This is a genomic window from Nitrobacter sp. MLSD-S21 (assembly GCF_058809865.1).
In genome coordinates this window covers 1-57,671 of record NZ_JBXASZ010000005.1, presented here as the reverse complement: position 1 = coordinate 57,671, position 57,671 = coordinate 1, and the positions used below count along the sequence as shown (strand labels likewise).

The 57,671-nt window shown below is 60.7% G+C and carries 36 protein-coding genes, 1 tRNA gene and 2 pseudogenes (1 of these 39 running past the window's edge); 19 read left to right on the top strand and 20 right to left on the bottom strand.

The features are described 5' to 3' along the window. The 4 genes from otsB to AC1RT6_RS14850 all read left to right on the top strand — a co-directional run. A protein-coding gene (otsB, locus tag AC1RT6_RS14865) for a trehalose-phosphatase (RefSeq protein ID WP_079448185.1) crosses the window boundary here: on the top strand, positions 1 to 751 show its 3' portion. It extends 59 nt beyond the left edge of the window; the window shows 751 of its 810 coding nt (coding positions 60-810); its start codon lies beyond the left edge, outside the window; the stop codon is at positions 749 to 751. After that, entirely contained in the window at positions 748 to 2,541 is a 1,794-nt protein-coding gene (locus AC1RT6_RS14860; protein ID WP_309775747.1) for a glycoside hydrolase family 15 protein, read from the top strand. The genes otsB and AC1RT6_RS14860 overlap by 4 nt, the downstream gene beginning before the upstream one ends. 180 nt (positions 2,542 to 2,721) lie before the next feature. After that, the gene (locus AC1RT6_RS14855; protein ID WP_493029517.1) at positions 2,722 to 4,197 is read left to right on the top strand and encodes a trehalose-6-phosphate synthase; all 1,476 of its coding nucleotides are present in this window, start codon (positions 2,722 to 2,724) and stop codon (positions 4,195 to 4,197) included. Positions 4,198 to 4,558: 361 nt separating this feature from the next. Beyond that, positions 4,559 to 4,648 (top strand) — tRNA-Ser (locus AC1RT6_RS14850). Positions 4,649 to 4,921: 273 nt separating this feature from the next. Here the strand turns inward: AC1RT6_RS14850 and AC1RT6_RS14845 are convergent. Together AC1RT6_RS14845 and AC1RT6_RS14840 are read right to left on the bottom strand one after the other, a co-directional pair. Continuing rightward, positions 4,922 to 5,387 (bottom strand): annotated as a pseudogene (locus AC1RT6_RS14845) (ATP-binding protein); the annotation flags it as partial. A 47-nt stretch (positions 5,388 to 5,434) separates the two neighbouring features. Beyond that, positions 5,435 to 5,815, bottom strand: coding sequence for a hypothetical protein (locus AC1RT6_RS14840; protein WP_079448187.1), 381 nt, complete (start codon positions 5,813 to 5,815; stop codon positions 5,435 to 5,437). A 1,419-nt stretch (positions 5,816 to 7,234) separates the two neighbouring features. Between AC1RT6_RS14840 and AC1RT6_RS14835 the strand changes: the two genes are divergently transcribed. After that, entirely contained in the window at positions 7,235 to 7,675 is a 441-nt protein-coding gene (locus AC1RT6_RS14835; protein ID WP_079448188.1) for a globin family protein, read from the top strand. Between the two features lie 82 nt (positions 7,676 to 7,757). On the opposite strand, the gene AC1RT6_RS14830 is transcribed toward AC1RT6_RS14835, so the two are convergent. After that, positions 7,758 to 9,707, bottom strand: a complete 1,950-nt coding sequence (locus AC1RT6_RS14830; protein ID WP_079448189.1) for a 3-hydroxyacyl-CoA dehydrogenase NAD-binding domain-containing protein — start codon at positions 9,705 to 9,707, stop codon at positions 7,758 to 7,760. 131 nt (positions 9,708 to 9,838) lie between these two features. Between AC1RT6_RS14830 and paaG the strand changes: the two genes are divergently transcribed. The 4 genes and pseudogenes from paaG to AC1RT6_RS14810 all read left to right on the top strand — a co-directional run bounded on the left by paaG (position 9,839) and on the right by AC1RT6_RS14810 (position 13,233). Beyond that, a complete protein-coding gene (gene paaG / locus AC1RT6_RS14825) occupies positions 9,839 to 10,633 on the top strand; it encodes a 2-(1,2-epoxy-1,2-dihydrophenyl)acetyl-CoA isomerase PaaG (protein WP_079448190.1) in 795 nt (264 codons plus the stop codon). After that, a complete protein-coding gene (paaI, locus tag AC1RT6_RS14820) occupies positions 10,630 to 11,079 on the top strand; it encodes a hydroxyphenylacetyl-CoA thioesterase PaaI (RefSeq protein ID WP_079448191.1) in 450 nt (149 codons plus the stop codon). The genes paaG and paaI overlap by 4 nt, the downstream gene beginning before the upstream one ends. A gap of 28 nt (positions 11,080 to 11,107) precedes the next feature. Next, positions 11,108 to 12,419, top strand: a pseudogene (gene paaK / locus AC1RT6_RS14815) (phenylacetate--CoA ligase PaaK). Between the two features lie 214 nt (positions 12,420 to 12,633). Beyond that, positions 12,634 to 13,233, top strand: a complete 600-nt coding sequence (locus AC1RT6_RS14810) for a TetR/AcrR family transcriptional regulator (protein WP_079448193.1) — start codon at positions 12,634 to 12,636, stop codon at positions 13,231 to 13,233. Between the two features lie 65 nt (positions 13,234 to 13,298). Here AC1RT6_RS14810 and paaZ read toward each other — a convergent pair whose 3' ends face one another. From paaZ to AC1RT6_RS14770, 8 genes are all read right to left on the bottom strand, one after another. Then, positions 13,299 to 15,368: a phenylacetic acid degradation bifunctional protein PaaZ gene (gene paaZ, locus AC1RT6_RS14805; RefSeq protein WP_472791017.1), complete on the bottom strand. Its 2,070-nt coding sequence runs from the start codon at positions 15,366 to 15,368 to the stop codon at positions 13,299 to 13,301. 82 nt (positions 15,369 to 15,450) lie between these two features. After that, entirely contained in the window at positions 15,451 to 16,203 is a 753-nt protein-coding gene (locus AC1RT6_RS14800; protein ID WP_079448194.1) for a Phenylacetic acid catabolic protein, read from the bottom strand. An 18-nt stretch (positions 16,204 to 16,221) separates the two neighbouring features. Next, positions 16,222 to 17,298 carry a 2Fe-2S iron-sulfur cluster-binding protein gene (locus AC1RT6_RS14795; RefSeq protein ID WP_079448195.1) on the bottom strand — a complete coding sequence of 359 codons (1,077 nt, stop codon included), beginning with the start codon at positions 17,296 to 17,298 and terminating at the stop codon, positions 16,222 to 16,224. A gap of 17 nt (positions 17,299 to 17,315) precedes the next feature. Then, complete coding sequence (gene paaD, locus AC1RT6_RS14790) at positions 17,316 to 17,840, bottom strand: 1,2-phenylacetyl-CoA epoxidase subunit PaaD (RefSeq protein ID WP_079448196.1); 525 nt, start codon at positions 17,838 to 17,840, stop codon at positions 17,316 to 17,318. Positions 17,841 to 17,849: 9 nt separating this feature from the next. Then, positions 17,850 to 18,701: a 1,2-phenylacetyl-CoA epoxidase subunit PaaC gene (paaC, locus tag AC1RT6_RS14785; RefSeq protein ID WP_173816053.1), complete on the bottom strand. Its 852-nt coding sequence runs from the start codon at positions 18,699 to 18,701 to the stop codon at positions 17,850 to 17,852. Next, positions 18,701 to 18,985 carry a 1,2-phenylacetyl-CoA epoxidase subunit PaaB gene (paaB, locus tag AC1RT6_RS14780; RefSeq protein ID WP_079448197.1) on the bottom strand — a complete coding sequence of 95 codons (285 nt, stop codon included), beginning with the start codon at positions 18,983 to 18,985 and terminating at the stop codon, positions 18,701 to 18,703. Before paaB ends, paaC begins: the two co-directional genes overlap by 1 nt. A 54-nt stretch (positions 18,986 to 19,039) precedes the next feature. Then, positions 19,040 to 20,029, bottom strand: a complete 990-nt coding sequence (paaA, locus tag AC1RT6_RS14775) for a 1,2-phenylacetyl-CoA epoxidase subunit PaaA (protein WP_079448198.1) — start codon at positions 20,027 to 20,029, stop codon at positions 19,040 to 19,042. Between the two features lie 13 nt (positions 20,030 to 20,042). Next, positions 20,043 to 20,249 (bottom strand): thiolase family protein, encoded by a 207-nt coding sequence (locus AC1RT6_RS14770; RefSeq protein ID WP_139372936.1) that lies wholly within the window; start codon positions 20,247 to 20,249, stop codon positions 20,043 to 20,045. A gap of 1,011 nt (positions 20,250 to 21,260) precedes the next feature. On the opposite strand from AC1RT6_RS14770, the gene AC1RT6_RS14765 reads away from it, so the two are divergent. After that, complete coding sequence (locus AC1RT6_RS14765) at positions 21,261 to 21,446, top strand: hypothetical protein (protein ID WP_139372937.1); 186 nt, start codon at positions 21,261 to 21,263, stop codon at positions 21,444 to 21,446. A 274-nt stretch (positions 21,447 to 21,720) separates the two neighbouring features. Here AC1RT6_RS14765 and AC1RT6_RS14760 read toward each other — a convergent pair whose 3' ends face one another. The 4 genes from AC1RT6_RS14760 to AC1RT6_RS14745 all read right to left on the bottom strand — a co-directional run bounded on the left by AC1RT6_RS14760 (position 21,721) and on the right by AC1RT6_RS14745 (position 27,304). Then, positions 21,721 to 24,915 (bottom strand): efflux RND transporter permease subunit, encoded by a 3,195-nt coding sequence (locus AC1RT6_RS14760; RefSeq protein ID WP_079448201.1) that lies wholly within the window; start codon positions 24,913 to 24,915, stop codon positions 21,721 to 21,723. 9 nt (positions 24,916 to 24,924) lie between these two features. Then, positions 24,925 to 26,085, bottom strand: coding sequence for an efflux RND transporter periplasmic adaptor subunit (locus AC1RT6_RS14755; RefSeq protein ID WP_079448202.1), 1,161 nt, complete (start codon positions 26,083 to 26,085; stop codon positions 24,925 to 24,927). 128 nt (positions 26,086 to 26,213) lie between these two features. Next, positions 26,214 to 26,579, bottom strand: coding sequence for a hypothetical protein (locus AC1RT6_RS14750; protein WP_079448203.1), 366 nt, complete (start codon positions 26,577 to 26,579; stop codon positions 26,214 to 26,216). A 170-nt stretch (positions 26,580 to 26,749) separates the two neighbouring features. Continuing rightward, positions 26,750 to 27,304 (bottom strand): flavin reductase family protein, encoded by a 555-nt coding sequence (locus AC1RT6_RS14745; RefSeq protein WP_079448205.1) that lies wholly within the window; start codon positions 27,302 to 27,304, stop codon positions 26,750 to 26,752. A 607-nt stretch (positions 27,305 to 27,911) separates the two neighbouring features. Here AC1RT6_RS14745 and AC1RT6_RS14740 point away from each other — a divergent pair. The 5 genes from AC1RT6_RS14740 to AC1RT6_RS14720 are packed head-to-tail and all read left to right on the top strand — an operon-like array spanning position 27,912 to position 32,508. Further along, on the top strand, positions 27,912 to 28,484 hold the full coding sequence (locus tag AC1RT6_RS14740; protein ID WP_079448206.1) for a carboxymuconolactone decarboxylase family protein: 573 nt from the start codon (positions 27,912 to 27,914) through the stop codon (positions 28,482 to 28,484). A gap of 17 nt (positions 28,485 to 28,501) precedes the next feature. After that, positions 28,502 to 29,590 (top strand): acyl-CoA dehydrogenase family protein, encoded by a 1,089-nt coding sequence (locus AC1RT6_RS14735; RefSeq protein WP_244553574.1) that lies wholly within the window; start codon positions 28,502 to 28,504, stop codon positions 29,588 to 29,590. Beyond that, positions 29,587 to 30,399 carry an ABC transporter ATP-binding protein gene (locus AC1RT6_RS14730; protein ID WP_472791022.1) on the top strand — a complete coding sequence of 271 codons (813 nt, stop codon included), beginning with the start codon at positions 29,587 to 29,589 and terminating at the stop codon, positions 30,397 to 30,399. Before AC1RT6_RS14735 ends, AC1RT6_RS14730 begins: the two co-directional genes overlap by 4 nt. A 52-nt stretch (positions 30,400 to 30,451) precedes the next feature. After that, the gene (locus AC1RT6_RS14725) at positions 30,452 to 31,654 is read left to right on the top strand and encodes an ABC transporter substrate-binding protein (RefSeq protein WP_079448209.1); all 1,203 of its coding nucleotides are present in this window, start codon (positions 30,452 to 30,454) and stop codon (positions 31,652 to 31,654) included. After that, entirely contained in the window at positions 31,651 to 32,508 is an 858-nt protein-coding gene (locus AC1RT6_RS14720; protein WP_079448210.1) for an ABC transporter permease, read from the top strand. Before AC1RT6_RS14725 ends, AC1RT6_RS14720 begins: the two co-directional genes overlap by 4 nt. Positions 32,509 to 32,647: 139 nt before the next feature. Here AC1RT6_RS14720 and AC1RT6_RS14715 read toward each other — a convergent pair whose 3' ends face one another. The 4 genes from AC1RT6_RS14715 to AC1RT6_RS14700 form a co-directional block, all read right to left on the bottom strand. After that, the gene (locus AC1RT6_RS14715; protein WP_079448211.1) at positions 32,648 to 32,947 is read right to left on the bottom strand and encodes a hypothetical protein; all 300 of its coding nucleotides are present in this window, start codon (positions 32,945 to 32,947) and stop codon (positions 32,648 to 32,650) included. A 132-nt stretch (positions 32,948 to 33,079) separates the two neighbouring features. Then, positions 33,080 to 34,606 (bottom strand): Tc toxin subunit A-related protein, encoded by a 1,527-nt coding sequence (locus AC1RT6_RS14710; RefSeq protein WP_493029516.1) that lies wholly within the window; start codon positions 34,604 to 34,606, stop codon positions 33,080 to 33,082. Between the two features lie 67 nt (positions 34,607 to 34,673). Further along, positions 34,674 to 43,292, bottom strand: a complete 8,619-nt coding sequence (locus AC1RT6_RS14705) for a neuraminidase-like domain-containing protein (protein WP_493029515.1) — start codon at positions 43,290 to 43,292, stop codon at positions 34,674 to 34,676. A 223-nt stretch (positions 43,293 to 43,515) separates the two neighbouring features. Then, the gene (locus AC1RT6_RS14700) at positions 43,516 to 51,591 is read right to left on the bottom strand and encodes a SpvB/TcaC N-terminal domain-containing protein (RefSeq protein WP_493029514.1); all 8,076 of its coding nucleotides are present in this window, start codon (positions 51,589 to 51,591) and stop codon (positions 43,516 to 43,518) included. A gap of 282 nt (positions 51,592 to 51,873) precedes the next feature. Between AC1RT6_RS14700 and AC1RT6_RS14695 the strand changes: the two genes are divergently transcribed. The 4 genes from AC1RT6_RS14695 (at position 51,874) to AC1RT6_RS14680 (ending at position 55,230) form a co-directional block, all read left to right on the top strand. Continuing rightward, on the top strand, positions 51,874 to 52,158 hold the full coding sequence (locus tag AC1RT6_RS14695; protein ID WP_079448213.1) for a hypothetical protein: 285 nt from the start codon (positions 51,874 to 51,876) through the stop codon (positions 52,156 to 52,158). A gap of 368 nt (positions 52,159 to 52,526) precedes the next feature. Continuing rightward, positions 52,527 to 53,546 carry a FecCD family ABC transporter permease gene (locus tag AC1RT6_RS14690; protein WP_079448214.1) on the top strand — a complete coding sequence of 340 codons (1,020 nt, stop codon included), beginning with the start codon at positions 52,527 to 52,529 and terminating at the stop codon, positions 53,544 to 53,546. After that, positions 53,543 to 54,325: an ABC transporter ATP-binding protein gene (locus AC1RT6_RS14685; protein ID WP_079448215.1), complete on the top strand. Its 783-nt coding sequence runs from the start codon at positions 53,543 to 53,545 to the stop codon at positions 54,323 to 54,325. The genes AC1RT6_RS14690 and AC1RT6_RS14685 overlap by 4 nt, the downstream gene beginning before the upstream one ends. Before the next feature lie 5 nt (positions 54,326 to 54,330). Next, a complete protein-coding gene (locus tag AC1RT6_RS14680) occupies positions 54,331 to 55,230 on the top strand; it encodes an ABC transporter substrate-binding protein (protein WP_079448216.1) in 900 nt (299 codons plus the stop codon). Between the two features lie 120 nt (positions 55,231 to 55,350). On the opposite strand, the gene AC1RT6_RS14675 is transcribed toward AC1RT6_RS14680, so the two are convergent. Continuing rightward, positions 55,351 to 56,598, bottom strand: a complete 1,248-nt coding sequence (locus AC1RT6_RS14675) for an outer membrane beta-barrel protein (protein WP_079448217.1) — start codon at positions 56,596 to 56,598, stop codon at positions 55,351 to 55,353. Between the last annotated feature and the right edge of the window lie 1,073 nt (positions 56,599 to 57,671).

Sequence of the window (57,671 nt, the reverse complement as noted above, 5' to 3'; positions counted from 1 at the left end):
CGAGCCTCGCGCGCTGCCGCTCGGTACATCTGCGCTGTTGCTCGATATCGATGGCACACTGCTCGATCTCGCGCCGACGCCCCACGAGGTTTACGTGCCTCCCAAGCTCGCTTCGGCGCTGTCGCGGCTGTTGTCGCGGACGGCTGGCGCGCTGGCGCTGGTCAGTGGTCGATCGCTCAGCGATATCGACCGGATCTTCGCACCGATGCTGTTTCCCGCTGTCGGTGGCCACGGTGCGGAGATGCGGATTTCGATCGAAAGCGAAGCCGTGGCCGCGCATGCGCCGCCGATGAATCCGGATTTAATCCAACGTTTTGCAGCGATCGCCGAACTGCATCCCGGCATCCTGGTAGAGAACAAGGGTTACTCGCTGGCGCTCCATTTCAGAAAAGCGCCGGATGTCGAGCGCGCGATCTATGATCGGGTATCGGCAATACGCGCCGACCTGCCGAACGCGCCCATAGAGGTGCTGCCAGGCAAGTTCGTCTGCGAGATCAAGCATTCGGGATTTACCAAGGCGACCGGCGTGACCGAACTGATGTCGCATAAGCCGTTCAAGGGACGGCGGCCGGTCTTCATCGGCGATGACGTAACCGATGAAACGGTCTTTGCCATCATGCCAGATCTGAACGGCTTGTCGTTCTCCGTCGGACGGCGGGCTCAAGGCGTGAACGGCCATTTTCAAGCGCCCAGCAACGTCAGGGCTTGGCTGGCCCGTCTGCTCGACGACGAACGAGCGGTCGCTGAATGACCGATCATGGGCTCGATCTCGCTGTCATCGGCAACTGCCGGACGGCGGCACTCGTCGATCCGACCGCGCGGCTGGTATGGTGGTGTTTCCCGCGCTTTGACTCGAACCCGGTATTTTCGCGCCTGCTCGCGGGGAACGAAGAAAAGGGTTTCAGCGATGTCGTGCTGGATGGCATGGCCGATTTCCAGTCGGACTATGTTCGCAACACCGCGATCGTCTCCACCGTCCTGACCGATACGCACGGCAATGCCGTACGTATCACCGACTTCGCACCGCGTTTCCGGCAATATGGCCGCATGTTCCGGCCGCCGCAGTTGTTTCGCATCATCGAGCCTATCGCGGGTCTGCCCCGGATCACGATCCGCATCCGGCCGACGCACGCCTACGGCAAGCCGCTGGTTCGGCACTCGATGGGCAGCAACCACATCCGCTATTTCGAAGAAGACGGCACCGCGATCCGCGTGACCACCGACGCGCCGCTGGCTCTGATCGAAAACGAAACGCCGTTCGTTCTGACGCGGCCGATGTATCTCGTCTTCGGCAACGACGAAGCATTTCCCGGCGATCTGGCGTCAACCGCCCAGCGTTTTGCGGACGAAACCAAAACCTACTGGCTGAGCTGGGTGCGTCGTCTTTACATCTCCTATGAATGGCAGGAAGCCATCATCCGCGCTGCCATCACGCTAAAGCTGTCCAACTTCGAGGAAACCGGCGGCATCATCGCCGCGCACACCACCTCGATTCCCGAGGCGCCCGGCTCGGGCCGCACCTGGGATTATCGTTATTGCTGGCTACGCGACGCCTATTTCGTTGTGAAGGCGCTCAATCGCGTCGGTGCGACACGGACGATGGAGGACTTCATCGGTTTTACGCTGTCGCTCGCATCGAATGCCGAGGAGGATCTCAAGCCGGTCTACAGCGTGGTTCCGAATCTGCCGCTAGATGAGTGGACTGCCGCCGATCTTCAAGGCTATCGCGGCGACGGGCCGGTGCGTGTCGGCAATGCCGCTGTCGACCAGAAGCAGCACGACACCTATGGCAGCGCCATCCTGGCGGCGCTGCCGCTGTTCTTCGACCGCCGGTTACCGCGTCCCGGTGACGAAAGCCTGTTCACGCTGCTTGAATCGCTAGGCAACAAGGCGGCCCGCGTTGCGATGACAAGTGATGCCGGCATCTGGGAATATCGCGGTCGTCAGCGTGTCCATACCCACTCCGCAGCGATGTGCTGGGCCGGCGTCAACCGGCTCGCGGCTATCGCGGAACGGCTCGGCCTGCCAGAACGCGCGGCGCACTGGAATGCAATCGCTGATCCGTTGCATGCCGAACTGCTCGATCGCGCGTGGAACCCGAAGCGCGAGGCCTTCACCGCGGCATTCGGGTCCGACGATCTCGATGCGAGCGTGCTGTTGCTACCCGAACTCGGGGTTTGCGAGGTTGACGATCCGCGATTCATCAAGACTGTCGCCGCCATGGAGCGCGAGTTGCTGCGCGAAAAGCATGTGATGCGTTACGCGGCGGAAGATGACTTTGGTCTTCCCGTGACTGCGTTCCTGATCTGCCGGTTCTGGCTGATTGATGCGTGGTGGTCGCTCGGGCGGCGCGAGGAAGCGCGTGAGGCCTTTGTGGATGCCCTGGCGCATCGCAATCGCTTCGGGCTGTTATCGGAGGATATCGATCCGAAAACCGGCGCATTATTTGGGAACTTCCCGCAAACCTACTCCATGGCGGGATTGATCCTCACCGGCATGAAATTATCGCGCAATTGGGAGGATCGATACTGGCGTAGCTGATCCGATGAAAGACACTTCTCGTAAAAAGTGATGAGACAACCGTTTCATTCTCAAATGACCGGGAACTTTGAGTTTCATTCTAGACTGCCTGAATTTGGCGTCAATTTGGTAGGAAAGAGGCAGGAACCATATTGATGAACGCGCGTTTATCTGCGGGTGCAAAACCAGGAGGGGATCCTTGTGAACCTCGTTGTCGTTTCGAATCGCGTGGCGCGTGCGCGGGCTAATGAGCCCCTGACAGGCGGCCTAGCGGCGGCGCTGTTACCAGTTGTTGAAAAATCAGGAGCAATTTGGGTAGGTTCCAGCGGACGGGTACGGGACGGGTTGCACAAGGAACCCTTTGCTGAAGTTGAAGCCCTCGGATCCGGAGCACTTGCATTGCTGGATCTGCCGGCCGCGCACTACGGCGGATACTACGAAGGCTTCGCGAATTCGGCGTTGTGGCCTGCGCTTCATTCCCGGTCCGATCTCATTCGCGTGTCGCACGAGGACTATCAATCGTATCGCGAGGTCAATGCCTTCATGGCGAGGGCTCTGATGCGCTTTCGCAAGCCAGACACTGCGTTCTGGATTCAGGATTATCATTTCCTCTCGCTCGGTGCCGAACTGCGCGATCTGGGTGTCAGCAATCCGGTCGGTTTCTTCCTGCATACACCCTGGCCGGCTCGCGCCGTCATGGGGGCGGTGCCGCATCATCGCGAATTGATCGAAGCGATGCTGGCCTATGATTTGATCGGATTCCAGACCGACGACGACTGCGAAAATTTTCTCAGCTATCTTCAATCGGAACTCGGCCTCAAGATACAAGACGGCGTCGTGACGTCGCGTTACGGCAAGTCGCGATGCGCCGTATTCCCGATCGGAATCGATGTTGAGAAATTCGCGTTGCAGGCCGCCAAGGCATCCTCGCATCCCGACGTCTCGCGATTGCGCCGCAGCCTGAACGGAGAACAACTGGCGATCGGCGTCGACCGCCTCGACTATTCGAAGGGCCTTGTGAATCGGATCAATGCATTCGATCGCTTGCTGGTCTCGAACCCCGCGCTGAAGCGCACTGTCTCGCTGCTGCAAATTGCGACGCCCTCCCGCGGTATGATCGAGGCCTACGGCAATCTGCAGAGCGAGCTTGCGAAACTGGTCACCGACGTCAATGGCCGCCACGGTGAAACCGACTGGATGCCGATCCGCTACCTCAACCGGGGATACAGTCAGACCGTGCTGGCCGGCCTCTATCGCACGGCGCGCGTAGGCGTGGTGACGCCGCTGCATGACGGGATGAATCTCGTCGCAAAGGAATATGTGGCCGCGCAGAATCCCGCCGATCCGGGGGTGCTGGTATTGTCCAAATTTGCGGGCGCGGCGAACGAGTTGCAGACAGCGCTCCTCGTCAACCCTCACGAAATCGACGGGATGGCCCGCGCCATTGCCGCCGCATTCGCGATGCCGCTGACAGAACGCAGAACGCGTTGGGAGGCTATGATGCGGAAGCTGCGTGCCGGGACCGTCCAGCAATGGTTTACGGACTTTTCCGAAGCACTGGAGGAGGCGCGCGTGGCTAACAAAAAGATCGCAAGCGACCGTCCCGCTGCTGCGGTAACACCGAAATCATGGCCGCTGCATGTGGTGGGTTCGCGTAGCGGCGCCGGCGTTCACTAGGGCGCTTCAGCTGGAGTCGGAAGAGATTACTAAGGTGATTGACCTGACTTTTCGGTAAAACGTTTTCAGTGAACTATCCTTTTCCGCTCGAAACGCACATAGAAGCGATTTTTCGCTCGGCAAAGCCGGTAATCCCAACCCGGGGCTTGCAATCCCGGGATTATCCGCGTTTCGGTCGAGATTCGTCATTTGCAAAATGGTCGCGGGAATCCACAATCGTTTCCGGGACAGCCCCTGAATGGTGAAAACGTCCTGCTAGGGCCAAGAATAACTGCATCGGTCATACTGTTAGGGAAAATCCCGACGCCACGGCCACCGCTCTCTTGCAAAAACCGGAACACCCCTTCATGAGAAGGTGCCCGGAGAGATGGCCGAGTGGCTTAAGGCGCACGCTTGGAAAGCGTGTGTGCGGGAAACCGTACCGTGGGTTCGAATCCCACTCTCTCCGCCACCCAGCGTCAGAAATCGTTATAAATCAGCACGTTACGAGTCAGGCAGCTTGCCGTCCCATACTTCAGCCCATATTCGGTTCGTGACGTGAAAAGAGTCGTCGGTAGGTATTGCCTTCAGCGGCGCGTCGAGCATGATATGCGGCTCAACGGCAATAGGAAACCGAGGAGCCGCCGAGCGCCTGGGTAAGGGCATGCGATCGGCGGTGACCTGAGTGGTTGATCCCCTCATCCGCGACATCGTCGTGACCAAGATGGATCAGCCGGCCGGTAAGCTAGCAGCTTTTAAAACGCCAATTGTCGTTACCGGCCTCTACGAGGTCGCAGCGGTGGGTAAGCCGATCGAGCAGCGCAGTGGTCATCTTGGCGCCGCCGAACACGCTGGGCCACTCTCCGAAGGAAAAAAGGTTGGTGGTGAGGATGACGGATGTGCGCTCGTCAAGCCGGCTGATGAGGTGGAACAGAAGCTGGTCGGCCGGATTGAGCGAACGGTAGGTAACCCAATTCGTCGAGAACGATGAAGTCCATTCGAGTTAGATGTTCGGCGAGCCTGCACTGATGTCCGTTGCGGGTCTTGCTTTCGAGACGGTTGACGAGGTCGACCACGTTGTAGACGCAACCGCGCGCGCCGGAGCGGATGCAGCTTCTGACGATTGCGATGGCCAGATTGGTCTTTCCGGTACCGGTACCGCCGACCAGGACAGCGATGCGTTGCTGGGCGATGAAGCCGCCGCCGGATACAATGCAACGTGATCGGAAAATGCTCTAGACGACAGCGTGCTCGGCCTTCATTGAGCTTTGCTCCTGTGTTTGCGCTCGGAAACCTCGATGCAGCGCTTGCGGTCCACTATGATGCCAGGAAGCCCATCGAGATAATCCGGCAACCAGCAGCTCCCGGTGCCTCGCCCATGATGGTTCCGAAACAACACGGCGGCGGCATCCGCCTTGCTGTGGCAGTTGGCGATGTCGCGCACCAGAACCTGCACGATCACGCTCGTTGCTTCGTCCACGGCATGCCAGCGCTTTTTCCAGCCGATAAGGAACGGGTGCCTGCGTCGCTCGGTCTCGTCATCCGTCAGCTTCCGTAGAACATCAAGGCGGAGATCAGCGGGAACGCAAGCAAGTGCGGTTTCCATGGCTGCGGTCCAAGTGTCGACAGTCTCTGTCATCGAGTCATTCCTCTACATTGCCGGCTGGCTGAGCGGTCGTGAGGGTGGTTCCTCGATCGTCTATAGACGATTGAGGATAGGCGCACGCACCTACGTATGATTACGACGAACCCGTCATACCCGTCAGGTTTAGTTTGGACCATTGTGGTAAGCTGATTGACAATTAGACTCGACCGAGGAGCATTCGTATTCCGTCCTGTCGACAAAATAGGCGCTGATCTCCGAAACTATTGCCTAATGTCCACCTTCGCAACGCTCCTCCTAGTCTCAGTTTTCGCGAGCAACTTTGCGCCGGCACGTGCCGAGGCGCCTCGTCACTTCAGTATGATTGCAAGAAAAAACCTCTCCCCGCTTGGAGCAATACACTTCTCGCCGAAAGAGCGATGCGTGCTCGCATGGCGTCATGTCTGCGCCTGCAATATCAAAGCTTGAAAAAACTTCTGAGCCTTATCCGCATTCTTGCATTTGTCTGTGCCATCGTCGGAAAGTAGCATCATATTTGGGCTGTCTGGCATTGCAACACCGCTTCGGGTACAAAATCTTCCGGGATTTTAATGTCTAGTATGACTGGCGTGTTGTCGCCCTCCTTGCCTCTCCAGGTGCAAAGGACGAATGGCGGATGGATATCCAACTTCTCCGCTTTGCCGTGCGACTTGGTCCGGCTTTATCGCTGGTTCCCGTCTATCCTTAATCATCCGCCCTACGCTTGGCACGGCCCTCAATGGTGCGCATGGCAGCCTCGTGCTCAATGCCTCCGGTGCCTTTACCTACACCGTCCATGGGCCACTTTTACTGCTCCCGCTGAGAATCCTAAAAACCCGCGGCTAGCTGGCGCGCTTGATGGCATCTGCATCTAGCGCGACCGTCACGGTTCGTGGTAAATTTGATAAGGAGAGCGCGAGAGCCATCGGCAAGTGCGCGCACCGTCACTCGTCGAACCTCCGCGCTACCCTCGGGCCTTCATTGAGGGAGGCGCCGCGCAATGGCCATCGATTTCAGGCTGACGACAGAACAGCAGAATCTGCGGGAGACCGCGCGTGACTTCGCGCAGAGCTTGTTTGCACCGCTAGTTCCCGATGCAGACGCAACGCGAAGCCCGCATGAGGCCTTCGCCAAGATCAAGCCGGCAATACCGAGTCTTATAAGCTTGAGTTCGCTATGGGCTTCCTCCCCAAGGGTAGCGGCAGCAAGTTCGACCTCCAGTTGGCCGCCAAGGAGATTTGCACCGTCGACCCGGACTTCGCGACGAACGGCACAACGTGATGGCCTAGCGCGCGGTCCGGAGCGGGCAGACGATTCGCGGGCGGAGCGAAGGTCGAGGCCCAGCGATGGGCCGTCGCGGCCTCTGACGGCTGCGGGCCGGTGGGTAAGGGGGGACTGGCTGCCAAGCCAAAATCCTGAACTGTCTTGGAGCATACAATGTCCCCTGAACAGAAGGCACTCGTGAAAGAAACGTGGCAGAAGCTTGAGCCAATGGCAGACGCGGCGACGCGCCTGTTCTACGATCGGCTTTTTGAGATCGACGCAACAACGCGGCAGCTCTTCAAGACAACCGACCTAACGGAGCAGCGCCGGAAGCTCTTTCAAACCCTCACGATGATCGTAGGGGGGCTCGATCATCTCGAGACGCTTGTTCCGACCATTGAAGATCTGGGCCGCCGCCATGCCCAATTCGGAGTCACCGACGCTCATTACGAAACGGTCGGTGCGGCTCTGTTGTGGACGCTGGAGCAAGGGCTCGGATCGGGGTGGACGCCGGAGGTGAAAGGTGCCTGGTCTAGCGCTTATGCCCTACTGGCCGATATCATGCGCGCAGCTGCTGCTCGGTCCACTGCCTCAACGGCGACAGCAAACCCTTAATCGACGTCAGGCTCGACAACAGGTCAGGTCAACATCATCGTCTTCTGAAACCCCGCACGTTTCCTGTGCCGTCCTGCCCAGTTCAAACGTCCTGCTGCCTATGGCTGTGAGCACGCGCAAACATCGGTCCGCCCCTCCAGCGCGGAAAGCCGTAACCGTGGATCTCCACGAGATCGATGTCGGACGGTTGCCCGGCAACGCCCTCGGCTAGAATCGCGTCGCCCTCCGCGGCCATTTCGCCAACCAGATGGCCAGCTATGGCGGAATGCGCCGTCATGCGGGCGATCTTCCCGGCCAACAGCTCGGCTACCACCGCAGACGGCTGCGGCTTGCGGTCCCCGGCATAGTCGTACCAGCCGCCGCCTGTCTTCTGGCCCTTGCGACCGGCGCGCACGAGAATGTCGCCAAGCGTCTCGGGCACATCCCGTCCGTTGGCGCGAGCGCCTTCACGCTGCAGGTAGGCGATATCGAGGCCACCGAGATCCTGTGCCTCGAAGGGTCCCATGGCGAAGCCGTAATCGCGCATGGCCGCATCGATCTCGGCGATGGGCACGCCGTCGTACACCAGCGCCTCGGCTGCAGCACGGTAGCGCTTGAGGATACGGTTGCCGATAAAACCTTCGCAGATGCCTGCCTGCACCGGGATCTTGTCCAGCGCCCGCGCCAGCGCAAAGCCGGTTGCCAGTGTCCGCGGCGCGGTTTCCGGGATCGGCACGATCTCCAGCAGCCTCATGATGTTTGCCGGACTAAAGAAATGCAGGCCGATGAAGCGCGACGGATCGGGAACACCTTCCGCAATGAGACGCAGATCGAGATAGGACGTGTTGGTGGCAATGATGGAGTCGGGCCGACAGAGCCTGCCAAGCTGATTGAATACGGTACGCTTAACGCCGAGTTCCTCGAACACGGCCTCAATCACCATATCGGCGTCGGCGAGAAGACCGCAGTCCGTGGAAGCCGTCACGCCGGCCAGCTTCGCTTCGGCCTGTGACTTGGTCAGCTTGGCGCGCTTCACGCCGCCCTCGAAGATGGTACGGACGTTGGCGAGGCCGCGCGCCACGGCTTCCGCGTCGCGTTCGATCAGCACGACGGGAATGCCGGCGTCCCGCAACGCCACCGTGATGCCGGCGCCCATCGTGCCGCCGCCCACGACACCCGCCTTACGCAGCGGCAAGGGCTCCACGCCCTTCAGGCCCGCCGGGCGCCGCGCCGCGCGTTCTGCGAAGAACACCGCGCGCAGCGCAGCGGCCTGTTCCGAAGCGCGTAGGTCCAGGAAGGTCTTGCGCTCGAAGGCGAGCGCCTCATCGAATGACAACTCCACCGCCATGCGCACGCATTCCAGTGCGGCGAGCGGTGCGGTTTCGCCCTTCGCCCGTTTGGCAATCGCCCCCTTCTTGTCCTCCCAAAATGTGGACGCAGGTGCCGCGACCGTGCGCTGCGACAACGGAACGGGCAGCGGCCGGGCCACAGCGTCGCTCGCGAACGCAAGAACGCTTTGTAAAAGGTCGCCTTGCACGACGGCATCGACCAGACCCATGGAGAGTGCTTTGGCTGCCTTCACCGGCTTGCCGCCCGTCACCAGCTCCACCGCCGCCTCGGCACCGACTAGCCGCGGCGTGCGTACGGTTCCCGATGCGCCCGGCACGATGCCGAGCGTCACCTCGGGCAGGCCGATCGCGGCGTCTGGCACAGTAACCCGGAACCGACAGCCCAGCGCGATCTCGAAGCCACCACCCAGCGCTGTTCCATGGATCGCGGCGATCCAGGGTTTTACCGAAGCCTCGATGCGGTTCACGAGATCGGGCAGATGCGGCTCCATCGGCGTCTTGCCGAATTCGGATAGGTCAGTACCGGCGCTGAAGGTCCGGCCGGCACAGGCCAACACCACGGCCTTCACGCCGTCGTCGGCGTCCAGTTCGGTGGTCGCATCGAACAAGGCCCGGCGAACAGCCTGGCTGAGTGCATTGACCGGCGGGTTGTCGACGGTGACGACGGCGATCTCGCCCTCGCGGGAGACGGAGACGACGGGCATATCAGACTCCCTTGCTCCGGCATCCAAATCCTCTCTTCGACTCCTCGCCCTCGTTTATCATTGACCGACCGGACGGTCTATGCATTTTATATGCTGGACGGAGAAAGCGATCGTCGAGCAAGGAAGAAGAAATGCCGGCTTCCGAAACTGTGCTCTCGGCGCTGTCCGACGGCGTGCTGTCGCTGTCATTAAACCGCCCGGACAAGCTGAACTCGTTTAACGAAGAGATGCACCTGGCGCTGCGGGCCGGCATTCAGCGAGCGCATGATGATCCGACTGTCCGCGCCGTCCTGCTGACCGGCTCAGGTCGCGGGTTCTGCGCGGGGCAGGATCTGGGCGATCGGGATCCGCGCAAGGGCGGCCCCGCGCCGGACCTCGGCCATACGCTCGAGACCCACTACAATCCGACGCTGCGTCTGATGCGTTCGCTGGAGAAGCCGATCGTTTGCGCGGTCAACGGCGTGGCGGCCGGTGCTGGCGCCAACATCGCCTTTGCCTGTGACATCGTGCTCGCGGCGAAATCCGCCAAATTCATCCAGGCCTTCGCCAGGATCGGCCTCATACCCGATGCCGGCGGCACATGGAGTCTCGCCCGCATTATCGGAGAGCCCCGCGCCAAGGCGCTGACCATGACCGCCGAGCCCTTGCCGGCCGAGAGGGCCGCCGAATGGGGGCTGATCTGGAAGGCGGTCGAGGACGCGGATCTCATGAATGAGGCACGGTCGCTCGCCGTATCGCTGGCTGCGGGCCCCACACTTGGTCTTGGCCTCACAAAGCGCCTTATTCAGGCGGCTGCGACCAACAGTCTCGACGAACAACTCGACATGGAGCGCGATTGCCAGCGAACCGCCGGCCGCAGTGCCGATTATGCCGAGGGCGTCATCGCCTTCCTGGAAAAGCGCAAGGCGGAGTTCAAGGGCGAATGAAACCCGCTTCCCAGATGACACCTCAGGAACTGGCGGAGGCATCCGCCAGAGCGATGTGGAACGACGATTCCGCAAGCCAGCGGCTCGGCATGACGCTCGACAACATCGCGCCCGGTGAAGCCACACTTTCGATGACGATCCTCGAGGCCATGTCGAACGGACATGGCAATTGCCACGGCGGCTACATATTCACCCTGGCTGACTCCGCCTTTGCCTTCGCATGCAATAGCTACAACCAGTTGGCCGTCGCGCAACATTGCTCGATCACATACCTGATCCCCGGCCGCATCGGCGATCGTCTGACAGCTACCGCCAAAGAGATTTCGCGGCACGGCAGGTCTGGCATCTACGACATCCGCGTCACCAATCAGTCGGGCGAGCATGTGGCCGAATTCCGCGGCCATTCGCGCCTAGTGAAAGGCACGCATCTGCCAGTCGAGGAATAGACCGACGGATTTCCGCAGAGAGAACACCGTGGAGAATCTGACGCCCCGCAGAGAAGACCTTGAGCCGATCGAGTATGCCTCGCGCGACGAAATCTCGGCGCTGCAACTCAAGCGCATAAAGCAGTCGATCAGGCACGCCTGCGAAAACGTGCTATTCTTCCGCAAGCGCTTCGACGAAAAGGGTGTCCATCCAGACGACCTGAACTCGCTTTCCGACCTGTCAAAATTTCCATTCACCTACAAGCAGGACCTGCGCGACACCTATCCGTTCGGCATGTTCGCCGTCCCGCAGAACAAGCTCGCGCGCATCCACGGCTCCTCGGGAACGACCGGCAAGCCGACCGTCGTCGGCTACACCAAAGGCGATATCGACATCTGGGCGGACCTGATGGCCCGTTCGATACGTGCGGCCGGCGGCCGTCCCGGCGATATCCTGCACAATGCCTATGGCTATGGCCTGTTCACCGGCGGCTTGGGCGCGCACTACGGCGCGGAGCGCTTCGGCTGCACCGTCGTTCCGATCTCCAGCGGCATGATCGAACGCCAGGTCACCCTCATCAACGATTTCAAGCCGTCGATCATCATGGTGACGCCGTCCTACATGCTGTCCATCCTGGACGAATTCAGGCGGCAAGGCCTCGACTCGCGCAAGAGTTCGCTCAAAGTCGGCATCCTCGGGGCCGAGCCATGGACCAACGCCATGCGCCTCGAAATCGAGGAGGCCTTCGACATGCACGCGGTCGATATCTATGGCCTGTCGGAGATCATGGGGCCGGGTGTCGCGCAGGAGTGCGTCGAGACCAAAGATGGCCTGCACGTCTGGGAAGATCATTTCTATCCGGAAATCATCGATCCGGTCACCGGCGAGGTCCTGCCAGATGGCAAAATGGGCGAGCTTGTTTTCACGACGCTCACCAAGGAAGCGCTGCCGATGGTCCGCTATCGCACACGCGACCTGACGCGCCTGCTGCCGGGAACGGCGCGCTCGATGCGCCGTATCGAGAAGATCACTGGCCGTTCAGACGACATGATGATTCTGCGCGGCGTCAATGTTTTCCCGACGCAAATTGAGGAGCAGATCCTGAAATGCAAGGGCCTCGCACCCCACTTCTACATCGAACTGACGCGCGCGGGCCGTATGGACAACATGGTCGTGCATGTCGAATGCACCGAGGACATGACTGACGTCGATGCCCGTGCCGAATCCGCCAGGAAGCTCGCGCACCACATCAAGAGCGTTGTCGGTGTCTCGACGAAAATCGAGGTGCGCGATCCGAACTCGGTGGCTCGCTCGGAGGGCAAGGCCAAAGCGTGTGGTGGACAACAGGCCGAAGGAATAACGGTCAAGAATCGGGGATGTTTCTTCGCCCACGTCCGGTTGCTAGAGCATTTCGCTTCTGATTGAAGCAGAAGCGAAGCTCTAGATTGTTGTTTTGACGCGTTTTCTTCACGCGAACCGGTATCCACTTCGCTCGAAAACGCTATAGAACGTGTCATGTTCAGCTTCTGACGGTCACGGATTGATCGCCCGGAGCATCAGAAGGTTGGATTGATATGGCTCGGACGCGAGCGCAGGATTTCGAAGAAAAACAACTCGCCATATTGGACTCTGCGGCGAATGTGCTGGCCACGCTGGGAGTCGACAAGGCGTCCATGTCTCAGATCGCCGGTCAGGCGCGGATATCGAAAGCCTTGCTCTATCACTATTACCCAAGCAAGGACGCACTCGTCTTCGCGATCATCTTCACTCACCTGGAGGAACTCGACTCGGATCTGGAAGCGTCCGACGATCCGGCCATGGGGCCTTCAGTGCGACTGAAGTTTCTCGTCGGCGTCGTGCTCGAGCACTATCGCGGAGCCGGCGACCGGCACAAGGTCCAGTTGAACGCGATGAGCCTGCTGACCGACGAGCAGAAACAGGCGATCACCGAAGTTGAAAGGCGGATCGTGCGCCGGTTCGCGGGCGTTGTGCGCCAGATCAGTCCACGCCTGGACAACCGCGAGCGCCCCCTGGTCATGCCGGTGACCATGTCGCTCTTTGGCATGATGAACTGGATGGATATGTGGTTCAAGGACGGCGGCCGCATCAGCCGCGAGGATTATGCCGAGGTTCTCACCACGCTCATCCTCGGAGGCATTAAGGCAGTGCGTTGAGAGAGGGCTGCCACAGCGGTCGAACCGAACAGGCCCCACTTCTTCCGACGCAACCGTTTGACCTGTTATTCGGCCGCCGCTTGTGCCGGCGGCCAGATCTTCGCCACCATCGTCAGCACATCATATTGCGCAACGATCTCACCCTTCTGGTTGGTGACTTGGCAATCCCAGTGCACCTCGCCATGGTTGGCGTTTTCGCGCGGGTTGATTTCCTTGCAGGTCAATCGCACCTGCACCGTGTCACCGAAATAAACCGGGGTGAGGAAGCGCATATTGTCCACGCCGTAGTTGGCTAGTACCGGGCCGGGATTTGGCTCAACGAAAAGGCCGGCGGCGAAGGAGGCGATGAGGTAGCCATGGGCCACGCGGTCGTCGAAGAACGGGTTGGCCTTGGCCGCCGCCTCGTCCATGTGGGCGTAGAAAGTATCGCCGGTGAAATGTGCGAAGTGCTCGACATCGTCCAAGGTGACCTGCCGCTTCGCGGTCATTAACTGATCGCCGATCTTCAGTTCCGCCAGCGACTTGCGGAAGGGATGCTCACCGTGCTGTACGTCAGCGCCTTCGATCCAGCGCCCGGTGACGGCCGACAGCAGACGCGGCGTGCCCTGCACGGCGGTGCGCTGCATGTAATGCTTCACACCGCGCATACCGCCCATTTCCTCGCCGCCGCCGGCGCGGCCCGGACCGCCATGGACAAGCCCCGCGAGCGGTGAGCCGTGGCCCGTCGATGTCTTGGCGGAGCGGCGGTTTCCGACAAGCACCCGGCCATGGAACGGCGCGACACCGAGGACGACCTCTTCCGCCACCTTCGGATCGTCAGTGAAGACAGATGAAACCAGCGAACCCTTGCCGAGCCTGGCCAGTTCGACGGCCTCCTCGATCGAGTCATAGGGCAGCACGGTCGAGACCGGACCGAACGCCTCCACATCGTGGACCTTGAAGGCGCCGAAAGGATCGTCGGCATAAAGCAGGATCGGATTGAGGAAGGCTCCCCTCTCCGCATCGCCGGACGCAACCCGTACGTTATCCGGATTGCCGGCAACGATCTCGGCGTCCGACAGCAGATCCTGAATGCGTTCGCGCACTTCGGTGCGCTGGTGGAGCGACGCAAGCGGCCCCATGCGGGTCGTCTCGTCGTCTGGCAGGCCGAGCGCGGTCTTGCCCAGCATGTCGCCCAGTGCCTTGACCAGCGCATCGACATGGTCGCGCGGTGCGATCACGCGGCGGATCGCGGTGCATTTCTGGCCGGCCTTCACCGTCATCTCGCGCATCACTTCCTTCACGAACAGGTCGAACTCCGGCGTGCCAGGCGTGGCATCCGGACCGAGGATCGAGGCGTTCAAGCTGTCCGCCTCCATCGTGAAGCGCGCCGAATTGGCGATCACAGCCGGATGCGCTTTCAGCTTGCGGCCGGTCCAGGCTGAACCGGTGAAGGTCACCACGTCCTGTCCGGTGACGTGGTCGAGCAGGTCGCCGACCGAACCGGAAATCAGTTGCAGCGCTCCCTCCGGCAGGAGGCCGGTCTCGATGATCCGCCGCACCATCAATTCGGTCAGGTAGGCCGTCTGCGAAGCAGGCTTCACCACCGCCGGCACGCCGGCAAGCAAGGTCGGCGAAATCTTCTCCAGCATGCCCCAGATCGGAAAATTGAAGGCGTTGATGTGGACCGCGACGCCCTGCAGCGGCGCGTAAATGTGTTGCGCACTGAAGCTGTTGTCCTTCGACAGCGGCTCCACATTGCCGTCGGTCAGGATACGCGTGTTCGGCAGTTCGCGCCGGCCCTTCGAAGCGAAGGTCAGCATCGTGCCGATGCCGCCCTCGATGTCCACCCAACCGTCGGCGCGGGTGGCGCCGGTGCGGAAGCTTTCGGCGTAGAACTCTTCCTTCTTTCCCATCAGCGCAAGACCGAGCGCCTTCAGCATCGCCGCGCGCTCGTGGAACGACATGGCGCGCAGCTTCGGGCCCGCGACACTACGCCCGTAGTGCAGCACTTCCGCGAAATCGAGGCCCTTGGAGTCGATCAGAGCCACCGTCTCGCCGGTGCCTGCGTCGAGCAACGGTAAGCCGTCACCCTTGCCGGCGGTCCACGCCCCATAGACATAGCTCTCCAGTCGACGGGGGGCTGCGCTTGCCATGATGACCTCCTTGATCTGGTGGAACGGACGAAGCGCGAGTGCCGGGTCCAAAATCCTGAGTGTCAACTTCGGATTCGGTACACTAGAGACCAAGCATGCCGAGCTTTTCGCCGCTTACGTTTTCCCACTGCGCCAGCAATTCCTCGTTGGAGGTATGGCGCAGACCGAGTTTTCTCAGCGTATCGAAACGGCTCGAGCCCACGACACCGAAAGTGGTCGCAACGCGCGGGTTCCAGTAGGCGATTGCTTCCCGTGCGGCCTTCTTACCCTCTGGTGTCGAAGCAATCCGTTGCAGGCCCTCGTAGCCCAGTTCGGCATGACGCCGTTCGCGCAGTGCGATCTCGCGGAAGACGTCCGCCAGCGGCGCATAGGAGACGCGGGTCAGTTCGTTCATCTGGATGCCGGTCGCCAACCCTTGCAGCACGTTCATCACCACCGCATCGGTCCAGTTCTCGATCGGATAGTGAAAGACGGCGAGTCGCATGTCACCGCCCCGGCGCGCCGCGCCGAGATCCGCGTTGCGTTCGACCCTCGCGCTCCAGTCGTGCTGCGCCTGGTAGCGGTCGGCATCGGTGCCGAAGTCGCTCATGATGTTCAGAACGCGCTCGGCATGGTCCGCCTTTTCGAGCGTGATACGGCTTGCCGCGATGCGCTCCTTGATGCCAGGTGCGAAGTTGATCGCTCCGGCGAAACCGGCAGAGGCCGCCAGTTCGCTGTCGACGAAAGACGACATCAGCCGCATCAACTCGCCGCGATAGCGCGCCGGCGCGTTGTCGGGCGCGGTCAGCACACCGCCCCGGGCGAGGTAGTCTTCGATATTCATCGTATCGGCCATGCGCTCCGCTCCTCAACGCTATTCGTCGTAGGTCACGACGAGGCGGCCAGTCAGTGGAAACGCCTGGCAGCTCAGCGCATAGCCCGCGCGCACCTCATAGTCCTCCAGCGCATGGTTCACCGCCATTTCCACTTCGCCTTCCAGTACCTTGCAGCGGCAGGTCGAGCACACTCCTGCCTTGCAGGAGTAGGGCGCATCCATATTGGCGGCGAGCGCGGCATCGAGCACGCTCTTACCCTCGCGCGGCATGATGAAGCTGCGGGTCGCTCCATCCAAAGTCACCGTCGCTTCAACCCCAGTGCCGGGTACGACGGCCGTCCTGGACACGGCCTTGACCTTGGCCCGGCCCGGCTGGCCGGAAGCAAACAGCTCGAACTTAATCTGCGTGTCGTTCAACCCGTGCTCGCGCAGCGCCACGGCAATCGCCAGCATCATCGGCTGGGGGCCGCAGATGAAAGCCGTGTCGATAGAGCCAGCATCGATCCAGTGCCTGAACAGAGCCTTCACCTTGTCGCCGTCAACGCGGCCGGTGAAGAGATCGATGTCTTGCGACTCAGCTTCGAGAACATGGATCACGGAGAATCTGCCGAGATGCTGGTTTTTCAGATCCTCCAGTTCCTCGCGGAACATGATCGAGCTGATCTTGCGATTGGCGTAGACGAGCGTGAAGCTTGCGTAAGGCTCCCGGGCGAGCACGGTCTTGATGATGGAGAGCACCGGTGTGATGCCCGAGCCGCTGGCGAATCCTATGTAGTTCCTCCGCGCATCCGGTTTGATCGGCGTGAAGAAACGTCCCATCGGCGGCATGGCTTCGATCTCGTCGCCGGCTGCAAGGGCCTCATTCGCCCACGTCGAGAACGTGCCGCCATCGACGCGCTTGATGCCGACCTTGAGAACACCTTCGTCGCACCCGGCGCAGATCGAATAGGAGCGGCGCAGCTCATCGCCGTCGAAGTTACGGCGGAAAGTCAGGTACTGACCCTGCGTGAACGCGAACAAAGCGCTGTCTTCCGCACGCGGCATCAGCGTCACTACGACGGCATCGCGCGTCTCGCGCCGCACGTCCGTGACTTTCAAGGGATGGAAGCGAGCCATTCGAGATGCTCCCGCTCTCAAATGCATTTGAAATAGTCGAATGGCTCAAGACAGTCCTTGCAACGGTAGCTCGCCTTGCAGGGCGTTGAACCAAACTGACTCACTTTTTCCGTTTGCTTTGACCCGCAGCGGGGACATGCGATGATCAGGTCCGATCGTCCCGCGAGTCTGAAGGCGCGACCGGTGAGGCGGCTATCCGCAGCGGTTCCGTCGATCGGCGGCACAATGCCGTAATCGTGCAGCTTCTCTCGGCCCTCGCGGCTGATCCAGTCGGTCGTCCAAGGCGGAGAAAGCTGGCGCTCGAGTCTGATCTTCTCAACGCCACGGTCACGCAGCGCGCGCTCGATATCCAGGCTAATGATGCTGGTGGCGGGGCATCCCGTATAGGTCGGGGTCACCGTCACCACCAAAGTGTCATCGTCCCATGCGACATCGCGGATGATGCCGAGATCGGTCAAAGAGATGACAGGGATCTCAGGGTCGGGAATCTGGCCGAGCCAGTCCCATACCTGATCGGTGCGGGGCAGCGTGCTCGTCTGCATGGCCGGACCTCACCAGCTTGCACCAGGATAGGCGCGCTGCAGGAACTGCATATCGGCGAGGATGTAGCCGAGATGCTCGGTGTGGATGCCGCGTTTGCCGCCCTTATGGGCGAACTTGCTCTCCGGAATCGTCAACGTCGCCGCAGCAAGCACGTTGCGCACCGTCGTCTCCCATGCCGCGCGCAGGCTTGCGGGGTTCGGCGCGATACCCGCAGCGGCGACCGCCTCGTCCTTCTCGTCGGCCATGAACATTTCGCCGACATAGGGCCACAGCGCATCGAGCGCGGCCTGCATGCGGCGATGGCTCTCGTCGTTTCCATCTCCGAGACGCACGATCAGATTCGACGTTCGCTCGACATGATAGGCCACTTCCTTGCAGGCCTTGGCGGCGATCTCGGCGACCCGCCGGTCGGACGACGTCGCCAGCGCCTGAAGCAGGGCAAGGTGATAGATGTCGAACAGGAAATGCCGCATCAGCGTATGACCGAAATCACCGTTGGGCCGTTCGACGAGCAGCAGGTTGCGGAAGTCCCAGGCGTCCCGCAGATAAGCGAGATCGTCCGCTGTCCGGCCCTTGCCCTCCACCTCGGCGGCGAGGCCGAGCCAGAGCTGGGTCTGGCCGATCAGGTCCAGCGCCATGTTGGCCAGCGCGATATCCTCCTCCAGCGTGGGCGAATGTCCGCACCATTCCGAGTCCCGATGCCCCAGGATCAGGGTCGTGTCTCCGATTTGTAGCAGGACTTCGAAAAAGGCGGCCTGGTTGGCACCGGGCGAAAGGGCATGCAGCCCCTGACCATGCGCGGCGGCCTCGCGGGCGAGGTCTGCTGTGTCGGCCTGGGCGACATCGGGAAGCGATGGCATCACATATGCCCCACTTCTTCAGGTATCTCGTAAAAGGTCGGATGGCGGTAGATCTTCGTGTTCGCGGGATCGAACAAGGGCCCCTTGTTGGAGGGGCTCGATGCGGCGATGTCGGACGAACGCACCACCCAGATCGAAACGCCTTCGTTGCGGCGAGTATAGACGTCGCGGGCGTGCAGGACCGCCATTTCGGCGTCGGCGGCGTGCAGGCTGCCTACATGACGGTGGCTCAGACCATGCTGGCCCCGGATGAACACTTCCCAGAGCGGCCATTCCCTGGACATGCTTTCTCTCCCGTGACTGGGTCGGAGCCGCCGAACGGCGGCTTGACCCGATTGCTACTCGCGGGCGACGGCGTATGGGCGCGCGGCCTTCTTGTCGGCATGCGCCACCAGCGCCTCGCGGAACCACGCGCCGTCCTCCCACGCCTTCACCCGCGCGCCGAGGCGGTCCTTGTTGCAGGGCCCATTGCCGGCGAGCACATCGTAGAACTCGTTCCAGTCCGGCTCAGAGAAGTCGTAGCCGCCCTTTTCCTCGTTCCACTTCAGGTTCGGGTCGGGAACTGTCAGGCCGATGAGCTCGGCCTGCGGCACTGTTTGGTCGACGAACTTCTGGCGCAGTTCGTCATTGGTGTTCATCTTGATTTTCCAGGCCATGGACTGGGCGGAATGGACCGAATCCTTGTCCGACGGGCCGAACATCATCAGCGTCGGGTACCAGAGACGGTTCAACGCATCCTGCGCCATGCGCTTCTGCTCAGGCGTGCCGGCGGCCATCTTCATCATGATCGCGTAGCCCTGCCGCTGGTGAAAGCTCTCCTCTTTGCAGATACGGATCATGGCGCGGCCGTAGGGGCCGAAGGAGGTGCGCTGTAGCGGCACCTGGTTGATGATCGCGGCGCCGTCCACCAGCCAACCGACGGCGCCCATATCCGCCCAAGTCAGCGTTGGATAGTTGAAAATCGAAGAGTACTTCATGTCGCCCGAATGCAGGCGCTCCATCAGTTCGTCGCGCGAAATACCGAGCGTCTCGACGGCGCAGTAGAGGTAAAGGCCATGGCCGGCCTCATCCTGAACTTTGGCCAGCAGGATCGCCTTGCGTTCCAGCGTCGGCGCGCGGGTGATCCAGTTGCCTTCCGGCAATTGCCCGACGATCTCGGAATGCGCATGCTGGCCGATCTGGCGGACCAGCATTTTGCGGTAACCTTCCGGCATCCACTCTTTAGGCTCGATCTTTTCGCCGCGGTCGATGCGCGTCTGAAATGCGATCTCTTCCGGCGTCATTTCGTCTTTCAACCTGCCTTCCGATTTCACGAGCTGCGCATACATGGCTCGGTTCTCCTCAGACACGTTCGACGATGATGGCGATGCCCTGTCCTACGCCGATACATATGAGGTCATCTACCGCCGACCAACCAACGTTGGGATTGCGAGCCATCAAACCCCTTAGCGGTACGGCCGCCAGATCGTCGGCCCGAACCGAACTCAAAGCACCGCCATACCTCCCGATGGGCGTTCTGAGCGCATTGCAGATCAATGCCTCCAGCACCCAGACCCTCTAATTCGTTGACCGACCGGACGGTTTATATCATTATTGCGCTGCCCCTGAAAGGGCGGTCCTGATTTTTTGTCGCTTGCTGCTGAACGCCTCCCGCGCGTTGGGGCCATTTTCACACTCGGAGCCGTGAATCCGAGCGATAACACCACCTAACGTTGACTGATGCTTACAGAAGCGCGGAAGGGATCGGCTGGGGCACATAGCATTTGCAATCCACGCCTCCGCCGACCTCTTGCACCCCTACTCCAGCCCATACATTGCGACGCGATTGGCGCGACGAATAGTGAACTGACGCGACTAAAACGACCAGCTTGCTGTTATGGCAGAGGACTATGTTGAACATCGGCGAACGTGTGCGAAAGACGGCAATCTATGCTGATTTGGACACTCTCTCCGCCATAGCGCGTCAGAAGTCATACTGCGCTCCAGTAGTTTCCGGATCTGGCTGCGTGCTGGATGACTCCGTCATGATGCAGCTGAAGGATGGACAACAGATGACACTGACACCAGCAGTCCTTCTATGAAGGCCTGCTGGTGTTCATGTCGTCGACCGGAACGCCTGCCGCACCCAACCGGCAAAATTCCTCGCGCTCCCTTGATCAAGAACAAGGTGCCTCGGTGCTCGTGCGCGCGCAGCGACCGTTACGGCAACCTAAGGACACGAGAGGAAAGGCGGTCAGCACGAGGAGTATCACGTCGTGTCCGCAACGAACGCGCCAGCGGTAGGCACGCGACATCATTGGCCCGCGATGCCGTTTCATCTCCTCGCAAATGTCACGATTTCAGAGCCACTATGCTGCAATCGTATCGCAGGTATGCTGATTTCGCACTGCACGGGAAGTCAAAGTCCTGTTAACCGTTGCCCTGCTTTCGCGGAGGGGGCGCCAAAACTTCCGGCTCTTCCTGATGACTATCACGCGCCTGTGTTCGACCGTCTTTGGACCGGTAACAGATAGTTAAGGTTTCTCGCTGCTAAAAAAGAAGGGCAGATAGGGTGTGCACATGCTAGTCTGGAACCCCACGAATTTTACGAAGACACCGGATAACAACCGGGCCGGCTGGGCTATGGCAGGCGCGGTCGTGGTGCTGATGGCCAGCCTTGTGTATTTCACGAACGGGCGCAGCGGCCATGTGACGCCTCACGGGCACGAGCAGCATGCCGCTGTTCACTTTCAGCTGCACAAATAAGCTTGAGCCGCACACGGCGAAAGCCGCCGGGCCTTGCGCGAACCGCCGGGCCTTGCGCGAACCAGAGGCTGCCCAGCTCGGTATGAGCTTCTAGCAATGAGCGATAGACGAAAGTTTGCTTGAACCTTTTATCGAGTTCGAGCGCCTAATCATTGCTGGGGATTTCAGGGCCCAGTGCGTATTAGCCAACGCCGGCAGCGAACATACTCCGCTGTCCGGCGTTGTGCGTTTTTGGGGCATTGGTGCCGCCAGGGCTAGTTGACGGTGTGCGTGATCATTCTGCGGCCCTCCGTGTGAGTTCGAAGTTGACCACTTGCTCCGGATGCTTGCGTCCAAATAAGACATAAAGCGCGGGCAGCACGAACAACGTCAGCAGTGTCGCGCTGATCAGCCCGCCTATCACCACGGTGGCGATTGGCTTTTGAACCTCCGCGCCCGTGCCAGTGGCCAACGCCATCGGGACGAAGCCAAGTGAAGCCACCAGAGCCGTCATTGCGACCGGCCTCAGTCGGGTCAGTGCCCCTTCATAAATCGCATCCAATTTTGCCAGGCCTTGCGCCATGAGCTGCTTGATGAATGTGAGCATCACCAAACCGTTGAGGACCGCGATCCCGGACAGGGCGATGAATCCTACCGCCGCCGAGACGGAGAACGGCAAGCCGCGCAGCCAGAGAGCCAGTACGCCTCCGGTCAGGGCAAGAGGCACGGCGCTAAATACCAGCAAGGCATCGCGAGCCGAGCCGAGAGCGCTCATCAACAGCAAGAAGATCATCAGGAAGCACGCGGGAACCACGATCGACAAACGCCAACGGGCCGCCTCCAGATTCTCGAACTGCCCGCCCCATGTCATCCAGTAGCCGGCAGGCAGCTTCACCTGCGCATCGATTTGCGCGCGCGCATCGTTCACCACGGAAGCGATATCGCGATCGCGCACGTTGGCGGTCACCACGACGCGGCGCTTGCCATTCTCGCGGCTGACCTGGTTGGGGCCTTCGCCAAATGTAAAAGTCGCCACTTGGTCCAATGGAATGGTTAGGGGAACCGCGCCCATCGCGGGAAGGGATACGGGCAAACTTTTCAAGGCATCGAGATCGTGGCGGATTGTTTCGGGCAACCGCACGACAATCTCAAAATGCCGGTCACCTTCAAACACGACGCCAGCATCCCGCCCGCCGATTGCCGCGCCGATAACCTCCTGCACCGCCGCCAGGCTGAGGCCTCGCCGGGCGATCTCAGCCTTGTCCACCGCGATGTCCAGAACCGACAGGCCGCTGGCTTGCTCGACTTTGATATCCTTGGCGCCCTTGGTGGCCCTTAGGACGCTCGCGACCTGGTCGGCGGCGCGCAGCAAGGGCTTAAAATCATCGCCAAAGATCTTGACCGCGACATCGCCACGCACTCCTGCCAGCAGTTCATTGAAACGCATCTGGATGGGTTGGGTGAACTCATAATTGTTACCAGGCAGCTCACGCACTGCCGACTCGATTTGTTGGATCAAGGCCTCCTTGGAGAGATTTGGATTAGGCCATTGCTCCTCTGGCCTGAAGATAATGAAGGTATCGGCGGCATTCGGTGGCATCGGGTCCGTTGCAATTTCGGCCGTGCCGGTCTTCGAAAAAACAAAGGCGACCTCCGGCAATGCGCTAACCGTCTTTTCAATCTCGATTTGCATAGCCTGCGATTGCGCCAGGCTGGTGCTTGGAATACGCAGCGCGTGCATGGCGATGTTTTTTTCGTCCAGCGTCGGGATGAACACCTGGCCCAGGTGGACGAACACCAGCACCGTGGCGGCGAACATGAGGGCCGCACCTACCATCACCGGCAGCGGATGTTTGATCGTGCGCATCAGCAAAGGTGCGTAGGATTTTTTCAACCGCCGAACGATGCCATTGTCGCCTTCGGCGACACGACCCGTAATGAATATGGCAATCAGCGCCGGCACGAACGTCAGCGACAGGACGAACGCTGCGGCCAAAGCGAGGATGACAGTCAGCGCCATCGGCTCAAACATTTTACCCTCGATCCCGCTGAAGGTCAGCAACGGTACATAGACCAGGATGATGATTGCTTGGCCGTACACAGTAGGGCCGATCATTTCCTCTGCGGCGCCACGCACGGTGTCCAGACGCTCCGAAAGAGAGAGCGCGCGGTCTGAGGTGGCCTGGCGTTCGGCGAGGTGCCGCAGTGTGTTTTCGACGATGATGACCGCGCCATCGACAATCAGACCGAAATCCAGTGCGCCGAGACTCATCAGGTTAGCGCTGATGCCCCCCTGCAACATGCCGGCTGCCGTCATTAACATGGCGACGGGGATGACAAGGGCGGTGATGAGCGCCGCGCGGAAGTTCCCGAGCAGCACGAACAGCACGAGGATCACCAGAAGAGCGCCTTCAACGAGATTGGTGGCGACGGTCCTCACCGTGGCGTCCACAAGCTGAGTACGGTCGAGCGCTGTTTTGAGTTCAATGCCGGCCGGCAGGGTGCGGCGTACCTGGTCGATCTTGGCGTCGACAGCTGCCGCCACGGTGCGGCTATTGCTGCCAATCAGCAGGAGCGCCGTGCCGACAACGACCTCGTGGCCGTTCTCGCTGGCGCTGCCAGTGCGGATTTCACCGCCAATTGCCACTTGAGCAACGTCGCGGACACGTACCGGTACCGAACCTCGCGTGCTGATAACAACATCGCCAATGTCCCTGAGATTTTCGAGTCTTCCACCGGTACGCACGGCGATCCCTTCGCCGTTGCGCTCGATGACGCTGGCGCCGCGGCTGACGTTATTGGCTTCAATGGCGCGAGCGACGTCACCGAAGGACAGGCCCAGCGAGGTCAACTTCAAGGGATCAGGTCGGACGTGGTATTGCTTCACATAGCCGCCGATGGAATCGACGCCGGCTACGCCCACCACGCTCTTGATCTGCGGCCGAACCATCCAATCCTGCACGGTACGCAAATAAGCGGCGCGCTCCACGTCCGTGTTGAGTCGCTCGCCTTCTGGCGTGACGTAAGCACCGGCATCGGGCGATGTGGGAGCAAAGCCGATCGACCACATGTAGATTTCACCCAGGCCGGTAGAGATAGGCCCCATCTTCGGATCGACACCGGGCGGCAGGTTCGGACGCAATTCCAGCAAACGTTCGCCGACTTGCTGGCGCGCGAAATAGATGTCCGTTTTTTCCGTGAAAACGGCTGTTACTTGGGAGAAGCCATTGCGCGAAATTGAACGGGTGCTTTCCAGGCCGGGTATGCCGGCAAGCGCGGTCTCGATGCGAAACGTCACCTGTTTTTCGATTTCGACCGGCGACAACGCGAACGCCGTGGTGTTGACCTGAACCTGCTTGTTGGTGATGTCGGGGACGGCATCGATGGGAAGTCGGATTAACGACCACAGGCCCAACGCCACGGCACCCACGCTGAGGAACACCACAACCCACCGGTACTGAATCGATAGCGCGAGAATGCGGCTGATCATGGTCACCCCCTAGTCTTCATGCTCGGCCTCGGCCTTGCCGAGGTCAGCCCTGAGGGTGAAGGTGTTGGCGACGGCGATGCACTCCCCGGCCGACAGGCCGGCAGTTACCTCGGCCAGGCGCCCGTCCTGCCGGCCAATGGACACCTTGCGCGCCTCAAAACCTTTAGCCGTGCGGACGAACACGACAGTGTCGCCTTTGAAGGATTGCAGAGCTGTTTTCGGCACCGTTACAGCTGCTGATGTTACATCCATCGGAATCTCGGCGGTGATGAAAGAGCCCGGCCGCCATTTAAGTGCAGTGTTATCGACCGAGGCGACCACGCGGGCGGCGCGCGTGTCCTTATCGAGTAGCGGGCTGACGAACATGATGGTCGCCGGGGATGGCTCACCTCCGATACCGGCCGCGATGTTGATTTTCTGGCCTTCGTGGACGCTCGCCAAGTCAGAAGACGGTACCGCAAGCTCGGCCCAAACGACGTCCAGATTGACGATGACGTACAGCTCGCTCTCCTGGCCTTCGCGGCCGACCAGCGACCCAAGCTCGACACGGCGTTCCGCAATACGTCCGGCAATCGGCGCCCTCAGCTCCTGTAGTCGCAGCGTCTCGACGGGCTGTTGAGGCAGGGCTTCAATTTGTTCAGCAGTCAAGCTGAGCGCGAAGAGCTTTTGGCGGGCGATCTCGATTTTAACGCGAGCATCTTCAAACGTGGTACGAGCCCGCAGGAAATCGTTTTCGCTGAGAATCTTGCCTTCAAACAACCTGGTCGAACGATTGAACAAGGTTTGCTGCAGATCGAACACCAACCGCGCGGCCAGGTATTCGCTCTTGGCGTCGGCCACCTCGCGGCTCTCGATCACGGCGACAACTTCGCCCGCCCGCACGGTATCACCCAGCCGCTTGCGCAGCTCCGCCACTGTGCCGAGCAGCCGAACCGCGACCCGCGCGATGTGGTCGCCGCTGGGCACGATGGAGCCAGGCACTGCGATGCGTTTGCCCAGCATGCCGCCTTGCACTTCGCTGACGGCGAACTTGCCGGCATCCACCTGCTTCTCGCTGACCGTAACCACGAGTTCATCGTGTTTTTCCCCGCCCGGCTTTTCGCCGTGCGCCGCGAGGGGAAATGCCGCGCCGAGCACAAGCACAGCCGCGAGCAACCAAATCCGGACCATTACCAATATCCCGTGAACGAGCCTCGATCGCTCGTGATTTCGCCAAACCTTTCCCTGAACGCACGCAAGCCGTCGCATTGCCTGCGCAACGGGACGTGCCAACGGGGCCTAGACGGCCGCCTGGGAGGTTAGGCGCGGGGTGGTTTGAACAGAGGAAGGCCGGCAAGCGCGGCAGGGAACTGCTCCCGACCGGACGCCACCAAGCGCACGACGGGATCCGCCGGGGTCATCGCTACCGTCGCATGCTGGGTGGTAACGTGGGAGAAGCAGTGCCCGCTGTGGCACGGCAACTGTTGTTCTGGCGTATCCGGCGAAGAGTCCGGGTTAGCGCTCGTCATCACGACCGCAGAATCGGCTTTGGAAAACGTTGGACCACATCCGGCACAGTGAACCAGCGAAAACAACAGGCCGACGGTGAGCAGCAAAACGAACGGCAGTCGGCAAAGCCGACTTCCGATTTCCTCATTTAACGCCATGCCGCCGGACCGGGTCATCGTCTATTCAGTCAACTCCTCTCGTGTGATCTTTTCAAGGTCCCACTTGTTAAAAAATTATGATCAAAAGCGCGGGCGCAGGCGGAATGGGATAACCTCAATTGAGGGTGGCATAATGAATGCCGCAATTGCGAGCGCGGCGGTAGCGGGCCAACAATCTGTGGCGAATATCACGTAGTCGAAAAAACTGAGTCAGGAATAGTGCCGGTACCGGAATTCTGAGTCACTTCCAGATACTTCCCATGCCAGTACGCCAGCGCGCTGCGGTTGCTGGAGAGATGCACATAACGCACGCGGCCAATGACAATGTCGTGAGAATGGCGCTCGATGATGTCGTCGACCTCGCAATCCAGCGCAGCGAGCGCATCCGTCAGAAGCCGCACGCCGGTTATTTTCGTCATCCATTTCGCGCCGAGATAGCGGCCCGCCCCTTTCACGCCGCCGCGCCCTGAAAACCTTTCGGCAATTTCGGCCTGGCGAGCGTTCAGCACGTTTACGCCGAACACACCATGCCGCAACAGTATCGGCCACGCGGATGACTTTCGATTGATGCCGAAGATCACGGTCTCGGGTTCGATGGAAAGCGACGATACTGACGTTACGGTCAGGCCAGATACGTCACTGCCTTGTCCAACGGTGATTACACTTACCCCACTGGGAAGCCTTCGCATCGCATGGCGAAAACTTTCGGTTGCGTTAACCGTGTCTACTTCCAGTGTACTCATTCGGTAGGCCGTCGGAACGCCGGATCCAGAAGTTAAGTCAGTTGCTGCCATTTTTGATTTCAATGACCTTCATAATTCTGAACAGAACTCATGGGCGATGACACGGCGCGATGTCGAGTGGCTCCGAAAAATAGCAATGCATGCATCGCGAACGCGATATGCGCGAAAAAGTTATTTTTCGATTTGCTGCATCGGAACGCCAAACATTCCCTCATCAGGTCGACGACCTTGTGAAAGAATCTCGATAGATTCACCTATCCCTTCCGATGATCGAGAAGACGGATACCAACGTCCATCAAAATTCAAACTGCTCGAGAAACGAAGAACGGAAAATGCCATACGCCGTTAGCGAGCAGCATTACGTCATTAGAAAACACACGACGCCCCGCCTGATCTTGAAATAATCTCCTTATTGGTTTGCAGGTCAGAATAGCAGCATGCTCTTAGTCGCCGGCTAAGAAGGTCGTTTCTTGTTATTTTTCGAAACGGGTTGTCGAGGCTGGACGCCTGTTTCACCATCATCATATCGAAGGGCTCATAACCTGACTGAGTTGGTCGCCGCTCTTCGCGCTGGTCCACTTGGGTCGATGCCACCGATAGGATGCACATGACACGCTTGCCAATTCATACCGCTACCACAGCCCCTGAAGCCGCCAGGGAACGGGTCCAGAATGCCGAGGCGGCGAACGGCTTTCTACCTAACCTGATCGGGCTTTTGGCCAATGCGCCAACAGCGTTGGAGACCTATCAGACCGTGAGCGGCATCAACGCGCGCAGCGGCCTAACGCTAGCGGAGCGAGAGGCAGTGCAGATCACCGCTGCCGCGACCCATGGCTGCGGCTTCTGCGTCGCCGGTCACACCGCGATCGCTTATAAAAAAGCTGACCTGAAGGACGCTACCGTCAACGCGCTACGCGATGGCACGCGTGGGCCGGATGCACGCCTCAATGCCGTAGCGGACTTCACCCGCGCCGTGATTCGCAGCCGCGGCCGTGTCGAGGATTCCGAATTGAAGGCGTTCCGCAACGCCGGCTTCAACGACGCCAACGTGCTGGAAGTGGTGCTCGGCGTCAGTCTCGCGACGCTGTGCAACTTCGCCAACAACCTCGGACAAACAGACCTCAATCCGCAGCTTAAGCCTTATGCATGGAACAATTCGGCCGCCGTCGCTGCCGAATGACGGATGAAGGTATCGCCATGACACACTTAATCTCCGATCTTGTGGCATGGCTTGACGCCAGCGCCTTTCATCTCGACACCACGGCCGACACAGCCGCAGCGGTTCTTCCCAAGCTCGCGGACGCTGGTCTGTTTGGGCTGGGCGTGCCGGTGCAATGGGGTGGCAACGGCGGCCATGTCGCTGACGCGGTCAACGCCATCGCCGAGGTCTCGGCGCATTCGCTGACCGCGGGCTTCGTGTTCTGGGGCCATCGCACATTCATCGAATATCTGCTGCAGAGCCCCAACGCCGCTTTGCGCGAAACGCTACTGCCGGATCTATTAGCCGGCCGGCGCGGCGGCGCTACCGGCCTGTCCAACGCGATGAAATTCCTTTCAGGCATTGAGGAACTGTCGGTGCAGTCCCAGCGTAGCGGCACTGCGCTACAGCTCGACGGTTATCTGCCGTGGGTGACCAACCTGCCCGCGACAGGCTTTGATGTTGCGCTGGCTGTCAAGGGTGCGGATGGTGCTCCTGCCTTTATCGCCGCACTGACTTCCGACGAGTCCGGTCTCGAACGCTCGCCTGATCTCGATCTGATGGCAATGCGCGGATCAAATACTGCGGCGCTCAAGATCGACGGTGTGCGTGTTGGCGAGGATCGCGTTATTCATCACAATGCTACCGAATGGCTGCCGAAGGTAAGGCCCGCATTTTTGGCGATGCAATCTGCGTTGTCTGTCGGCCTAGCACGTCGCGGACTTGCGGAAGCGACCGCCAGACTTCGCAATGACCGCGACATCCTGAGTGAACCGGTCGCTGCGCTTTCCGCCGAACTCACTTCCACCGAAACTGCGCTGCATGAAGGGCTGCGTGGAGGCCGCTTCATCGAGCACCCGGCAAGCCTGTTCCGCCTACGCATTCATCTCGCTGAGATTGCGGTGCAGGCCGTACAGTTCGAGCTGTCGGCCTCCGGCGGCCGGGCCTATCTGTCTCAGCCCGGCGCAGGCTTTCAGCGCCGGCTGCGCGAAGCCGCTTTCATTCCGGTCGTCACGCCCAGCCTGGTACAACTGAAGCTCGCGCTTCGCGTTCAGGAATTGCCAGCCGCCGTCGGCGCGACAGCATGACCACGGCCGCACAAACCGCTTCCCCGGCACCGGATCGTCAGGCTGCTATTCTTGAAGCCGCCGGCGTGGTGCTGCGCTATCCCGACCAACCGCAACCGGTTGTCGGGGCGTTCGATTTTGAGTTGGCCGCAGGCGAGACCGTCAGCGTGCTCGGTCCGAGCGGAGTCGGCAAATCGAGCTTGTTGCGCGTGCTTGGCGGGCTGCAAAAGCCAACCGACGGCACGGTGACGATGAATGGCAAGCCGCTGCAGGGCGTGTCACCGCGCGTTTCCATCGCCTTTCAGGACGCAAGCCTGCTGCCATGGCTGTCGCTGGAGAAGAACGTTGCATTCGGGCTCAACTTCAAGCACCAGCCGCGTCTGACGCCGGAGGAAAGCAAAGTCCGCGTCGATGTTGCGATTCGTGAAGTCGGACTGACGCACGCACGGCACTACTTTCCCGAGCAACTGTCCGGCGGCATGGCGCAGCGCGCCGCGCTGGCGCGATGCCTGGCGCGCAAGCCGGAAATTCTGCTGCTCGACGAGCCCTTCGGCGCACTCGACGAAGTGACCCGTACCGAGATGCAGCATCTGCTGCTGAAGGTGATGCGCGATTTCCAAACCGCGGCGATCCTGATCACTCACGACATCGATGAGGCCCTGTTGGTCTCTGATCGCATCCTGCTGCTCGGCGGAACACCGGCGCGAGTGATCGGCCAATGGTGCATCGACCTTCCGACACCGCGCGAAAACTACATCGCAGAGCTCGGCGTCATCCGCGTTGAAATTCTCTCACGACTGCGCGGCGCGACCCAGCGGCGCATTAACTAAAACGGCCACGTAGCGACGCCGCGCAGCCAAATGACGATTCAAAGGACCGGCCATGTCGATCGACGAATTTTCCCGTTACGACGTCTCCCGCCGTCAGATGCTGCGCCTGTCAGCGCTGCTGACCGCTAGTGGCGCGCTGCCGCTCCTGAAGGCATACGAGGCGCGCGCCGAGGTCGCGGATGTGCCACTGCGTATCGGCTATCTACCGATCACCGATGCGACGCCGCTTCTGGTGGCGCATGGCAAGGGGTTTTTCGAGGAGGCAGGCATCAAGGCCGAGAAGCCGGTGCGCCTGCGGAGCTGGGCGCAGGTGCTGGAAGCCTTTATCTCCGGACAAGTGAACGCCGTCCATCTGCTGTCGCCGATGACAGTCTGGGCACGCTTCGCCAGCAAGGCTCCGGCCAAGGTGGTCGCCTGGAATCACACCAGCGGCTCCGGCCTGAGCGTCCTGCCGCACATCAACAGCGTCAAGGATCTTGGCGGCACTACGGTTGCCATTCCGTTCTGGTACTCGATTCACAATGTGGTGCTGCAAGTCCTGCTGCGCGAGAACGGATTGAAGCCGGTGTCGAAACGCACAGGCACCCCCGCTGCCGACGAGGTCAATCTCGTTGTCATGGCGCCGGCTGACATGGTGCCAGCGCTCGCCTCGAAGCAGATCAGTGGCTACATCGTCGCCGAGCCGTTCAACGCAGCGAGTGAGGCGCTTGGTGTCGGAAAGATCCTGCGCTTCACCGGAGATGTCTGGAAGGATCACGCCTGCTGCCTGGTGTTCATGCATGAACGCGATATCCAGCAGCGCCCGGAATGGGTGCAGCGCGCAGTCAACGCGATGGTCAAAGCGCAGCTCTGGACGCAGGAACATCGCGCGGAGACGGCGGCGCTGCTCTCCAAGGACAATCCCAACCAATACACCCCGCATAGTGTCGAAGTTCTGAGCAAAGTGCTGGCGCCGCCGGAGGCTGATGATGCCACCTACATCAAGGTTGGCGCGATCAAGCATCCGGACTGGCGCGAGCGCCGGATCGATTTCCAGCCCTATCCGTATCCAAGCTACACCGAGGAACTGATCCGGCGCCTGCGGGAAACATTGGTCGAGGGTGATCGCGCGTTCCTCGATACGCTCGATCCGGCAGCCGCTGGCCGCGAGCTTGTCGACGATCGTTTCGTCAAGAAGGCGGTGATCGCGGCAGGCGGCATGGCGGCGTTCGGTCTGCCGGAATCCTTTACCCGCACCGAGGTCGTGGCGGCATGAGCACAAGCTGGCCAAGCGACAGCCTGAGCCGCTCCGCATCTCCGCGGCTCGCTACGTTTGCGGGTCGTTTTGGCGGCAAGCCATTGCTGACGCTGCCAGCATTGACCAACAGCCTGCTCGGCATCGGCGGACTGATCATGCTGCTGTTGCTATGGTGGCTCGGCACCGATGTCCTGGCTTCATCTGAAGGATTTATCCGGCAGTTCTCGCCGACCACGGCGATCCCCAAGCTCGTAACGATGCTGGCGCAGCCTGATCTGTCAGCGCATATTCTCGCCAGTCTGCGCCGGGTGCTGATCGGTCTCGCTTTCGCGTTGCTGATCGGCGTGCCCGTCGGGCTCGCAGTCGGCAGTTATAGCCGCCTCAATACCGCGACCTCGCCGGCGTTTCAGTTTCTGCGCATGATCTCACCTCTGTCGTGGATGCCGATTGCGGTGATGATGTTCGGCGTCGGCGACCAGCCGATCTATTTCATGCTGGCGTTCGCCGCGGTGTGGCCGATTCTGCTCAACACGGCCGAAGGTGTGCGGCGGCTGCAGCCGAGCTGGCTCAGTCTTGCCGACAGCCTCGCCGCGACGCGCTGGGAAACACTGTGGTACGTGATTCTGCCCGGCGTGCTTGGCCATGTGCTGACCGGATTGCGGCTTTCCGTCGGTATCGTCTGGATCGTGCTGGTGCCGTGCGAGATGCTCGGGGTCTCGGCTGGTCTCGGCTATTTCATTCTCGATACCCGCGATCGCCTCGCTTATTCGGAGCTGATGGCCACGGTGCTGATGATCGGCATACTCGGCTTCCTGCTCGATGTCGGAGCGCGGATGCTGTATCAAACTGTCACCCGCAGTCGCACCGCCTGAGGGATCGTCTCGCTCTCCTATAGCGTTGGCTCATGGTTTCGACCGGCTTTGGCCCTGGTTCCTCACCCTAGTGGCGCGATCAAGCCACCGCTAGCACTTGGCTCGGGTAACGCCGTGCATCTAATCAGTTGCGAGGGAATCAGGATCGACCCAATTTCGCTGGCTTTTCCGAGCGTCTTTCCTGCCGGAGCCGCGCCGGCGGGCGCGGGTCTTTACCGGTGACCGCCATGAACTCCTCAAGAGTGAGATTGAGCTTGTCGCCGTTCGAAAGCTGCATCACCGCATAGGTCTCGTCCCCTTGCTGTGGCAGGACCCGCACGCTGACGATCTGGTCCGCGTTGAGGAAGAAGCCGAACCTCAGCTCGATGAATTCCACCGCGCTGGCTCTCGGCTTCGGAGCAGGCCTTTTCTCTTCATCGCGCGCGCTTTTCTTGATCATAGGCCCTCCCTCCACTGCTATCGCGTTTTCGAGCGAAGTGGATACCGGCTCGCGTGAAGAAAACGCGTCACATCAAAATCATAGAGCTTCGCTTCTGATTTCCGTCAGAAGCGGAAGAGCTCCAAGCTCTTCTCAACACAGTGCCGCACAGTCGTTGTCGCAAGCGGGCTGCCTCGGCAAGCATCGCTCAGGTGGACCGGCCTCGAACGAACACACCAAGTAAGCGCGGTAAACGACGCTGATGCTTTCGGCAAACAAGAAATGGCCGATCGTGATCGGATGGTCGTCTCGCAGGAACGGGAACGGATACTCGATCACGCCGTGGAACAAGCAAGGCCAGTCTTCGCTGGCCACGCAGGTGAAAAAGTAACGGTCGCAGCACTTCTCCTCCGCGCCATCCTGATGCTCCGGCAGAAACTCGATCTCATAATTTCGTACGTCCTGACACAGGCGCGTCTCGAACCAAAGCTCGACTCGTCGCATGCGAACAGGCCGCTCGCCCGGCAGGTACGGGAACATGCTGCAGCTCATGCGCAATGCGAGCGCGCGTGCGCAACCTGACTCCTCGACAACCGGCCCAAGGCCCTTGAACCGTTGCCACGCGTCCGAAAAGTCCTGTCGCCAGTCGAAGAAGCGTAGTCCGGCGCCCGGCAGCATGCAGGATGCCGCCGCCCAACTCGCTTCTCTCAGCGACGAACCGCCTTCGCGAGCAGTGTAGCTCAACTGGAAGATCAGGTCGCTAAGCGTGTCGATGTCGAAAGCGTTCGTCTCGATCGGAAGCTCGATCCGCCACCGACTCACCGCACCCGCATACTCAAACGGCAGATAGCGCTCGTCTCGGAAATTGAGTTCGAACAATCCGGTGTCGTTCTGACCCGTGGAGGTTGCGATCGCCTCAGTGGCGCCGTACCGCTTCACAATGCGAGGGTCGTCCGTGATGGATTCATAGCGCTGCTGCTCACAACAACCACATGTACACTGGCCGGGGCAGCACTCTTCGACGTCGAGTAACGTAGGTTCGACGCGCGTCGCGCTGCTCAGCAGCGTCAGCTTGCAATGAACCCCTGTGTACGGACCGGCGACGCAGGGGATCGTCAGACTCACTGCCTTGATCCGACGCAGATAATGCCCGGGATACTCGCGGTCGAGACGCCATTCCGGAATTTCAATCTCGCAGGCACCGGTCGTCTTGAGCTGAAGGAACGCAAGCGGGAAATCGAGGCGCAACGACAAACGCGTGACAAGCTCTTGCTCCCGTCGATTCTGATCGAAGTACGCCTTCTCCATGGCGCGCAGCGCCGTCGACAGACGTTCGCCGGCCAGCAGGCCTTCATGCAACCCATCCCAAACGTTCAGTGGCAGGTAGCTTTGCGTCGTCAGCTCGCGCTCCAGCTGGAATGCCCGCTGCGCCTGCCGCGCCCAGCACCATGCGACATAGAACATCTGTCGGTGCAGCGCCGCGACCTCCTGCTGCAGAAAGAGATAGAGCGAGTGATTCGTGAACTTGTCGCGCAGGAAGTCTTGAACCTCCGCGGCTTGTTGCTTCTGCTGTGCCAGGTTGTTCAACTGGCGCAAGGCGGCATCGCGCTTGCGCTCGGCGCCCAGAATTTGCCGCTCGATCTGCTGGATTTCGATGTCGAGCACGGTGACCTGGAACACCCAGTCGGCCTCGCGACGATCCCATCCCGACTCGGTCAGCGCCAGACCGCTTTGCGTGTTGGTGATGTCAGCGGACGTATAAAGGATACGGGCCGCAGCGGCGAACGCATGCGAGCTTGGTGCCGATAGGCATCTTGAACACCGACACCGGCGTGGACGCGACACCCGCAACACCCGTCGTGTTGTCAGGAATGAGATTCATGACCTGACCGACCGCCTCGACGATGTTGCCGGCCGCACGCGTGGTCATCGAAACGCCCATCAGGTTCTGATAGCTCTGTTCTTTCGGGATGAGCCCATTCGCAATAAGGTCGGCATAGTATTGGCGTTTCGCCTGCGCAGACTGTTTCGACTTCTGCAGCGCCTGAACCTGCCAGTCCGCTTCGCGAAACTCCATGCGACGGATTTCTTCGGTCAGATTCTGCAACTGCCGCTCATGTCTCGATCGCATGGCCGCGAGGAATTCGGCATCTCCTTTTTCGAATGCCGCAATCAGTTCAGCACCAAACGTACGCACCTCGTTTGCCGTTTCCAGTGCGCGCTGGAGGAGAAACTGGAAGCGATAGGGACTTGGCGGACAGCAGCAACCGTCGTCCAAACAGTTCGTGGCCTCGGTCTTCCATCCGCGTCGTACAGGATCGTCACCCCAATACGAAGTATCCAGGTGCAGGACGCCGCTTTTCAATCTGGCTTTCGTGAGGCATTGGTGAAGAGCATCGAGCTGATCGGCGACGTTATCGTAGATCTCCATGAGGCGAGGATTGAGCGGCGGGAGTCGCGGCACGAACGCCGCCACCGTCTGCGGACTCTGACCGTCATCCTGGCCGTAGATCGTGCGCGGCCGCGGGCCAAGAAACTGCGAAAGCGTATCGAGGCGCAGCTTTGCCACCGCATAACCTTCGGGTGAGTTCTTGCACATCGCTGATTGCGCGTGCTGAAGTAACGTTTCGAGATACGACAGCACGACGCTGCGCTGCCGGGCCGCGACATCCGTCCTTACCAGCGTATCGCAACACGGATCCTGATCTGTGCGCCTCGCGCCGCTCACCACTGACAGCACGGTGGGCGCAACATTCCGGCCGGGATTGGCGTTCAGGCTCGCGTCGAGATTCGGCTGATCCGCCCCTGCACCGGGCACTGCGGGGTTGGGGCCTCTGTTTACGTCCCCTGTCGGCACGCTTCCTCCGTCGCGCGGCGGCCTGCGACACGTCGACCAGCTCAGATCCTTGTCGCCGGGAGTGAAGTAGAGCTCATACCACTTCAGCGCCGCCTCGTAGCGGCAGTGGGTCCGTAGTGTTGCCGCAACAGTCATCGCTGTCGCGAAGATCGAGGGTTCGAGCGGCGCGCCCGGCAGAAAATAGACGAAGAACGGATACGCTGACAGTGAGGGCGGAAACGGTCCGGCGGGGGCCGGCGTTGCGATCACTTCGGGCAATACCACGGCGGTATCCGGCGCGATATCGTATCGGAAACCCCAAGGCGACGGATCCGTGAAGCCAAGCGGAAGCGCATCGGCATGGGTGACGCGGAATCGTAACGAGTCTCCCTCGCGACCGTCGAACTGGAGCTGCGGTTCACCTGCTGCGAGGATCACATGAACGCCGTCATCGGAGTAACGCGGTGTCTGGAACTCACCGTTGTGCACGCGAACCCACGCGAGTTTAACCATCGGCTTCGTCGGCCAAGCGAGCAGTTTTGGCAACTGCGCGGGGCGATGCCAATCAGACGTCATGTCACCGGGCGCGACTCCCCAGTCGGCATCCTGATACAGGGTCTTGTCGGCGACGTTGAGAATGGTCGGATCATAGTATTCCGAGTTGACCAGCCAGAAATAGTACTCGTCCATCACAGGCAGATGCACACGACCGCAGTCGCAGCAGCACGGCGACGCCGCGTTCGCGGCCGGCATGAACAAAGACGTGGCCGACGGCTCACCGGCAGCAGCGATACGCAGGAAGCGAGTGCCCAATCGGACCGCCGCCTGCAGCCAGAGCGGCAACTGCGGCGAAGCCGACCCGTTCGGGTCGACGCCATTCCCATTTCCGCCGTTTCCGTTCGCGGCACCTGGCGCGACAGCGGCGATTCCGATGACAGGTCCGTCCGGATTTCCACCCGGAGTATCGCCGCCACCCTTAGACTGCATCTGCGACGGCGCAAGCCAGCTCGGCCGTGCATGTCGCTCAGGCCGACCCATCAACCCGAGATTCTCGGATTGCGCCACCTGTTTGAGATAAGACGGTTCTCGATGCTGCAACGAAATGAGCGCCGGATTGTCGGGCCAATACGGCTCCGGCCAGTATTCCATGCCGCCCGGCTCGATCGCTGTGAGCGTTCCCCGCCTCAGCTCGGATTCGAGGAAGCGGAATGCTTCCGTCTGGATCGCATGCTCGTGCTCGCTCCACTCGACGCAATTCTCCCTATATAACATGCGCCGACGGCACGCCTGCCAGATCCGGAAGGTCGCGAATATCTTGTCCCAAGCCGCTGCGAACTTGGGCGCGATCGTGAACGTCGGCTCCTGAGAAAGTCGCGCGCGTTCAACGAACGACTGCACGGCAGTGATCGCCTCCTCGATACGGCTCGCCTTCTCGCAGACTCCCGCTTCGACGTCGAGCAACAGCAGCGCACCGATGTCGCGGGCCGACGTCGCAAAGCTGCCGGGTGCGAACGGCAAGGGCACGCGATTCATTCCCGTGAGCCAGGCCAGCAAGGCCGCCCGCGCCCGCCCGCGCAGCAGATTGTTGAGGCGCTCGAGATCGGCATAACGCCTTGGGGCGCGCTCGATCATTCCGTCGCGATAGAACTTCGTCAGATTGGCATTACCTCCCGCCATCGCGGCCGCCGTGCTCGCGGCCCAGACATCGGGCTGCGCGAACGACAGATCGCGAGGCACGAACGCCTGCAACAACGTCTGCACCCAAAGCGAGGCGCGCCAGCAGCGTATCGCCCAACGATCGTCGCAGAGCTTCGTCCAATCGACGGTGACGCCGTCATGGAAATCCAGGATCAGCGGCGCGTTATTCACGTCGACGCCGAGATCTATGAGCAACGGAACCGGATCGACCGGCTGTTGGTTCGACGCCTCGACGAAGCAAAGCCACGCCAGCCGCTCACTGCACCGCCGAATGGTTTTTCGCATATGAGCGTAGTCGCAGAGTCGTTCGAACCAGTCGAACAATGCCTGTCTGCGCCGCACGGACGGCGTGGCACGCTGGTCGAACGGCGCCGGAGGATCGCGTTCCGGGTCGCCGGCGTAGACGTCACCAACCGGAAGGTAATTGAAGTCCAGCAATGCACGGTGGGACGTGAACGGTGCACCCGCCACATAGGTGAAACCGGCAAACAGCGCTGGCGAGGACAGCATGTATTCGATCTCGGAAACGTTCGCGCGGGCAACCAGACCTGCGGACAACCGCAGTCGATGACAGAAGAGCAGCGCCTTGAACGCGCGTTCATAGGTGCGACGAATGTCGCGCAGGCTGCTCGTGTATTGTTGCGCGAGATACTCTACCGCCGAGGGGACGACCGCCATTGCACTCGTCAACGGGGCGGTCACGACATCGCGGTACAGACGCTCCGCAGGAAGCGCGACGATGCAGTCTTGCGTATCGGGGCCCTCGTACTTCACGGTGAAGCCGGTGCGGGCACGCACCAACTCGTTTTTTTCGTCGAATTCCGGCTGAATCTGCTCAAAGTCGATGTCGATGAAATAGGCGCCACGTTTCAAATGCAGCGGGCCGGATATGCGGTCGGGTGCTTGCTCATCCGCCCAGCGATAGTTGAGCAAACGGAACGTCTTCTGCCCGCGCCGCAGATTGACTCGCCACTTGTTGTGATTGCACTTTTCGAAATCGGGTCGCTCGCAGTCCGGCGTCGGCGCCCCGGCAAAGAACGTGTACGTGCCCGGCTTCTCGACAATGAGCACGCCAGACCAGTGCGCGGTGAATCCTTCGGCGCCGGCAAGCGGCAGCCCGTCCGCTTCACGAAGCGCGATTCCGTTCCGGATCAGTGCGAACTCATGGTCGGTCGCCGGCAACGCGAAATCGAGTTTCGGAACGATGGTGGGGATCGGCGCATTCCAATGGTTGTTGGCCCGCGTGAATGCGTCCATCGCCCCGGTCAGCTGGGGCCACGCCTCGCCGCTCGAGTTCCTTACTTCACCGAGCAGGCCGGTGCCCGCGAGGCCGATTAGAGCGGCGAATGCGCCACCGGTCGGCTGCGCCCAGGTGAAGCCTGCCGGAAGTTCGCCATCGTCACGCTCCCACGGGCCGGTCGCAAAATTTTCATCGCCCAGCAGGCGGCGGAGGACCAGCAGGGCGAGATCGATCTCGACCTCACCCTTGTCCGAAGCATGGCCGACGTGACAAGCCAGGTGTTCCGCAACGGTGCGCGCGCGGTGTGAGAACGTCATGAATGCACGCCGGAAATAGTCCCACCGTTTCCGTTCGTCCGATTCCTCTATGAGCGCCTTCTCCGCCTCTACAAGGCTCGGAAACAGAAAAGAGAATCGTGCCAGTTCTGCACGAGGCAAGAAGTATAGTTGCTGAACCGCTGCGCGCTCGTTGGCCGTCAGCTGCTCGATCGCGTTAAGTTTGAAGAGCACATCCTCGTTGCGAAGAGGAAGTTCCATGACGAGCTCTTGTGCGAGCGCGTCGTATTGGAAGGGTCCGGGATGCGGAAAATTCCACATACTCGCCACCGTGCCCGGAAGCACGGTACGGTATTGGCGCGCTTGCGGCCCGGCGGCAATGCCCGAGCGCGCCAGCGCGTCGGGAAAGAAGTGCTCTCCCAGCTTTTGCAACGGATCCGTTCCGACCGGGGGAGCGTAGCCGAATTCCGTGCGCATCGCCGTGGAGAGCGCCGTCCAGGTCAGCGCTGCAATGTCCTCGTCCTTCGTCCGGACATGCAGGAGCCTCTCGCGCAATTTCCACAGATCGAAGGGGTGCCCCTCTTCCGGAAAATCGAAGGGCTGGTCGAGAGCTTCGTTCCCGTCCTGCTGGAAGAATGGATCGTCGCCGCCGAGATGCTGATCGACCGAGAAGAGATACAGCAACTCCCCCGTCGTGAACGACGAACCATAGATCTTCGCCAAAATCTCCGTGAAGCGCAGGGTACTGGTCGGTTGCGCATTCCATCGCGCTGCGGCCGCATCGAAGCCGCTCAGCAAGGCCAGCGAGTCCAGGTTTTGGCGCAGGATCTTCATGAACTCCGGCGGACGATGGCGACGATGGCTGCCCGGGCGTCGGCCTGGCGCATGCTCACGCTCGGCACGATCCTCGACGCGACCGAGAAGGTGCGCGACCGCCCAATCGAACGACGACGCCGGTCCCGCGCTCCATAGGCCGAGTAGCCGGGTGCGCGTCGCGCCGCTCGCATTCGGCGCGGCATGATCGGTACCGAGATCGAGTTGCCAATCGTCACGCAGGATCTGAAACGATGCGAGCTGCCGGATGAATTCCGGATTCGCGTTGGCGCCCTGGAATAAGTTGAACACGAGACAGATGTCGCAAAGATCGGCAAAACTGTAGCCCGCACCACGCAGACACTTGAGCGATCGCCAGAGTCGAATGAACACCATCAACCGGCGAAGCGCGTCTTCGATCGACTCCGGATGAGTGAACCGAATAATGAGATCGTCGGCACAGCACGGTTCGCATATCGGGAAGTCCGGGTCCTGCGGCAGACCCGTCGGCCCGCCGGCCGCATTGAACTGATCGGGAATCCGGCGTTCGAACTCCACGAACTTCGACTTCCACAGTTCGAGGAACTCGCAATACTGAAGCCCTGTCCGTTTCAGGAATTCCGGTACGCGCACGACGATCGACTTCCAGTCGACGCCATTGATCATGTCGGTCGGGAACCCGTACATCTTATGCAGATCTGTCGCGCCGATCGGGTTCAGATAGAGCGTCTGGTGCTCGGCCGGTGAGAGGCCGAGGTACTCGATCGCCAGTTCGATGCGCACCGGATAGCGCCACAGATGCTTTTGAAAATCGGCCGCTTCCTCACCCGCATCGATAGCGAATTCAGTAATATACTCGCGGAAGGCACGCATCGTCGCGAACCGCGACGTACCCATCGCGCAGAGATACGAACGCGAGATATCGAGGGGCTGCGAGTACGGCAGCAAAGGCGATGAGAAATCGATCTCAAGCGTCGCGTAGGCGCCCGGTCGCTTTACCGGCGTCGCGGGCGTCGAATGTTCCGGCAGGGCAGCGAAGAGCGCGTTCGGCAGGTGGCCATCGCTCTCTTTGTCGTCGGGCGCTTTGAGCGTGTGGCCTCCGAGCGCGACTCCATTCGTGTCATACACAACGCCCGTCGCACTGCCATCGACCAGCGCTTCAAGATTCTCGTTGACGATGTCGATCAGAGGCAGCGTCGTGCAGAGATTGGCGGCCGTAGCGTGCAGATCTCCGAGCGGCCCGCGCCGCACCGCGATCAACGCGCCGAGTGGATCGCCGGTCGCAACCGGATGATCGCATGTGGAACCGAAACCGGCGGCAAGCAAATGCTGCAAGTATGTCACCGGACCTAGCGGCGACAAGTGCCAGGGTGGGATGCAGTTGACGAGCGAGGCGTCGGGATTGATCGGTGTGAACGGGCCGGGCGCTACAGACGGGGCGCCCGCGACCGAGCCGCCGGCTGCCGCCTGAATGGCGGCAGCGTGCGGATAAGCCACCGTACCCGTCAACGCGTACTCGAACTCCGTCGATGACAACGCCTGAATCTTCTCGCGAGAGGTGAACCCGCGCGCATAGAGCGCTTCGAGCAGCGAGAACTGCAACGATGCCGGACCTACGCCGCTCGTCGCGCGCAGCAACTCGTCGATCGTCTGAAGCGCATTGAGCAGCCAGGCCTGCGCGTTCGCATCACCGGGGAACGCCGTCTGCAAGGCATTCACGATAAGCGACGCGTTCCAATTCGCGACGGGAAATACAAAACCAGGGGCCGCCGCGAGAAAGGCTCCAAACGGTTCATTGTCGGCGATGGGTATGGTTAGCGCATGCATCCCCGCGCCCAGCACCGGTGGCGGTGCGATGGACAGCACCTCGAAGTATTTGCGGACCTGCCGAACGAACGCCTGCACGCGCTCCTCGGGCGTGCCCGGATTCGTGAAGTCGGGCAACAGTCCCACATTGCCGGGCAGGAAGAAGGCCATCCACTGCTGAACCGTGAGCGCCTTCAACTGTCCCGTGCTTGCGACCGGGATGGCCTTGATTGCCGCGATCAGCGCCGTCGAGTCCGCTGTAACGACGGTCTGCTGAGTGACCACGGCCAGCACGAGATCGAGGTGGCCCGGCACGAGCGCGGCTGGGAAAGGACTCTGCTGCCAGAACGGATCGATCGACGGGTTGGTGTCCGCAAGCCACGCGGTCACAAGCGCATTTACATTCGGATTGAGCGGGCATAGCGGGGGTCGCTGCACGCGTCCGCGCCCAATCGCAACAAGGCGTCGAGCCGCATTCTCAGGCGGGATCGCAGCGACGGGGATGATGTTCGCATCAATCGCCGCCTTGATCCCTGTAACGATGCGCGGCTCGTCATCGTCGGTTGCCATGCGGTAACGCTGATCGGCGGTGACGTTCGCCGCGAGGGTCGCTGAGAGCGCGTAGAAATATTCCGCAGGCACCTGGAAGTTGAGCGTCAGGCCACCGCTATCCTCAATGACGACGTCAGCCTGCCTGAATGTAGAGCCCGGCGTCGGCGGCGTGCCGGTTTCGACCGGGAAATGCAGACTCGCACGTACCGGTGCCGCACTCTGCTGCTCGGCCCAGACCGCAGCCGATATTGCGAAGACATATTGCGCCAGTCGATCCGAATTCGCATTCTGAAGCGCGTAGTAGCCCAACAGGCTCGCCTCATACTGTTTGCGATCCATGTCCGCCCGGTCGCGATCGTCGTTGCTCCAGGACGTATCGGTCTGCGGACGTGTGTACATTTCCTCGAGCCGCCGGTCGTTCGGGCGGTCGGGCGGCGGTGTGATCTGGCGATTCCAGATGATCTCGCGTGCAACCTGCCGTGCCTGCGCGGCGGTGAGCGGGCTCCGGTTGGCAAGCGCGGCGCCGGCGTCGGGATCCTGCGCCAACACCTTGTCCACTGCCGTACGAAGCGAAGCAAATTTCGGCGGCGTTCCGTCCGTTGGCAAGTCAACGAATGCGGCATTGGGATCAAGCGCAACCGAAGGATCGGGCAGCGAAACCACCAACGCGGGCGGATCGACGCCGATATAGGTTGCCGGATTGTTCGAGATCGGCGCATCCGGCTCGGTCTTCACATTGAAGTCGAGCCGTTCGTAGGCAACGATCTCCGTACCTTGCTTTATCTCAAGACGCAGATCGCTCGTGTTGAACTCCGCCGCCGGCGAATTGAGCTCGATGACAGCGGTTGCGACCGCTTCCAGGCGCACATCCGGTTCAGGCGGCGCGGGCAGCGGAAGCACCTGCACCGGGTACACGGAGAAGTGCTGCGCGATTCTTTGCGTCGCCGGCGTGAACGCTGGACCGGACGCGTTGATGCCGGTGTTCGGAACCCACGCGCCCTGCGCCTGTCCGATGAGCGTGCCATCGGCCGTATTGTCAAAAGACAGGTCGAACGCACGAATGGAAAGATTGGCCAGATAGTTGCTGAAGTCGGCGCCGCTGGTAGGCTTCATCGGCACGAGGCGGACGAGAATGACGTGTGGCATGACGAGAATTCCTTTGCCTACTTCTCTTTTCTTTCTGCGATCAGTTCATGCGGATCACCGCATGAACGCGATCCGACCGCCGGGACGACAAGGGCCTACCGTTTCATCCTGCTGGCGAGCTCCATAGCTGTCCGCGCTCGCGTCTGCGCAGACGGACGAATAAAACAGAACGGCAAGCGAGCTGGCAGGCGGGTTGATCTGCGTGTGAAGTAATCGATGTCGACTAGTCGCCTAGATATTTCCATTGCAATCTCCTCTCAAAAGCGGCGCGGCGAGCGCCACCGGCATTCCAGTCATTGTTCGGATCCAGCGCGCCTCCAGGACCATGACATTGCGCGCAGAACGGGTTGACGTTCTCACCATTGCGGTATCGCTGCATGGCCCGCTCCTTCAAAACCGGATCAATCGCGATCCAACCCCTGGGCCTCATTTCATAGACCATAATCGGAGCTGCAATGATCGATCCGACAGCAGCGACCGTCCCGCCCACCGCGACAAGACCTGCCCTGCCCAGCCAGGCGCCGCCGGCCATCATTCCACCGCCAGCCAGGCTTGCGCCTCCGCTGGTCACCTTGCCTGCGGTAACGATGCCAGGATCGTGCTCGGTGTCGATGCTTGCCAACATGAAGACGCCGCCGGCGGCATTGAATGCGCCTCCACCTGCGGCGAGCCATCGGGCGCCGCCCGTCATTCCCGGAGCCGCCATCTCCGGAAACGCCGGCATCGGACCTGAGGTCGTGCGTCCATTGATCGTGGCCAGCGGCGATCCGTGGACGGCGTACTTCGTATCGATGACGCCGCCGCCGTATTTCAGATCGCCAAGCAATCTGGCAGAACCGCCGGAGATGTCATCGCCCACCGCAAGCGTCGACCCCGGCTGAGTCACGACGACGTCCAGATTGTGCGCTCCCTTTGGACCGCCCGGGACGCCGCCGATTTGCGTGACGACGCCGTTCACGACGCGCACTTCGGAGTAAATATTCTCCGCACCCAGATAGCCGAGCTGCTTCATGTCATCGAGGACATTCGTCGCCTGAGCATGGGCGGCTGTTCCGAACGGACTGGCGGTACGAGAATTGAAGGTCGGCGGCCTGACCGCACCCGTCTCGAACCCCGCCTGCGCATGCAGGAACGTCAGCAGGTCATCGACCGAATTCGCCGCTTGCACAGGTGCGGCGGCCGCTACCGGAGGCGTCGAACCGGCGATGCTCATGAAGTTCCCGAACAGAGAACTTGCGCCGCTTGCGGCCGTCAAGCTCGACGAGTCGGGCGCGTGGCAGGTCATCGATTGATCGTCGACGGTCGCCAGCGTCGGATCGACGCAAGACTGAGTGGTCGGGTCACATTGCGTGCCGGTCGAGTCGGTAAAGCTTAGTGGGTTGTTACGAACATAGGCGTAGGTGTTCGATCCATCGACCAGCCCTTTCGGGTCGGACGCCGTCCATCGCCCCAGCCAATCGGCGTAGTACCGCGCTTCGCTGTAATACAGCGAGCTTTCGGTATCCCGCTCTTTGCCGCTGTACCGATATCGCTTCGGCGTATCGGTCCGGCTGCGAACCGCTTGATAGGTTGAGCTGCCATACGGCGCATATTCTTCATACGAAATGATCCGCGCCCGGTCGTCGAGTTCGAGGCAGGCGGAACCGAGATGATTGCCGAACTGATATCGAATCAATTGACGCGGCATCGGATCGTCCTGCGCGGTGTCGACAGTACGGGTCTCCACCAAGGCGATGCGCTGCTTGTCGTCCTTCACGTGAAATCTCTCGCGCTCCAGCGCAGCGGTCTGTGGGCTGATGCCGCTCGCGCCGGCGCCTTCGTGCCTCCTAAAGATTTCGAAGCCGCCGAAATCGATGCGTTCTTCGGTGAGGCCGGGCGCCTTTTCCCACACCTTGCGGATGCGCGCGCCTGATCCATCGTAGACATAAAACGCCTGTCCGCCGCCGCCCAGATCGACCTGACGCAGTTGGTCGTTGTAGTCCCAGTGCATGTTTGGACCGGGCGCGCCCCCGCCGAGATGAGGCATACGGACAAAGCTGCCGTGGGCATCGTACAAATAGGACTCGCCCTGTGGAGAATCGCTTCCCGGCTTCAGCGTGCTGCGGGTCAACCGGTTGGTCGTCTTGAGCTGCGTGCCGCCCATTCCGTCTTCGATCAGACTCGCTTCCTCGTACTCGTACGCTCGTGTCCAACCCGGCTTCGCCTGATTGCTACCCCGATGCTGCATCTTCAGGAAATTTCCGACGGCGTCGTACACGTAGCGCTCGATGTACCTGCCCATCGCGTTGCCGTCGTCTGGGGCCAAGCGTCCGGCGGAGTCGGCCGAGCCGTGACCCACACGAGCCGAATCGTCGGGAGCGTACGCGACGGATGTGCCGCCTTGTCCCAGATGCTCTCGACCGGTTCCTTCGATTAATCGATAAAGCGCGTCGTACGTGTAATCGTTGCTCGGCTCGACGCATTTATTTCTGAAAAAGATCGTTTGTTGCGCGTCGTCGCGAATGTGCGTGATGTTGCCCGATGGATCGTAGGTGTAATGAAGGTTCTGTAACCGGTCAGCCGCTTCGCTTCGGGTGTGCAGTTCGACGAGCCGGAACGTGAGCGGATCGTATCGGTAGAACGTGCACGCACCGTTCTTGTAGGCAATGGACAAACGTTGACCCTTGGCATCGTAGTCAATATCGGCGACGCCCACCGATGAAGGTGGCTCGTCTTCCGGATCCAGCAGCGCAACTGGTTGGTCTATCCGCTCGAGCCAGACATCGACGCGCTCCAACAAATTCGCTTCATTAAAAACCGGTTGGACGACGTTGAACGGCTTGGATCGTCCTCCGCGCACGAAATTACTGCGCGGTGCGATGGACTGGATCGGTCGATTGAGCGCGTCGTAGCGCGTGCTGCTTTCAAAGACCTCACAATCCAGCTTCGGATTCAGATTCCAGTCGGGAATCGTCTTGTAATCTGCAACGAGGCGGCGCGTGCTGTGAACCAGGTTTCCTTTGAAATCGAAAGCTTCAACAGGCATCTCGTTCGCGTCGACTCTCGCGCTGATAACGAATCCAGCCGAATCGAAGTGACGGAAAATACGCGTGCGCAAATTGAGCGCTTCAGCATTTGCAATACCTTCGCCGTATTCGCTGCGTTCGATCAGAATATCGCGATCCAAGGTACGAGGATCCGATTCTGCGCTTGTGCCGCGCACCGTCGTCTCGACCAGGCGTCGCAGGGCGTCATACGCGGTCGCGTAGACATGCCCGCGGCTGTCCCACGCTCGAATGGAGTTACCGAGTACGTCCTGGAGTTTCCAGCGCGCGCCAGCCTCCATGCTGGACTGGTAAATGCGATTGCCGGAAACGTCGTAGACGTAGCGCATCATGATCCGGCCGAGCGAATCGTCGCCTTGCTGAACTGCATCGCGGACGACGCGCTGATTGCCTTCGATGTCCAGCTCGACACGCGTTGCAAAAGCATCTTCGCGGCCGTCGAGATCGTGGCCAGCACAGACGACATGGTTCCTTACTACCGTCAGGAAGGGACGGCCGAGCACGTCGAGATGCGCCGTGCTCGGGGTGTCGGCGTGAGCTGCGGCACGCTGGGCGGCAACGCGCTCTTCCTTCCCTAGCTCGCCGTCGATGCGTTGTTCATGCCACGTCCTCCACAGCGGAGCTGAAGGGGATTGCGCCTTGAAGTACGCAGCTACAAATCCGCCGATATCCTCATCAGTCCGTGGATCGCCCGTCTGCGATTGACGCGGCGCGCAAGTATCGTTCGTATCGTACGTCGTCTGGCGCCAGGCATCGAACACAACCTTCTCATAGGTATGGTTCGGATGCAGTGTAGCGATCACCCGCCCGACCGGATCATAGAAGAGCACGGGACTTACACCGACGCGAACACCGAACTCGTGGCTGTGCGTGGCGCTGAAGAATGGCTCAAACTGGCGAACCGGCTTGCCTTTGTTGTTGAAAATCGTCCAGCCCGTGGTGACCCAGCGTCGATTGACGAAGGGCGCGCGCGGATCGTTGGCGTCGAGCGGTCCCGGTTCCGCCTGAACCTTCCGCTGAATCTCGCGGCCGAAGCCATCGGAGTAAGCGAAAGTGAGTTGAATCTTCAGACCCTGCTGTGGCAACGGCGCGTTGACATGCGTCTCGCGAGCGACCGTCGCGCTACAACTCGGCTGCCACTGTGTCGGGTCGTCCGGGTAGGCCGCTTGCGTACGTCGAAAGCGATCTACGTCGTAGACGATACGCGTGGTGGCGCCTTTAAGGAGCGTCCTCGCGATAGCGTGAGGATCGACACTCCCGAACAGGCCGTCGAGCTGCGCTTGATCGAGATCGGCAATGAACTCAGCTAACGAATCGCCTTCGGCCGACGACGGCAGCGGTTTGCCCATGACCGCGGTGCCCACGACCATGCCGAGCGTGTCGAAGATGACTTCCGTCCGGTTGCGGTTAGCATCGCTGACGGTGGTCGGCTGCATTACGATATAGTCGTAACTATCGACCGAGATGCGATTTCCGAGCGCATCTCGCGTCCCCGTAATCAGCAGATCGTAGGCATCGAAATCGACGATCGAGTCCTGGCCGAAGGGACCGCGGTAGCGGCGCGACATGAAAAAGTGAGCGCCAGCTTCTGCGAGTTCCTCCGCCGCAGAAACGTCCTCCACGTGAAAGAACGAGCGTCCCGAGGGCACCCACCAGTGACCGTTCCCGTCGAGGTCAACGTAGCCTCCGGTCGAAGCATCCTGTCCGCCCAGCACAACCGCAGGATCTGGCAGCAGAGCTTCGAAGCTCTGTCCTGGGCGGCGGCGCTGGAACGTTTCATCAAGAAGACCCGGCGTGAACGCGAGCTTGTAACTCTCGCCGGGCAGACAAAGCGATTGAATTTCGCCCGACGGCAGCAAGCCGTCCAGATCGTTGCGACGATAGAGCGTTCGCGCCCATTCAAGTGGCCGCCGCCGCTGACTCCCCGTGGCTATCGCTTCGTAAGCGATATCGGGGCCTGATCGCTTGTGGCGCAGACGATCTGCGCACATCGGATCGGGCTCGACAAAATCCGAGGCCTGGAACCGACCGCTCTTCGCCGTCTGTGTATAGCCGGTCAGCTCGAAGGTAATCGTCTCGTAGGGAAGTGGATTGCGTTGGGCATCAGGCAGCGTGACGGCGTTGGTGAAGCGTGTCTCGACATAGGTCAGCAGTGGGGATGTTTGCCGTGTGCGGTCCCATTGCGTCGACAGCGGAGAGACGCGGCGTCCATAAGCAATCGCAACCTGCTTGAGCACATTACCATAGTCATCCACGTCCAGCGTCAGTGTATGCTGAACGCGCGGATCTTCTGAATGGCGTTCGTAATGATGGGTGATCGATTCACGTTCGTGCGTGAAGAATACCGCGTAGCGATTGAGGCCTCGATGCTGCAGCATCCGGATGCTGAAGTTCTGTTCTGTAATCGTGTAAGGCGTACGTGCTCGTCGGGTCCATGCAGGTGTCGCACGCGGACCCTCAGCGTCGTCCGCATAAACCTCCTGGCGCAGCAGCGTACCTTTCAGAGATCGGCAGGCCTCGCGCTCTTCTTCCGGTGTCAAACCGGGCGGAACGATGGTGTCGTCGAGAAGCTGGGTGCGGGCAGCCGCGAGCGTCAAACCGGGCTCGCGAAAATACTCACGCTCGAACAGACGAGAGATACGGTCCGCGCCGAGGTAAATGCCAGTGTGGAACCAGCTCTTGGTATGCACAGGCGGCACGTGCGATTCGGCAGCGATATTGTCTGTCGGTAAGCCGTCGCCGTCGAACGCCGCAAACCGTTCGGTATCCCACTGCTCGACCATGCCGAAGCCGCGAAACTCGCGCTCCTCGCCATCATAGTGGCCATGATGGTAGGCGAAACGCGTCACGAATCGATTTCGACTGATGTGGTCGGTCGCCTCCACCCGTTCAACGACGTGTACCGGGAACGGCAAACGCGTCACCCACGGCCGCCCTGCTTCTCGATCGGCAAGATAGAACTCGGTGGAGGATTTGTACGTCAGCCGTGTCTCCGCACCGAGCTGATTGTCGTAGCGCGCCAGCAGATGTGGCTTGGTGCCGCGCGCAAGATCGATGAACTCCACCGGACGCCATGCGATGCTCGGAAGCGCGATCGACCACACAAGGCACGCTGTCCCACGGCCGAGCAGGTCGATGACATCGAGCGACACACCATCGGTCAGCACCATTTCGGAGATCGTGCGCGGCTGGCTCAGTCCATTGCCGCTTTCATTGAGAAAGATCTTTACGCCCTTGCGTCCGGCATAGATGACGTCGGTCGGTCCGGAGCCATCGACGTCAGCGAAGCGGATTCGGCGCGCATCGAAGATGCCGTCCTCGTCGAAGCAAGGCGCACCCTCCATCGTAACCTTCACCCCGAACCGGCCGTGGCCAAGATTGGGCCAGTAACAGACCTCACCGTTGCGAACACGAACGAGATCGGACAGTCCGTCGCCCGACATGTCGGCAAGGAACACCGCCTGATCCGCCTGCCCGAACAGCACACGCGGACCACGCTCCTCGTTCCATGGCACGCGCACGCGCACCGCTTCGCCGAAACCAAGGTCGCCCAGGGAGGGATGCCAGGTGATGGCCTGATCATCCATGATCAGAATGTCCGCGAGCCCGTCACCCGACAAATCGGTCAGACGAACGTTCGGACTGCTGAAGTCGACGAGTGGAAAAGCGCGGAACGGCCGAAATGGTGTCCAGCCTTCCTCGTCGGTCCGATCGAAATATCCGCCGGTGCCCTGCACGAGCGTTGCAAGCTCAAGTCGGCCGTCCGAGTCGAGGTCGATAAGCTGCGATCGGCCGCCCTCGCCGATGGGCCTTGAGCGGATCACCTGAACGGAGCCGAACTGGCCGTGCCCCCGATTCGGCTTATAGTACCAAGCGCCCTCCTCCTCCGCGAGCACGCCCGCGATTCCTTCGCCATCAAGGTCGATCCACTGATAGCCATGGCCGGCGACACCCGCGGGAAGATTCTCGAGACTTTCGCGTGGAAGCTGCTCGACTTTCCACTTTTGAGGCGTCGGCTCGTCGAGCGGACTGGGGTTGTAGCTCAGCAGCAACGGGGGTAGCGACCGACGCCGATACAATCCTTCTTCGAGCGGCCGATATCCGGATTGCGTGACGCGCGCCAGACGTGTGCCGAGCGATCTGGCGTCGTAATCGAGCTGAATGTCACGCACGAGCGTTCGCTCGGTCCCAAGCCGCTCCGGCATGCGATGCGCGACGAGAATTCGCTGGCATAATCGATGCGTGCGGATCTCGAAACCGGCGCGCGTTCTCGAAAACGGATCGCGACGCGCCTGCCTTGGAAGCGGCAGATCGTCCGTCCAGCGCACACGTTCGAATCCCTCCGCCTCGGGTTCATGCGCAAATGGCTCGTCGCCATAGTCGAGTACGGCTTCGAACAGCCATCCGGTTTGCGGATCGATCTGCGGCCGTGGAAGATGATTACGGCGCGCCGAATCGAGTGAAACATCGAGCAGCACCGGCCTGCGGTTTCCATACCTGACACGTTTCAGGTACCGGTTCGCGCTCCGGGATCGGAGGCGCTCGCTGGCGCGGGTGATATCGATGCCATCATCGCCTTCGGCTGCATATTCATACTCAATAGCGTTTCCGCGATCGTCGTAGCTGCGGCAGATAAGCCACTCGAAGATGCACTGTGCATCCTCAGGATCTGCAATGCGCGACGCAAGCGTTTCGCCGTATACGGTGAGAACGTTGTCTCGGGAAATGGTGCGCCAGTGGGTGTCGCCGTCGGCGATGCGGGTCCAGCTCTCTATCCGCGAAAAGGTTCCTTCGATGCGAGGTCGAAAGGCTCGCACAAAGTAGCCGCTCACCTCCCGATACGCTGTCCACGGCGCGTCTGCTGCGGTGATCGGCACGAGATCTTCCGATCCGGACAACAGGAAGATATCTGCCGCAGCATCGGCTGCCGCGACATTTTCGGCACGGCGCGCGAAAGGCACGTAACGCGGAACGCCCTTGTCCGTCCGCCTGGAGATAGAAGGAAGGCCGAGCGTCCAACCCAGTCCGAAAGGGCCATTGCCCGACCCGGAACTGTAGGACAAAGCGAGTGCAGGTTGAAATTCGCTGCGACTCTTGCTCAGCGGAATTGGAACGGAGAGGGTTGCTGTGCCATTCACCGGATTGGTTTGAAATTTCTCACCCAATCCTCGAATAGCTCCGCCGCCTTTCGGAACGTTCACCTGCGGTGCCGCAAATGACGACGGCGTCTCGGGTGATTGCTCCGTTTGCGGCATGTGTCCTTCGCCCTATCGATAGTTTTCCGTCCTTTGCTGACACACAGAGGTTCAATCTCAAGGGGACAATCGAGAGCGCGAAACGCGGGAACAGACTCTATTGATTTATCAAGTGGTACCAACCAAGCTCGCTATTTAGTATTTAGCCTTTTGCGAGAGTTCTATCGGTTCAGAGAGAGGCTTGATCTCCCTCGCGGAGCGATAGATCGGCCGATGCCGTATTGCGCGATATCAGGACGATGAGGCTGAGACGAGACGAGCAGTGGTGAATAGGAGCAACCTATGATCGAGGTTCGGCGGGTGGACGACGGCGGCGCACTTAGCTTCGAAGTCGTGGTGCGCGAAGGAAAGGGCGAGACTCGTCACCGCGTTACAATGTCTGAAGTCAAGAGCCAGCAGTTGACCGCCGGAAAGCACACGCCCGAACGCTGCATCGAGGCCGCCTTTCGCTTCCTGCTTGAACGGGAGCCCAAGGAGTCGATCCTCGCTCGCTTCGATATTTCCGTGGTTTCACACTACTTCCCGGAATTCGAGCACGAACTGCCCCGCTATCTCGCGCGATTCTGAAGTCAATTGCACGCTCTATATTAGCTGCGATGCGGAGGAACGTTCGCGGTTGCGCAGGGTCTTCCGCTGTGCTTGTTTGGACCGCATCAAGCTCGCCAAGCGGTGAAACGGCAACGCGGTGCGGGGATTTGTCCTCAATCCTACTGCTGCCGCGAGAGCATTGGCGGCCATGCGTGTCCATCCGGACGCTAACATGGCATGCATGCGCGGAAGCAGATAAAAGCCGCAAAGCGATCAGCCGGTGATGCATTCCGGCGCACGATGGCGGGTCAGAAAATGACAGGGCAGAAATAAAGGGCCGTCATGGGTTTCGCGAAATGCGCTGCCGAGCCGGCCGGACCCGCGGCTTGCCGTGCTTACAACGTCACATGGTGACCGTCGCCGACCGCCAGCGAGCGAGCGTGACGCTCGCGCTGTGCGCGGGTGTCGCGGTGTTGACGCTGATGTCGCTGGGAATAGGCCCTGTGGCGTTGTCGCCGGCAACGATTCTCCATGCCTTGTTTGGCGGCGGTAGCGAAATTCAGCGGATCATTGTGCTGGAGATCCGCTTGCCGCGTACGATCCTCGCGATAGCGATCGGCGCGATTCTCGGTTTGTCGGGCGCCGCCCTGCAGGGACTCCTGCGCAATCCCCTGGCATCGCCCTCGCTGTTCGGCGCACCGCAGGCGGCGGCGTTCGGCGCGGTGCTGGTGATCGCGCTGGGATTGGCCGACATTCATTCCTTTGTATTGCCAATGGCGGCGATCCTGGCTGCGTTTATTTCAGTGTTCGTGCTGCTCGTGATCGCGGGGCGCGAGACGAGTCTGCTGATCCTGATCCTCGCCGGCCTGGCGATCTCCGCTCTTGCAGGCGCGGCGACGTCGCTGACGATGAACCTGTCAAGCAACCCTTTCGCGGCATTGGAAATTGCATTTTGGCTGCTGGGATCGCTGGAAGACCGCAGCTTTCGGCATGTGACGCTGGCGCTGCCGTTCATCGTCGCGGGAGCTGCCACCCTGATGAGCCAGCGTCATGCGTTTTGCACGCTCAGTCTCGGTGAAGAAGCCGCCTTCAGCCTGGGGGTCAACGTCGGCCGGCTTCGGTTGTGGACGATCCTTGGCGTTGCCCTTGGCGTTGGCGGTGCGGTCGCGGTGGCCGGCGCCATCGGCTTCATTGGGCTGGTCGCCCCACACCTGATGCGCCCTCTGATCGGCTACGATCCGGCGAGGCTGCTGGTACCGAGCGCACTGACCGGCGCGGCGCTACTGCTCGCGGCCGATATCGCGGTGCGCGTCATTCCCTCGACCTCGGACATCAAGGTTGGCGTCCTGACCGCGCTGATCGGAGTGCCGTTCTTCCTCTACCTGATCGTGCGCGAGCGGCGGGCGCTGGGTGGAGGAGTGGCATGAGCGAGACGGCTGTTCTCGTCGCATCGTCGCTGTCGGCGAGCCTCGGAAAGAGAGTCGTCCTGCACGACATTTCGCTGGCACTCCCCGGTCGGCACCTTGTCGCGCTGGTCGGGCCGAATGGTGCAGGCAAGACCACATTGCTGCGGGTGCTGGCGGGACTACTGCCCTCGAAAGGCAGGATCGAAGTTTGCGGCGACGCGCTATCATCTCTAAGCCTTCAGGAACGCGCGCGCCGTTTTTCCTATCTGCCGCAGGGTCACCAGATACATTGGCCGCTACCGACAAAGGATGTCGTGGCGCTTGGACGATACCCGCACGGTGCGATCGATCCCGGAAGGCTGACCGACCACGATGCCGCGGCCGTGATGCGGGCGATGCAGATGGCTGACGTGACAGATTTGAGCGATCGTCGCGTGACGGAATTGTCGGGCGGCGAGCGCTGCCGGGTCGCGCTGGCGCGGGTGCTGGCGGTGGAAGCGCCAGTGCTTTTGGCCGATGAACCGACTGCATCGCTCGATCCACGCTATCAGATCGAGATCCTGATCAAACTGCGGGCAACGGCTGACAGCGGAACGCTGGTTGTCGTGGTGACGCATGATCTCGGGCTCGCCGCGCGTTTCGCCGATATTATTCTGGTGATGTCCGAAGGGCGTCTGGTATCGCAGGGACCACCTGCCGACGCGCTTTCGGAGGCCATCATGTCCGAGGTCTTTCGTATCAGAACCTATCGTGCCGACCATGAACGTGAAATCGTCCTCGTGCCGTGGGCGGAAGTTTGATCGCGATGTTGCGGCGTACGAGGTTGCATCGCTTTCGTAAGGCGATCCGGGCCGGTTTCGCCGCCCGGAGAAACGGTGATCTTGTCGCCGTCGCCCTGGCCTTGACCGTCGGCATCGTCACGCCCGCGCACGCCGCGGATCTGCCGCGTGTTGCGTCGATTAATCTGTGCACCGATCAGCTTCTGATGACGCTCGCCGACCCGGTACAGATCGTCGGCCTTAGCCCTTATTCGCGCGATGCCGCACGCTCCTACGCCGCGGACGAGGCAAAGAAGTATCGGCGGCTCTCCGGCGAGGCGGAGGACGTGCTGATGCTCAGACCCGACGTCGTTGTTGCCACCCAGTACACCAAGCGCGCGACGCGGGAGCTGCTGAAGCAGCAAGGGATGCGCGTGGTCGAATTCGATCTCGCAACATCGATCGATGACGTGAAGGAACAGATTCGCCGGATGGGCGATCTTGTCCGGCATCCGGACCGCGCGCAGATCCAGATCACGCGGCTCGACGCTGCGGTGGCCCGCGCAAAGGAGGCGGCGGCGCGCAGGCCCTATCGGGTGCTGGCGCTGTCGCGACGCGGCTGGGTGTCGGGCGATAACAGCCTCACGAGTGCACTGCTCTCGGTCACCGGGCTGTCGAACGCGGCATCCGGTCTTGGCATTACGCACGGCGGGTTTGCAAAGCTTGAAACCATTGTTGCCGCTCGACCGGATCTTATCCTGATATCGGACGGCAGCGATGTCGCCGAAGACGAAGGCAGCGCGCTTCTGTTGCACCCGGCGCTGGAGAAGATGTATCCGCCATCGCGGCGCATCGTGATTCCTGAAGATCTCACGGTGTGCGGCGGGCCGATGCTTGCCGAGGCGCTGGACCGGTTGATCGCGGAGCTGAAGCGAATCGGAGACTAGGCTTAGGACTCATAAACGCCGTCCGGTATCGCGCCGGGTTCCTCCGCTTACCGCGGAAGGCGCGTCCATACGCCCTTGCCGGAGCGGCGTGATCCCTCGACCGTGCTGCGCCGGTAGCCGTCAGAAGAGAATGCCGGTCTCCACCAACGCTCGGACCTGATCGCGTTGGTTGAGATCGCGGCCGAAGCCGTAGCCGGCTTCGAGATGGCCAACTCGGACATAGGACAACTCTCCACGCACGAAGAATAAGCCCTTCTCGTAAGTCGGAGTGATGGTAAGCGACCAGGCGTCGCTCTTTGCCCCATAGAGCAAATTTGTCGGCGTGCAGTTAGGGTCGGCGCCACACGTTCCGCCGGTCGCCTTTATATATTCGGCGCGGGCGCCGAGGGACCACTCATGGTTCAACGTGTATTTGGCGAGGAGGGCACCTCCATAGGTGCCGGCCGCGCGATTGATTCCGAGTTGATCATCACGCCCAACGTGGTTGTATTGCAGGTATGGCGTGAGTGTTAGCGGGCCGCTGGTGTATGTGTAGATCAGGTTGAAGATGCTGCTATTGTTCTGCAATAGCGGCGTTGCGGTTGAGGATTTGTCGTTTGGCGACAGACTGCCCGCACCCACGAAGGCGATCGAATGCGACGAATCGATCGCATACGTCAGCGCGCCCGAAAGCCAGTTCAATGTGCCTGAGAAAAAGCCATCGTTCAGTGACACTGACGCGCTGAGCGGGCCGTGCCCATAATTGATCTGAACGCCGCGGTTGACTGCGTTCTCCTGATTCCAAAGCAGCCCGCGCGCGATGTTGATGTTCTGGAAGGTGAAGGTCGACTCGGCCCCCACCAAAGTTGGCAGGTGGCCCGCTACAACTGACAGCTCAGGATTGATCACCGCCTTGGCATAAGCAACAGAAACTGGACCATATAGCTGGCCTGTCGCCTTTGTCGCTTGCAGATAGGAGGAGCCGAGGACTGGCACAGAATACGCGCCCCCCTGAATGTAGAACTGCACCGGCCCCTTGGTCGTTTGAAGCTCGATCTGAGCGCTGGTCACATCGACGAAACTGCCCTCATTGCCGGTCCCCCCGGCGTGGGTGGGATGAGTTTGGAGTGCGCCGATTCCGATCAGTTGGCCGCCGACGAAAACCGAACCAAGCTGACCCGCATCTATCGAGAAGGGGTCGGAATTTGGCACAAGCGGGCCAGAAAAGCTGGGCGTGGAAAGAGGCTCGGCGTGCGCGACTCCTACATCGAAGAGCGCGCTGCAGCCGCCCAGCGTGAGGGCGAATTGCAAGATCCCGAGATCGAATCGACGACGCGCGGTGCGCCCGGACGTCTGAAGTGTTTGCGAATATGGCGATTGTGATGTCATCGGTGCATTCCCCTCCTTGGAAGGGTCAATGCGCGCGAGAACTAAGAGGGGTCGCGGAAAAGCGACGCCTTATCTTTCGGCGGTACGTAAGGCGCCGCGGCCGTTTCGCGTGTATTCGGTTGTCCTCTTGAGCGTTGGACATGGTCCTCACCAAACTAAGAAAGCGACGAAGGGGCGGGTTATCGTTTCCTGGGACCAGATCCCGCAGAGCGATCACCAGGGGACAGCTCTTGAACGTGTCCCGCGCCACACAAAGCAAAACATGTGCCAGCCGATCGGCACTCGCTATTGCTGCGGTCTGCTTCGCACTTGGCCTTTGGCAGCACCTAAGACGGACTGCCAAGGCGGGGATGCCCGTTCATGCTCGCTTAGCCCCTCATGTCAGCGATTTCCGTCGATTGAATTCCAAGGGAAGGAGTGAGGCTGGAGCTATTGACGATGAGCACTGCATAAAATTTCATCGATCGGCATAGGAACGCCATAGGCCGACCCCAGACGCCTCATTGGAGATCTGAAAATGCAGGATTTTTCGGAGGACGGCGCCTCGCCTGGGTAAGCAGGCGAACTGGGACGAGTGATGCTGGCAAGCCGCTCTAACGAGATATTCCAGAAAACATAAACCAAGAACTAAATTTGGCGGCGGCCGCATTTCGCTGCCCGCGCGGGGGTTTTCGCGCGTCTATTTTCCCGCTCCGGATTGCCTGCCGACAATGGATGCTGAACTCCGGTTATCCTTTCATCGCTTATGCACCCCGTTAGGTGCTTGCACGGCATTAAATTTGGGCAGTGATCTGCGTGGATTCTGGGCAAAGCGATGCTGTGGCCATCTCATTCAAGATGAGCCGAGCCATTCTACTCGGCGGGAGTTATGCGCGATGCAATCGGAAAAAATTGAACAGAATAAAGCGTGCGAAAGCTATTCTGCTACTTTCTTAAGCACCTATGTCGGCGTCAGCTTGGTTGCGTTATCGAAGACCGGATCACCCGATCCCTTCCCGATGGTGGCCGACACGACATGGCCGAGGCGATCGAGCACGAAGTTGACGAGGATCTCGACGTTTTTCTGGATGTGT

Excerpts from the sequence above, each read along its gene's own strand:
- paaC (WP_173816053.1), bottom strand. The coding sequence starts at position 18,701 with ATGCCATCGCTTCCCGATGTCGCCCAGGCCGACACAGCAGACCTCGCC.
- AC1RT6_RS14750 (WP_079448203.1), bottom strand. The coding sequence starts at position 26,579 with ATGACCCGGTCCGGCGGCATGGCGTTAAATGAGGAAATCGGAAGTCGG.
- AC1RT6_RS14690 (WP_079448214.1), top strand. The coding sequence starts at position 52,527 with ATGGTGACCGTCGCCGACCGCCAGCGAGCGAGCGTGACGCTCGCGCTG.
- AC1RT6_RS14795 (WP_079448195.1), bottom strand. The coding sequence starts at position 17,298 with ATGGCTCGCTTCCATCCCTTGAAAGTCACGGACGTGCGGCGCGAGACG.
- AC1RT6_RS14800 (WP_079448194.1), bottom strand. The coding sequence starts at position 16,203 with ATGGCCGATACGATGAATATCGAAGACTACCTCGCCCGGGGCGGTGTG.
- AC1RT6_RS14765 (WP_139372937.1), top strand. The coding sequence starts at position 21,261 with ATGCTAGTCTGGAACCCCACGAATTTTACGAAGACACCGGATAACAAC.
- paaZ (WP_472791017.1), bottom strand. The coding sequence starts at position 15,368 with ATGGCAAGCGCAGCCCCCCGTCGACTGGAGAGCTATGTCTATGGGGCG.
- AC1RT6_RS14725 (WP_079448209.1), top strand. The coding sequence starts at position 30,452 with ATGTCGATCGACGAATTTTCCCGTTACGACGTCTCCCGCCGTCAGATG.
- AC1RT6_RS14705 (WP_493029515.1), bottom strand. The coding sequence starts at position 43,292 with ATGCCACACGTCATTCTCGTCCGCCTCGTGCCGATGAAGCCTACCAGC.
- AC1RT6_RS14685 (WP_079448215.1), top strand. The coding sequence starts at position 53,543 with ATGAGCGAGACGGCTGTTCTCGTCGCATCGTCGCTGTCGGCGAGCCTC.
- AC1RT6_RS14830 (WP_079448189.1), bottom strand. The coding sequence starts at position 9,707 with ATGCCCGTCGTCTCCGTCTCCCGCGAGGGCGAGATCGCCGTCGTCACC.
- AC1RT6_RS14695 (WP_079448213.1), top strand. The coding sequence starts at position 51,874 with ATGATCGAGGTTCGGCGGGTGGACGACGGCGGCGCACTTAGCTTCGAA.
- AC1RT6_RS14840 (WP_079448187.1), bottom strand. The coding sequence starts at position 5,815 with ATGACAGAGACTGTCGACACTTGGACCGCAGCCATGGAAACCGCACTT.
- paaB (WP_079448197.1), bottom strand. The coding sequence starts at position 18,985 with ATGTCCAGGGAATGGCCGCTCTGGGAAGTGTTCATCCGGGGCCAGCAT.
- AC1RT6_RS14755 (WP_079448202.1), bottom strand. The coding sequence starts at position 26,085 with ATGGTCCGGATTTGGTTGCTCGCGGCTGTGCTTGTGCTCGGCGCGGCA.
- AC1RT6_RS14735 (WP_244553574.1), top strand. The coding sequence starts at position 28,502 with ATGACACACTTAATCTCCGATCTTGTGGCATGGCTTGACGCCAGCGCC.
- AC1RT6_RS14675 (WP_079448217.1), bottom strand. The coding sequence starts at position 56,598 with ATGACATCACAATCGCCATATTCGCAAACACTTCAGACGTCCGGGCGC.
- AC1RT6_RS14740 (WP_079448206.1), top strand. The coding sequence starts at position 27,912 with ATGACACGCTTGCCAATTCATACCGCTACCACAGCCCCTGAAGCCGCC.
- AC1RT6_RS14730 (WP_472791022.1), top strand. The coding sequence starts at position 29,587 with ATGACCACGGCCGCACAAACCGCTTCCCCGGCACCGGATCGTCAGGCT.
- AC1RT6_RS14715 (WP_079448211.1), bottom strand. The coding sequence starts at position 32,947 with ATGATCAAGAAAAGCGCGCGCGATGAAGAGAAAAGGCCTGCTCCGAAG.
- AC1RT6_RS14700 (WP_493029514.1), bottom strand. The coding sequence starts at position 51,591 with ATGCCGCAAACGGAGCAATCACCCGAGACGCCGTCGTCATTTGCGGCA.
- AC1RT6_RS14860 (WP_309775747.1), top strand. The coding sequence starts at position 748 with ATGACCGATCATGGGCTCGATCTCGCTGTCATCGGCAACTGCCGGACG.
- AC1RT6_RS14835 (WP_079448188.1), top strand. The coding sequence starts at position 7,235 with ATGTCCCCTGAACAGAAGGCACTCGTGAAAGAAACGTGGCAGAAGCTT.
- AC1RT6_RS14760 (WP_079448201.1), bottom strand. The coding sequence starts at position 24,915 with ATGATCAGCCGCATTCTCGCGCTATCGATTCAGTACCGGTGGGTTGTG.
- paaD (WP_079448196.1), bottom strand. The coding sequence starts at position 17,840 with ATGCAGACGAGCACGCTGCCCCGCACCGATCAGGTATGGGACTGGCTC.
- paaI (WP_079448191.1), top strand. The coding sequence starts at position 10,630 with ATGAAACCCGCTTCCCAGATGACACCTCAGGAACTGGCGGAGGCATCC.
- AC1RT6_RS14680 (WP_079448216.1), top strand. The coding sequence starts at position 54,331 with ATGTTGCGGCGTACGAGGTTGCATCGCTTTCGTAAGGCGATCCGGGCC.
- AC1RT6_RS14720 (WP_079448210.1), top strand. The coding sequence starts at position 31,651 with ATGAGCACAAGCTGGCCAAGCGACAGCCTGAGCCGCTCCGCATCTCCG.
- paaG (WP_079448190.1), top strand. The coding sequence starts at position 9,839 with ATGCCGGCTTCCGAAACTGTGCTCTCGGCGCTGTCCGACGGCGTGCTG.
- AC1RT6_RS14810 (WP_079448193.1), top strand. The coding sequence starts at position 12,634 with ATGGCTCGGACGCGAGCGCAGGATTTCGAAGAAAAACAACTCGCCATA.
- AC1RT6_RS14745 (WP_079448205.1), bottom strand. The coding sequence starts at position 27,304 with ATGAGTACACTGGAAGTAGACACGGTTAACGCAACCGAAAGTTTTCGC.
- paaA (WP_079448198.1), bottom strand. The coding sequence starts at position 20,029 with ATGTATGCGCAGCTCGTGAAATCGGAAGGCAGGTTGAAAGACGAAATG.